The organism is Pelagerythrobacter sp. (assembly GCF_041912895.1).
Classification (GTDB): Bacteria; Pseudomonadota; Alphaproteobacteria; order Sphingomonadales; family Sphingomonadaceae; genus Pelagerythrobacter.
On the sequence record NZ_JAYSGI010000001.1, the window covers coordinates 556,687 to 611,666 of the forward strand.

General features: G+C 64.8%; 57 protein-coding genes and 1 tRNA gene (1 of these 58 running past the window's edge). 25 read left to right on the forward strand and 33 right to left on the reverse strand.

Annotated features, from left to right (window positions below):
* Positions 1-464, reverse strand: the 5' portion of a protein-coding gene (locus ACE3QC_RS02805; protein WP_374405586.1) for a hypothetical protein. The gene continues 217 nt to the left of window position 1, outside the view; 464 of the gene's 681 nt are visible here — the first part of the coding sequence; its start codon is at positions 462-464; its stop codon lies off the left edge, out of view.
* Positions 465-565: 101 nt separating this feature from the next.
* Here ACE3QC_RS02805 and ACE3QC_RS02810 point away from each other — a divergent pair, with 101 nt between their 5' ends.
* From ACE3QC_RS02810 to tgt, 9 genes are all read left to right on the forward strand, one after another.
* A complete protein-coding gene (locus ACE3QC_RS02810) occupies positions 566-817 on the forward strand; it encodes an exodeoxyribonuclease VII small subunit (RefSeq protein WP_374405587.1) in 252 nt (83 codons plus the stop codon).
* A complete protein-coding gene (locus ACE3QC_RS02815) occupies positions 817-1,725 on the forward strand; it encodes a polyprenyl synthetase family protein (RefSeq protein WP_374405589.1) in 909 nt (302 codons plus the stop codon). Before ACE3QC_RS02810 ends, ACE3QC_RS02815 begins: the two co-directional genes overlap by 1 nt.
* Complete coding sequence (gene coaD / locus ACE3QC_RS02820) at positions 1,722-2,249, forward strand: pantetheine-phosphate adenylyltransferase (protein WP_374405590.1); 528 nt, start codon at positions 1,722-1,724, stop codon at positions 2,247-2,249. The genes ACE3QC_RS02815 and coaD overlap by 4 nt, the downstream gene beginning before the upstream one ends.
* Before the next feature lie 76 nt (positions 2,250-2,325).
* The gene (locus ACE3QC_RS02825; RefSeq protein ID WP_374405591.1) at positions 2,326-3,072 is read left to right on the forward strand and encodes a peptidylprolyl isomerase; all 747 of its coding nucleotides are present in this window, start codon (positions 2,326-2,328) and stop codon (positions 3,070-3,072) included.
* 36 nt (positions 3,073-3,108) lie between these two features.
* Positions 3,109-4,137: a tRNA preQ1(34) S-adenosylmethionine ribosyltransferase-isomerase QueA gene (gene queA / locus ACE3QC_RS02830; RefSeq protein WP_374405592.1), complete on the forward strand. Its 1,029-nt coding sequence runs from the start codon at positions 3,109-3,111 to the stop codon at positions 4,135-4,137.
* 58 nt (positions 4,138-4,195) lie between these two features.
* Positions 4,196-5,149, forward strand: a complete 954-nt coding sequence (locus tag ACE3QC_RS02835; RefSeq protein WP_374405593.1) for an ABC transporter ATP-binding protein — start codon at positions 4,196-4,198, stop codon at positions 5,147-5,149.
* Positions 5,146-5,910: an ABC transporter permease gene (locus ACE3QC_RS02840; protein WP_374405594.1), complete on the forward strand. Its 765-nt coding sequence runs from the start codon at positions 5,146-5,148 to the stop codon at positions 5,908-5,910. The genes ACE3QC_RS02835 and ACE3QC_RS02840 overlap by 4 nt, the downstream gene beginning before the upstream one ends.
* A gap of 20 nt (positions 5,911-5,930) precedes the next feature.
* Positions 5,931-6,980 (forward strand): YdiY family protein, encoded by a 1,050-nt coding sequence (locus ACE3QC_RS02845; RefSeq protein ID WP_374405595.1) that lies wholly within the window; start codon positions 5,931-5,933, stop codon positions 6,978-6,980.
* Positions 6,980-8,107, forward strand: coding sequence for a tRNA guanosine(34) transglycosylase Tgt (gene tgt, locus ACE3QC_RS02850; RefSeq protein WP_374405596.1), 1,128 nt, complete (start codon positions 6,980-6,982; stop codon positions 8,105-8,107). Before ACE3QC_RS02845 ends, tgt begins: the two co-directional genes overlap by 1 nt.
* A gap of 72 nt (positions 8,108-8,179) precedes the next feature.
* On the opposite strand, the gene rpsD is transcribed toward tgt, so the two are convergent.
* Positions 8,180-8,794, reverse strand: coding sequence for a 30S ribosomal protein S4 (gene rpsD / locus ACE3QC_RS02855; RefSeq protein WP_374405597.1), 615 nt, complete (start codon positions 8,792-8,794; stop codon positions 8,180-8,182).
* A 206-nt stretch (positions 8,795-9,000) separates the two neighbouring features.
* Here rpsD and ACE3QC_RS02860 point away from each other — a divergent pair, with 206 nt between their 5' ends.
* Entirely contained in the window at positions 9,001-9,312 is a 312-nt protein-coding gene (locus ACE3QC_RS02860) for a chorismate mutase (RefSeq protein WP_374405598.1), read from the forward strand.
* Here ACE3QC_RS02860 and ACE3QC_RS02865 read toward each other — a convergent pair.
* Genes ACE3QC_RS02865 through rpiB form a run of 4 tightly spaced genes read right to left on the reverse strand, consistent with a single transcriptional unit; the run spans position 9,309 to position 12,680 of the window.
* On the reverse strand, positions 9,309-10,448 hold the full coding sequence (locus tag ACE3QC_RS02865) for a TrmJ/YjtD family RNA methyltransferase (RefSeq protein WP_374405599.1): 1,140 nt from the start codon (positions 10,446-10,448) through the stop codon (positions 9,309-9,311). The two genes, ACE3QC_RS02860 and ACE3QC_RS02865, sit on opposite strands and share 4 nt — an antisense overlap.
* Complete coding sequence (nrdR, locus tag ACE3QC_RS02870) at positions 10,441-10,920, reverse strand: transcriptional regulator NrdR (protein ID WP_374405600.1); 480 nt, start codon at positions 10,918-10,920, stop codon at positions 10,441-10,443. Before nrdR ends, ACE3QC_RS02865 begins: the two co-directional genes overlap by 8 nt.
* 6 nt (positions 10,921-10,926) lie before the next feature.
* The gene (gene glyA, locus ACE3QC_RS02875; RefSeq protein ID WP_374405601.1) at positions 10,927-12,231 is read right to left on the reverse strand and encodes a serine hydroxymethyltransferase; all 1,305 of its coding nucleotides are present in this window, start codon (positions 12,229-12,231) and stop codon (positions 10,927-10,929) included.
* Between the two features lie 8 nt (positions 12,232-12,239).
* Positions 12,240-12,680, reverse strand: coding sequence for a ribose 5-phosphate isomerase B (gene rpiB, locus ACE3QC_RS02880; protein WP_374405602.1), 441 nt, complete (start codon positions 12,678-12,680; stop codon positions 12,240-12,242).
* A gap of 192 nt (positions 12,681-12,872) precedes the next feature.
* Between rpiB and ACE3QC_RS02885 the strand changes: the two genes are divergently transcribed.
* Entirely contained in the window at positions 12,873-13,142 is a 270-nt protein-coding gene (locus ACE3QC_RS02885) for a PepSY domain-containing protein (RefSeq protein ID WP_374405603.1), read from the forward strand.
* 51 nt (positions 13,143-13,193) lie between these two features.
* On the opposite strand, the gene rpoD is transcribed toward ACE3QC_RS02885, so the two are convergent.
* From rpoD to ACE3QC_RS02905, 4 genes are read right to left on the reverse strand one after another with little or no spacing between them, the layout of a single operon-like run.
* Positions 13,194-15,233, reverse strand: coding sequence for an RNA polymerase sigma factor RpoD (rpoD, locus tag ACE3QC_RS02890; protein WP_374405604.1), 2,040 nt, complete (start codon positions 15,231-15,233; stop codon positions 13,194-13,196).
* 10 nt (positions 15,234-15,243) lie between these two features.
* The gene (gene dnaG, locus ACE3QC_RS02895; protein ID WP_374405605.1) at positions 15,244-17,112 is read right to left on the reverse strand and encodes a DNA primase; all 1,869 of its coding nucleotides are present in this window, start codon (positions 17,110-17,112) and stop codon (positions 15,244-15,246) included.
* A gap of 44 nt (positions 17,113-17,156) precedes the next feature.
* Positions 17,157-17,897, reverse strand: a complete 741-nt coding sequence (locus ACE3QC_RS02900) for a hypothetical protein (RefSeq protein ID WP_374405606.1) — start codon at positions 17,895-17,897, stop codon at positions 17,157-17,159.
* Complete coding sequence (locus ACE3QC_RS02905; protein WP_374405607.1) at positions 17,894-18,346, reverse strand: GatB/YqeY domain-containing protein; 453 nt, start codon at positions 18,344-18,346, stop codon at positions 17,894-17,896. Before ACE3QC_RS02905 ends, ACE3QC_RS02900 begins: the two co-directional genes overlap by 4 nt.
* A gap of 147 nt (positions 18,347-18,493) precedes the next feature.
* On the opposite strand from ACE3QC_RS02905, the gene carA reads away from it, so the two are divergent.
* From carA to greA, 4 genes are all read left to right on the forward strand, one after another.
* A complete protein-coding gene (gene carA, locus ACE3QC_RS02910; RefSeq protein WP_374405608.1) occupies positions 18,494-19,660 on the forward strand; it encodes a glutamine-hydrolyzing carbamoyl-phosphate synthase small subunit in 1,167 nt (388 codons plus the stop codon).
* Positions 19,657-20,037: a ribonuclease E inhibitor RraB gene (locus ACE3QC_RS02915; protein WP_374405609.1), complete on the forward strand. Its 381-nt coding sequence runs from the start codon at positions 19,657-19,659 to the stop codon at positions 20,035-20,037. The genes carA and ACE3QC_RS02915 overlap by 4 nt, the downstream gene beginning before the upstream one ends.
* On the forward strand, positions 20,037-23,387 hold the full coding sequence (carB, locus tag ACE3QC_RS02920; RefSeq protein ID WP_374405610.1) for a carbamoyl-phosphate synthase large subunit: 3,351 nt from the start codon (positions 20,037-20,039) through the stop codon (positions 23,385-23,387). Before ACE3QC_RS02915 ends, carB begins: the two co-directional genes overlap by 1 nt.
* Before the next feature lie 107 nt (positions 23,388-23,494).
* On the forward strand, positions 23,495-23,971 hold the full coding sequence (greA, locus tag ACE3QC_RS02925; protein ID WP_374405611.1) for a transcription elongation factor GreA: 477 nt from the start codon (positions 23,495-23,497) through the stop codon (positions 23,969-23,971).
* A 48-nt stretch (positions 23,972-24,019) separates the two neighbouring features.
* On the opposite strand, the gene ACE3QC_RS02930 is transcribed toward greA, so the two are convergent.
* The 5 genes from ACE3QC_RS02930 to ACE3QC_RS02950 form a co-directional block, all read right to left on the reverse strand.
* Positions 24,020-24,250: a DUF4170 domain-containing protein gene (locus tag ACE3QC_RS02930; protein WP_374405612.1), complete on the reverse strand. Its 231-nt coding sequence runs from the start codon at positions 24,248-24,250 to the stop codon at positions 24,020-24,022.
* A 98-nt stretch (positions 24,251-24,348) separates the two neighbouring features.
* On the reverse strand, positions 24,349-24,933 hold the full coding sequence (locus ACE3QC_RS02935) for a hypothetical protein (protein ID WP_374405613.1): 585 nt from the start codon (positions 24,931-24,933) through the stop codon (positions 24,349-24,351).
* Positions 24,887-25,213: a hypothetical protein gene (locus ACE3QC_RS02940; protein ID WP_374405614.1), complete on the reverse strand. Its 327-nt coding sequence runs from the start codon at positions 25,211-25,213 to the stop codon at positions 24,887-24,889. Before ACE3QC_RS02940 ends, ACE3QC_RS02935 begins: the two co-directional genes overlap by 47 nt.
* Position 25,214: 1 nt before the next feature.
* A complete protein-coding gene (locus ACE3QC_RS02945) occupies positions 25,215-25,607 on the reverse strand; it encodes a phage holin family protein (protein ID WP_374405615.1) in 393 nt (130 codons plus the stop codon).
* A gap of 24 nt (positions 25,608-25,631) precedes the next feature.
* Complete coding sequence (locus tag ACE3QC_RS02950) at positions 25,632-26,207, reverse strand: hypothetical protein (RefSeq protein WP_374405616.1); 576 nt, start codon at positions 26,205-26,207, stop codon at positions 25,632-25,634.
* Positions 26,208-26,382: 175 nt separating this feature from the next.
* On the opposite strand from ACE3QC_RS02950, the gene eno reads away from it, so the two are divergent.
* Together eno and ACE3QC_RS02960 are read left to right on the forward strand one after the other, a co-directional pair.
* Positions 26,383-27,669, forward strand: a complete 1,287-nt coding sequence (gene eno / locus ACE3QC_RS02955) for a phosphopyruvate hydratase (protein ID WP_374405617.1) — start codon at positions 26,383-26,385, stop codon at positions 27,667-27,669.
* Between the two features lie 110 nt (positions 27,670-27,779).
* Positions 27,780-29,858 (forward strand): M13 family metallopeptidase, encoded by a 2,079-nt coding sequence (locus ACE3QC_RS02960; protein WP_374405618.1) that lies wholly within the window; start codon positions 27,780-27,782, stop codon positions 29,856-29,858.
* Between the two features lie 22 nt (positions 29,859-29,880).
* Here ACE3QC_RS02960 and ACE3QC_RS02965 read toward each other — a convergent pair whose 3' ends face one another.
* The 14 genes from ACE3QC_RS02965 to ACE3QC_RS03030 all read right to left on the reverse strand — a co-directional run bounded on the left by ACE3QC_RS02965 (position 29,881) and on the right by ACE3QC_RS03030 (position 40,955).
* On the reverse strand, positions 29,881-30,189 hold the full coding sequence (locus ACE3QC_RS02965) for a hypothetical protein (RefSeq protein WP_374405619.1): 309 nt from the start codon (positions 30,187-30,189) through the stop codon (positions 29,881-29,883).
* 5 nt (positions 30,190-30,194) lie between these two features.
* A complete protein-coding gene (locus tag ACE3QC_RS02970; protein WP_374405620.1) occupies positions 30,195-31,127 on the reverse strand; it encodes an aldo/keto reductase in 933 nt (310 codons plus the stop codon).
* A complete protein-coding gene (ribH, locus tag ACE3QC_RS02975) occupies positions 31,124-31,543 on the reverse strand; it encodes a 6,7-dimethyl-8-ribityllumazine synthase (RefSeq protein WP_374405621.1) in 420 nt (139 codons plus the stop codon). The genes ACE3QC_RS02970 and ribH overlap by 4 nt, the downstream gene beginning before the upstream one ends.
* Before the next feature lie 227 nt (positions 31,544-31,770).
* Positions 31,771-32,097, reverse strand: a complete 327-nt coding sequence (locus ACE3QC_RS02980; RefSeq protein ID WP_374405622.1) for a YnfA family protein — start codon at positions 32,095-32,097, stop codon at positions 31,771-31,773.
* 31 nt (positions 32,098-32,128) lie between these two features.
* Positions 32,129-32,908: a nucleoside triphosphate pyrophosphohydrolase gene (gene mazG / locus ACE3QC_RS02985; protein WP_374405623.1), complete on the reverse strand. Its 780-nt coding sequence runs from the start codon at positions 32,906-32,908 to the stop codon at positions 32,129-32,131.
* 41 nt (positions 32,909-32,949) lie between these two features.
* Positions 32,950-33,120, reverse strand: coding sequence for a hypothetical protein (locus ACE3QC_RS02990; RefSeq protein WP_374405624.1), 171 nt, complete (start codon positions 33,118-33,120; stop codon positions 32,950-32,952).
* On the reverse strand, positions 33,117-33,884 hold the full coding sequence (locus ACE3QC_RS02995; protein WP_374405625.1) for an MBL fold metallo-hydrolase: 768 nt from the start codon (positions 33,882-33,884) through the stop codon (positions 33,117-33,119). Before ACE3QC_RS02995 ends, ACE3QC_RS02990 begins: the two co-directional genes overlap by 4 nt.
* Complete coding sequence (locus ACE3QC_RS03000; protein ID WP_374405626.1) at positions 33,881-34,657, reverse strand: TatD family hydrolase; 777 nt, start codon at positions 34,655-34,657, stop codon at positions 33,881-33,883. The genes ACE3QC_RS02995 and ACE3QC_RS03000 overlap by 4 nt, the downstream gene beginning before the upstream one ends.
* Positions 34,657-36,219 (reverse strand): methionine--tRNA ligase, encoded by a 1,563-nt coding sequence (metG, locus tag ACE3QC_RS03005; RefSeq protein ID WP_374405627.1) that lies wholly within the window; start codon positions 36,217-36,219, stop codon positions 34,657-34,659. Before metG ends, ACE3QC_RS03000 begins: the two co-directional genes overlap by 1 nt.
* Entirely contained in the window at positions 36,212-37,174 is a 963-nt protein-coding gene (locus ACE3QC_RS03010) for a DNA polymerase III subunit delta' (protein WP_374405628.1), read from the reverse strand. Before ACE3QC_RS03010 ends, metG begins: the two co-directional genes overlap by 8 nt.
* Positions 37,171-37,809, reverse strand: a complete 639-nt coding sequence (gene tmk / locus ACE3QC_RS03015) for a dTMP kinase (protein WP_374406626.1) — start codon at positions 37,807-37,809, stop codon at positions 37,171-37,173. The genes ACE3QC_RS03010 and tmk overlap by 4 nt, the downstream gene beginning before the upstream one ends.
* Before the next feature lie 8 nt (positions 37,810-37,817).
* Complete coding sequence (locus tag ACE3QC_RS03020) at positions 37,818-38,951, reverse strand: D-alanyl-D-alanine carboxypeptidase family protein (protein ID WP_374405629.1); 1,134 nt, start codon at positions 38,949-38,951, stop codon at positions 37,818-37,820.
* 59 nt (positions 38,952-39,010) lie between these two features.
* Entirely contained in the window at positions 39,011-39,952 is a 942-nt protein-coding gene (locus tag ACE3QC_RS03025; RefSeq protein ID WP_374405630.1) for an SPOR domain-containing protein, read from the reverse strand.
* Positions 39,936-40,955 carry a lytic transglycosylase domain-containing protein gene (locus ACE3QC_RS03030; protein WP_374405631.1) on the reverse strand — a complete coding sequence of 340 codons (1,020 nt, stop codon included), beginning with the start codon at positions 40,953-40,955 and terminating at the stop codon, positions 39,936-39,938. The genes ACE3QC_RS03025 and ACE3QC_RS03030 overlap by 17 nt, the downstream gene beginning before the upstream one ends.
* A gap of 123 nt (positions 40,956-41,078) precedes the next feature.
* Between ACE3QC_RS03030 and ACE3QC_RS03035 the strand changes: the two genes are divergently transcribed.
* The 4 genes from ACE3QC_RS03035 to ACE3QC_RS03050 all read left to right on the forward strand — a co-directional run bounded on the left by ACE3QC_RS03035 (position 41,079) and on the right by ACE3QC_RS03050 (position 44,374).
* A tRNA-Ser gene (locus ACE3QC_RS03035) sits at positions 41,079-41,168 on the forward strand.
* Between the two features lie 146 nt (positions 41,169-41,314).
* Positions 41,315-42,463: a tyrosine-type recombinase/integrase gene (locus tag ACE3QC_RS03040; RefSeq protein ID WP_374405632.1), complete on the forward strand. Its 1,149-nt coding sequence runs from the start codon at positions 41,315-41,317 to the stop codon at positions 42,461-42,463.
* 386 nt (positions 42,464-42,849) lie between these two features.
* Complete coding sequence (locus ACE3QC_RS03045) at positions 42,850-43,788, forward strand: HEPN domain-containing protein (protein ID WP_374405633.1); 939 nt, start codon at positions 42,850-42,852, stop codon at positions 43,786-43,788.
* Between the two features lie 388 nt (positions 43,789-44,176).
* Positions 44,177-44,374: a hypothetical protein gene (locus ACE3QC_RS03050; RefSeq protein WP_374405634.1), complete on the forward strand. Its 198-nt coding sequence runs from the start codon at positions 44,177-44,179 to the stop codon at positions 44,372-44,374.
* Between the two features lie 59 nt (positions 44,375-44,433).
* On the opposite strand, the gene ACE3QC_RS03055 is transcribed toward ACE3QC_RS03050, so the two are convergent.
* The gene (locus tag ACE3QC_RS03055) at positions 44,434-44,883 is read right to left on the reverse strand and encodes a hypothetical protein (protein WP_374405635.1); all 450 of its coding nucleotides are present in this window, start codon (positions 44,881-44,883) and stop codon (positions 44,434-44,436) included.
* Between the two features lie 667 nt (positions 44,884-45,550).
* Between ACE3QC_RS03055 and ACE3QC_RS03060 the strand changes: the two genes are divergently transcribed.
* The 4 genes from ACE3QC_RS03060 to ACE3QC_RS03075 all read left to right on the forward strand — a co-directional run bounded on the left by ACE3QC_RS03060 (position 45,551) and on the right by ACE3QC_RS03075 (position 48,490).
* Complete coding sequence (locus ACE3QC_RS03060) at positions 45,551-45,988, forward strand: hypothetical protein (RefSeq protein WP_374405636.1); 438 nt, start codon at positions 45,551-45,553, stop codon at positions 45,986-45,988.
* Positions 45,978-46,589 carry a hypothetical protein gene (locus ACE3QC_RS03065; protein WP_374405637.1) on the forward strand — a complete coding sequence of 204 codons (612 nt, stop codon included), beginning with the start codon at positions 45,978-45,980 and terminating at the stop codon, positions 46,587-46,589. The genes ACE3QC_RS03060 and ACE3QC_RS03065 overlap by 11 nt, the downstream gene beginning before the upstream one ends.
* On the forward strand, positions 46,589-47,158 hold the full coding sequence (locus tag ACE3QC_RS03070; protein ID WP_374405638.1) for a hypothetical protein: 570 nt from the start codon (positions 46,589-46,591) through the stop codon (positions 47,156-47,158). Before ACE3QC_RS03065 ends, ACE3QC_RS03070 begins: the two co-directional genes overlap by 1 nt.
* 1,059 nt (positions 47,159-48,217) lie before the next feature.
* Positions 48,218-48,490: a helix-turn-helix domain-containing protein gene (locus tag ACE3QC_RS03075; protein ID WP_374405639.1), complete on the forward strand. Its 273-nt coding sequence runs from the start codon at positions 48,218-48,220 to the stop codon at positions 48,488-48,490.
* A 304-nt stretch (positions 48,491-48,794) separates the two neighbouring features.
* Here ACE3QC_RS03075 and ACE3QC_RS03080 read toward each other — a convergent pair whose 3' ends face one another.
* From ACE3QC_RS03080 to ACE3QC_RS03090, 3 genes are all read right to left on the reverse strand, one after another.
* Complete coding sequence (locus tag ACE3QC_RS03080) at positions 48,795-52,178, reverse strand: DEAD/DEAH box helicase (RefSeq protein WP_374405640.1); 3,384 nt, start codon at positions 52,176-52,178, stop codon at positions 48,795-48,797.
* Between the two features lie 457 nt (positions 52,179-52,635).
* Positions 52,636-53,823 (reverse strand): helix-turn-helix domain-containing protein, encoded by a 1,188-nt coding sequence (locus ACE3QC_RS03085; RefSeq protein ID WP_374405641.1) that lies wholly within the window; start codon positions 53,821-53,823, stop codon positions 52,636-52,638.
* Positions 53,820-54,497: a hypothetical protein gene (locus ACE3QC_RS03090; protein WP_374405642.1), complete on the reverse strand. Its 678-nt coding sequence runs from the start codon at positions 54,495-54,497 to the stop codon at positions 53,820-53,822. The genes ACE3QC_RS03085 and ACE3QC_RS03090 overlap by 4 nt, the downstream gene beginning before the upstream one ends.
* Positions 54,498-54,980: the final 483 nt, after the last annotated feature.

Genomic DNA, 54,980 nt, shown 5'->3' on the forward strand with positions numbered 1-54,980 from the left:
GTCCGCCGCACGTAGAGCGCGAAGGCGGCAAGCACTAGGCCGGTTTCCAGCGGCATCGCGATCGCCGGGTGGTTCCACAGGCCGAAGCCGAGATAGGGCGCCTCGCCCGCCAGCGTCAGGTCCGGCCGGTGGAACAGCAGGTCGAGGAACCAGTGCGACATGACCACCGCGCCGCCGATTGCCGCGGTCAGCAGGTCGCGCCGCCACACCAGCAGGATCAGCGCGAAGGCCAGCGCCCAGATCGCGCTGCCGGCCAGGCTGTGGGTATAGGGCATGTGGTAGAGATCGAGCGGGTTCATCGCGGTCGCGCCCGGTTCGATCCGCAGCCGCTCCACCCCAACCATCGCCAGTGCGAAGAAGCCCCAGTCCACCAGTTGCGCGGCGATGAACAGCGTGCCGAGCTTGGGCGCGCGCTTGTGCGCGGCGGCCGCGACGAAGGCGGCGGACCAGTGCCCTATCAACATGCGCGCACCGCGGCTGCCGCAAAGCCTGCTGTCGTCATCCCCGCCCCCTCGTCGAGAGGCAACTTGACCAAGCGGGGGGCGACGGTCAATGCTCGATCGCGATGACGCAAGCTGCCCCAGATATCGCCGGAATGAGTTTCGAGGACGCGCTGAAGGCGCTCGAGGAGATCGTGAGGAAGCTGGAGGGGGGCGAGGTGCCGCTTGACGATTCGATCACGCTCTACGAGCGCGGCGAGGCGCTGCGCCGCCATTGCCAGGCACGGCTCGACGCGGCGCAGGCGCGGATCGAGAAGATCGTGACCGGGCCCGACGGGCAGGCGCGCGCCACCGCCCCGTTCGACGCGGAAGGCTGATGCAACTGGTGGGGGGCACCGCCGACCTGCTGCCCGATGCGCTGGCGCGCATCCGGCAGGATGTGGACACGGCGTTCGACCAGCTCCTCCCCGTGCCCGAGGATACGCGCGCCCGGCTGGTGGAGGCGATGCGCTACGCCGCGATCGACGGCGGCAAGCGCGTGCGTCCGCTGCTGCTGACCGCGACCGCCGCGATGTACGGCGTATCGCGCCAGACCGCGGTGCGCACCGGCTGCGCGGTGGAGGCGATCCACGTCTATTCGCTGATCCACGACGACCTGCCGTGCATGGACGACGATGCCCTGCGCCACGGCAAGCCGACGCTGCACAAGGCGTTCGACGAAGCGACCGCGGTGCTGGCGGGCGATTCGCTGCACGCGCTGGCGTTCGAGATCCTCTCCATGCCCGATCTGGTGAGCGACCCCTTTGTGCGCGGCGAGCTCGTCGCCACGCTGGCGGGCGCGAGCGGGATGGGCGGCATGGCGGGCGGCCAGATGATGGACATGGTCGCCGACGAGCAGGACTACGACCTCCACGCGATCACCCGGCTGCAACAGCTCAAGACAGGCGCGCTGCTGGGTGCGGCGGTGGAGATGGGCGCCATCCTCGGCCGCGTGCCGCCCGAGGGGCGCGGGCACCTGCGCAACTATGCGCGCGACATCGGCCTCGCCTTCCAGATCGCCGATGACCTGCTCGACCGCGAGGGGGACGAGGCGCTGGCGGGCAAGGCGCTGCGCAAGGACGACGAACAGGGCAAGCAGACCTTCGTGACGCTGATGGGCGCGGACAAGGCCCGCGACCAGGCCGCCGCGCTGGTGGAGCAGGCCATCGGCCACCTCGCCCCGCACGGCAGCGAGGCCGACCTGCTGCGCGCGCTGGCAAGGTTTATCGTGGAGAGAGACAGGTGAGCGACACGGATTTCGCGGAACGCATCGGCGTCTATCCCGGCACGTTCGATCCGATCACGCTCGGCCATGCGGATATCATCCGGCGAGGCGCGAAGCTGGTGGACCGGCTGATCGTGGGGGTCACCACGAACCCGTCGAAGAACCCGATGTTCGAGCCGGACGAGCGGATGGACATGGTCCGCCGCGAGGTCGCCGCCTTGGGAATCGAAAACGTCGAGGTCGTCGGCTTCAACGCGCTGCTGATGAAGTTCGCGCGCAAGCAGGGTGCCAGTGTGATCGTGCGCGGGCTGCGCGCGGTCGCCGATTTCGAATACGAATACCAGATGGCGGGCATGAACCAGCAGATCGACGCCGAGATCGAGACGGTGTTCCTGATGGCCGACGTCTCGCTCCAGCCGATCGCTTCCAAGCTGGTGAAGGAAATCGCGCTGTTCGGCGGCGATATCGCGCCCTTCGTGAGCGATGCGGTGAAGGCCGAAGTCGCCGCGCGGGTGGCCAAGATGGGGCGGCTCGGCGATTACTGAACCGCATCATTCATTGAACCGACAGTCCCCCGGCGCTAGAGGCGCCCCTTCGATTTACCTGACATACGGATTGCTCATGTTCAGACGCCAAATTGCCGCCGGCGCACTGCTGGCGCTGGTTTCCGCCCCGACCATCGCCGCCGCGCAGGACGCGCCGGAGCAGGACGAGCCGAGATCGGCCGAAGTCGACCGGGCGGAAAAGGGCCTGGAGGAAGCCATGGCCGAATCCACCACGGCCGCGACGGTCTACGAACAGATCGACTACGACGTCACGCACGACCCCGAAAACGTGCTGCTGCTCGACTTGTCGAACGGGCAGCGGATCCCGATCCGGCTGATGCCGAGTTGGGCGCCGAACCATGTCGAACGGATCAAGACGCTGACGCGGCAGGGGTTCTATGACGGGGTGATCTTCCACCGCGTGATCGACGGGTTCATGGCGCAGACCGGCGACCCCACGGGCACCGGGCAGGGCGGATCGGACCTGCCCGACCTGGCGGAGGAGTTCAACCCGATGCCGCACGTGCGCGGCACCGTGGCGATGGCCCGCGCGCAGGCGGAAGACAGCGCGAACAGCCAGTTCTTCATCGTGTTCTATCCGCGCTTCAGCCTCGACAAGCGCTACACCAATTTCGGCCGCGTGATCGGCAACATGGCGGGCGTGGACACGATCGAGCGGGGCGAGCCGCCGGCCAATCCGACGCGCGTCCTTCAGGCCTCGATCGCGGCGGACAACAAGCCCCAGGCGATGCCGCAGCCGGTGGCTCCCGCTCCCGCCGAAGCGATCACCACCGACATGCTGAACGCGCCGATCGAGGAATGATCCTTCCCGCTGGGGAGGATGGCGTAGCGGCCCGCCATGCGCGTTGACCTGTTCGATTTCGACCTGCCGCAAGACCTGATCGCGCTGCGCCCCGCTGTGCCGCGCGATGCGGCGCGGATGCTGGTGGCGTGCGGAAACAAACCGTTCGCCGACCGCACGGTGCGCGACCTGCCCGACACGCTCGAACCCGGCGACGTGCTGGTGTTCAACGATACCCGCGTGATCCCCGCCCAGCTCGAAGGGCTGCGCGGGGAGGCGCGGATCGGGGCGACGCTGCACAAGCGGATCGACCTGCGCCGTTGGCAGGCCTTCGTCCGCAACGCCAAGCGTGTGCGCGAGGGGGACCGGATCGTGTTCGGCGCTGGGGTCAGCGCGATCGCCGAAGCGCGCCATGCCGATGGCAGCCTGACGCTGGCGTTCGAGGGGGAGGAGCCGGTCGAGGTGCTGCTCGAGCGGGCAGGCCGGATGCCGCTGCCACCCTATATCGCGGGCAAGCGCGAAACCGACGCGCGCGACCGCGAGGATTACCAGACGATGTTCGCCGCGCGCGACGGGGCGGTCGCCGCGCCGACCGCCGCGCTCCACTTCACGCCCGGCCTCATGGCGGCGCTGGCCGAACGCGGTGTCGCAACCGAGACGCTGACGCTCCACGTCGGCGCGGGCACCTTCCTGCCGGTCAAGGCGGAGGACACGCGCGACCACGCAATGCACGCCGAGTGGGGACGGATCGAAGCCGATACCGCGGAGCGGCTCAACGCCGCCCGCGCTGCGGGGCGCCGGGTGATCGCGGTCGGCACCACGAGCCTGCGCCTGCTCGAAAGCGCGGCAGGCGAGGACGGCACGATCCGCGCCTTCGCGGGCGACACCGCGATCTTCATCACCCCGGGCTACGCCTTCCGCGCGATCGACGGGCTGATGACCAATTTTCACTTGCCCAAATCGACGCTGTTCATGCTGGTGAGCGCGCTGATGGGCCGCGAGCGGATGCAGGCGGCCTATGCCCATGCGATCGCCGCGAAGTACCGGTTCTACAGCTACGGCGATTCCTCGCTGCTCCTGCCGTAACGGCGGGCGCGCTTTTGCGCTTGGCAATCGTGCTCGCCGTCCCCAAATTCCGGCGCGCATGGACAACATCTCCGACCCCATTCTCGACATCCGCGGGCTGACCAAGGTCTATTCCGGCGGGTTGAAGGCGCTCGACAGCGTCGATCTGCAGATCCGGCGCGGCGAGATCTTCGCGCTCCTCGGCCCCAATGGTGCGGGCAAGACCACGCTGATCGGCGCGGTCTGCGGGATGGTGCGGATCAGTTCGGGCACGATCGAAGCGTTCGGCGAGGATCTGGGTCGCCACTGGCGCAGCGCGCGCCAGCGGATCGGGCTGGTACCGCAGGAACTGGGCTTCGACATGTTCGACACGGTGGAGCGGCAGGTCGGCTATTCGCGCGGCCTGTTCGGGCGCGCGCCCGATCCCGAGCGGATCGAGGAGGTGCTGCGTTCGCTCAGCCTGTGGGACAAACGGAGCGAGGAAATCCGCAAGCTTTCCGGCGGCATGAAGCGCCGCGTGCTGATCGCCAAGGCGCTCGCGCATGATCCCGAACTGCTGTTCCTCGACGAGCCGACCGCGGGCGTCGACGTCGAACTGCGGCGCGACATGTGGCGCCAGATCGGCATGTTGCGCGAACAGGGCGTCACCGTGATCCTGACCACGCACTATATCGAGGAGGCCGAGGAAATGGCCGATCGGGTGGGTATCATCAACAAGGGGCAGCTGCTGCTGGTGGATGAGAAGGACGCGATGATGAAGCGCCTCGGCCGCACCGAAGCGCACTTCGCGCTCGCCGCGCCGCTGGCGGAAATCCCCGCGGCGCTCGCCGACTATCCGCTGACGCTGACCGACGATGGCCGCACGCTGTGCTACCGCGGCGGCGACGGCACGGGGAAGGGCAAGGAGGAGGTCGCGGCGGTCGCCACCGCGCTGGTCCGGAACGGCATCACCTTCACCGCGCTGGAGCAGAAGGAATCGAGCCTGGAAGACATCTTCGTCGACCTGGTCGAGCAGCAGGGGCTCGCGGCATGATAAACTGGCGCTCCACCCTCGCGATCTACCGCAACGAACTGTCGCGCTTCCGCCGCACGGTGTTCGGCTCGATCGTCTCGCCGGTGCTGACCACCAGCCTCTACTTCATCGTCTTCGGCGCCGCGATTGGCGGGCGGATCAACGAAGTCGGCGGAGTCGGCTACGGCGCGTTCATCGTGCCCGGCCTGCTGATGCTGACGTTGCTTTCGGAAAGCACCAGCAACGCCAGCTTCGGGATCTACATGCCGAAGTTCACCGGAGCGATCTACGAGTTGCTCTCGGCCCCTGTAGGCGTCGCGGAGACCCTGCTCGGTTTCGTCGGCGCGGCGGCGACCAAGAGCCTGATCCTCGCCGCGATCATCCTCGGCACGGCACTGCTGTTCGTCGACTATACCATCGCGCACCCGGTCTTCGCCCTGGTCTACATCATGCTCGTCGCGGCCAGCTTCTCACTGCTCGGCTTCATCCTCGGCGTCTGGGCCGAAGGGTTCGAGAAGCTGCAGATGGTGCCGCTGCTGATCCTCACGCCGCTCACGTTCCTGGGCGGCACGTTCTACTCGATCGACATGCTGCCGAGCCCGTGGGACAAGATCGCGCTGGCAAACCCGATCGTCTATCTCGTCAACGGGTTGCGCTGGACCTTTTACGGCCAGTCTGACGTTTCCATCGGGGTCTCGCTGGGCCTCACGCTGGCGTTCCTCGCAATTTGCGTGGCAGTCATCGCAGTGATCTTCCGGACGGGGTGGCGCCTGCGGACGTAACCGGTTACCCCGCCCCCGCCATGACGAAACGATCGCTCATTCTCGTAACCGCCGCCGCCGCTTTCGCCTCACCGCTGGCGGCGGGCCAATCAAAAGCCGAGCCGGGCCAGATCGCGTCGGCCGCGTTTCCGCTCGGTGAAATTGAGCCGGTGGTGGGTGCTCCACCGCGCGCCGATCAGGTTTCGAACGTCCCTCGCGGCGTGCGCGCCATGATCGACGCCGCAATGGCCACGGGTGACAAGGGCAAGATCGAAACCGTCCTCTCCCTCGCCAGCCAAACCACGCCCAATGGTGCGCCCGAGATCAAGGCGATCGAAACCGCCTGGCGCGCCGACGTCGCCGAAAAGGCCAGGCTCGCGCGCGAGGCGAACACGCGGCGGATTCGCGAGGCGAGCGTTCTCGAACTCTGGACCGGGGAAGGGCAGCTCGGCGGCTTCCATTCGACCGGCAACAGCAGCAACGTCGGGCTGTCGGCCGGTCTGAACCTCAAGCGGCAGGGCGAGGACTGGAGCCATGCGCTGCGCGCCACCGCCGATTACCAGCGCTCGAACGGCGTCACCAGCCGCGAGCAGTTCCTGTTCGCCTACGAACCGCGCTACCAGATCAAGGACGAACTGTTCGCCTACGGCCTCGCGCAATATGAACGGAACCCGATCCTCGGCTTCTCCAGCCGCTACGCGCTGTCGGGCGGGGTCGGTTACCAGATCGCCAGCAGCGGCCCGATCAAGCTCGCGATCAAGGCCGGCCCGGCCTTGCGCATGACCGATTTCGATCTCGCCGAGAACGAGACGCGGCTCGCCGCGCTGTTCGGATTCGATTTCGACTGGCAGATCGCCGAGCGTCTGGCGCTGACGCAGGACGCCAACATGGTCGCCGAGACCGGCGGCGCCGCGACGGTGATCGTCGATTCGACCCGGACCACGCTCAACCTCGTCACCGGGCTCGATGCGAAAGTCAGCGACCGGCTGCGTTCGCGCGTCACCTATACCGTCGATTACGACAGCAAGCCGCCCATCGGCCGCGATTCTACCGACGCAGTGACCCGCGTCACCCTTGTCTACGGTTTCTGATGCCCGCACCCCGGTTCGATTTCCGCGTCGATGCCGTCGACGGCAAGGCGCGCACGGGCGCGATCGCGATGCGACGCGGCGAAATCCGCACGCCCGCCTTCATGCCGGTCGGCACCGCCGCCACGGTCAAGGCGATGAAGCCGGAAACGGTGCGCGCGACCGGCGCCGACGTGATCCTCGGCAACACCTACCATCTGATGCTGCGTCCGGGCGCGGAGCGGGTGGCGCGGCTCGGCGGGCTGCATGACTTCATGAACTGGCCGCGCCCGATCCTGACCGACAGCGGCGGCTATCAGGTCATGAGCCTGTCCGACCTGCGCAAGCTGACCGAGGCGGGGGTCGAGTTCCGCAGTCATATCGATGGCGCGCGGCACATGCTGACGCCCGAACGCTCGATGGAAATCCAGCGCCTGCTCGGCTCGGACATCGTGATGGCGTTCGACGAATGTCCGCGTGCCGATCGCCCGCGCGACGAGATCGCCGCGAGCATGGAACTGTCGATGCGCTGGGCGAAGCGCAGCCGCGACGCCTTCGATGCCGGCGGCGCGCACGCCGAAGGCGCGGCGCTGTTCGGCATCCAGCAGGGGGCACTCGACGAGGAACTGCGGCGCCGGTCGGCCGAGGCGCTGACCGAAATCGGTTTCGACGGCTATGCGGTCGGGGGGCTTGCGGTGGGCGAGGGGCAGGAGGCGATGTTCGCCACGCTCGATTTCGCGCCCGACATGCTGCCCGCCGACCGGCCGCGCTACCTGATGGGCGTGGGCAAGCCCGACGACCTCGTCGGCGCGGTCGAGCGCGGGATCGACATGTTCGACTGCGTGCTGCCGACCCGTTCGGGCCGCAACGGGCAGGCCTTCACCTGGAACGGCCCGGTGAACCTCAGGAACGCGCGCCATGCGGAGGATAGCGGCCCGCTGGACGAGCGGTGCGCGTGCGAGGTGTGCAGCACCTACTCGCGCGCCTACCTCCACCACTTGCACAAGGCCGGCGAAATCCTCGGCGCTATGCTGCTGACCGAACACAACCTCGCGTTCTATCAACAGCTGATGCAAGCGATGCGCGCCGCGATCGGTGAAGGGCGTTTCGCTGCGTTCGCGAGCGATTTCCGGCGGGATTATCTGAGGTAGCGATTTCCCGTTCGCGAAAGCAAAAAGGGCGGCCCCGCGGGACCGCCCTTCGATTGCTTCGCTGTCGCTCGATCAGCGCGAGTAGAACTCGACCACCAGGTTCGGTTCCATCGTGACCGGATAGGGCACTTCGTCCAGCGTGGGCACGCGGGTGAAAGTGATCTTGTCGGTCCCGTCGGGCGAGACGTAGTCGGGGATGTCGCGCTCGGGCAGGCTCTGCGCCTCGATCACCAGCGCCATTTCCTTGGCCTTGTCGCCCAGGCTGATGACGTCGCCGACGTTCACGCGGCGGCTGGCGATGTTGCACTTCACGCCGTTGACGCGAATGTGGCCGTGGCTGACGATCTGGCGCGCAGCGAAGATCGTCGGCGCGAACTTGGCGCGATAGACGATCATGTCGAGCCGCTGCTCGAGCAGGCCGATCAGGTTCTGGCTGGTGTCGCCCTTCATGCGCGAGGCCTGCTGGTAGGTGGCCTTGAACTGCTTCTCGGTCACGTCGCCGTAGTAGCCCTTGAGCTTCTGCTTGGCGCGGAGCTGGAGGCCGAAGTCGCTCGTCTTGCCCTTGCGGCGCTGGCCGTGCTGACCTGGGCCATAGGAACGCTTGTTGACCGGGGAGTTCGGACGGCCCCAGATGTTCTCGCCCATCCGGCGGTCGAGCTTGTACTTGGCGCTCTTGCGCTTCGACATGTGTCGTATCCTTCGATTTGCTGTCGCCACCCCTGCGGCGGCGCTTCAACCCGGCATCGCCCGGCGGACCGTTCCGTCCGTCGCGGCCGCCGCTTCACCGGGATGCGGGGCCAAATTACGAAGGCGCGCCTTTAGCAGGATCGCGCGCGAGGTCAATCGCCGATGCGCGCTCGACAAATCGGCCCGCACGGGGCAGGGCGCGCGCCATGACCGACCAATTCAAGCTGCCCGAAAATTGCACCGACATGCGCGAGGTCCGCGTGGGCGTCGACACGACCGACCGCGAACTGATGGCGCTGCTCGATCGGCGCTTCGGCTACATGCGCGCCGCGGCGCGGATCAAGCAGGCGCGCGACACCGTGCGCGACGAAGGGCGCAAGGCGCAGGTGATCGAGAACGCGCAGGCGGACGCCGCCGAGCGCGGCCTTCCGGCGGAGAAAATCGCGCAACTGTGGGATGTTCTGGTCGAAACCTCGATCGCTTACGAGCTTGTCGAGTGGGATCGGCTGCGAAGTTAGTTCTCGCGCGGACGCCTTTCCAGGCTTGAGAGCACCCCGCGCATCGTGCGCACCTCCAGATGGTTCCAGCCCGGCTTGGTCAGCATCGTGCGCAGCGTGCGGCGCGTGGAGGCGGCGCGGCTTTCGGGGAGGAAATAGCCGCGCGGCTCGAGCATGGTTTCGAGCTGGGCGATCATGCCTTCCAGCTCGTCCTGAGAAGCCGGGGGTAGCAGATCCTCGCTGGTAGGTTGGACGAGATCGCGCGTTTTCGACCACTCATAGGCGCACAGGATCACCGCCTGCGCGAGGTTGAGCGAACCGAATTCGGGGTTGATCGGTACGGTCAGGATCGCGCGGGCGAGGGCGACATCGTCGGTCTCCAGTCCCGATCGCTCGGGCCCGAAGACCAGCGCGGAGCGCCCTTCGGCGGCCGCGATTTGGGCCGCGGCTTCTTCCGGCGTCACCACCGGCTTGGTCACGCCGCGCTTGCGCACCGTGGTGGCATAGACGTGCGCACAATCGGCCACCGCATCGGCCAGCGTGTCGTGAACCGCCGCGTTCTCGAGCACGGCGTCCGCCCCCGCCGCCGCAGGCCCGGCTTTCGGATTGGGCCACCCGTCGCGCGGGGCGACGAGGCGCATTTCGGTGAGTCCGAAATTGAGCATGGCCCGCGCCGCCTTGCCGATGTTCTCGCCGAGCTGGGGGCGGACGAGGACGATTATCGGCATTTCGCTGGCGGCCCTTCGAGACGGGCTTTCAGCCTGCGGCTTCAAGCCCTCCTCAGGATGAGCGGGAGTAATGTGACATATCCTTCCTGCCCGCTCATCCTGAGGAGAAGCCGAAGCCGCAGGCTGAGGTTTCGTCTCGAAGGACCGATGGCGCTTGGCCAGTCGTTGGACGGCTGCCCAATCTCCACGGATCAGCGCTTGCTTCTTTGCGCGCGACCAGCCCTTGATCTTGCGTTCAGCCTCGAACGCTTCATCCCGCGTGGGAAAATCGGCCGACCACACGAGTTCCACCGGCCGGCGCCTCGCTGTGTAGCCGCCCAGCGAGCCGTTCTGATGCGCTTCGATCCGTGGTTCCAGATCGTCAGTGTGGCCGACATAGTAGCTGCCGTCGGCGCAGCGCAGCATATAGGCGTAGAAATCCTCAGCCATCGCCGCCCACGTCCCGCACGGTGCTGGCGAATTCCTCGAAGTCCTTCGCTTCGCCGAAATCGCGGTAGACGCTGGCGAAGCGGATGTAGGCGACGCTGTCGATCTGGCGCAGGCCGTCCATCACCAGTTCGCCGATGCGGGCGGAGGGGACTTCGCTGTCGCCTGCCGTCTCCACCTGCCGCTGGATGCCCGAGATGAGCTGGTCGATCCGCTCCTGCTCGATCCCGCGTTTGCGGCAGGCGAGGGCGACCGAGCGTTCGAGTTTGGAGCGATCGAACGCCTCGCGCCGCCCGTTTTCTCCATCGGCACCGTTCTTCACGATCGTCACTTCGCGCAGCTGCACGCGCTCGAACGTGGTGAAGCGCGCGCCGCAGCTCGTGCACTGGCGGCGGCGGCGGATCGTCGAGCCGTCCTCGGTCGGGCGGCTGTCCTTTACCTGGCTGTCGTCATGCGCGCAGAACGGGCACCGCATCGCGGATCACATTCCGGGATAGACGGGGAAGGCGTCGCACAGCGCGGCGACCTTGCCGCGCACGCGCTCCTCGATCTGCGCATCGCCTTCGGGGCCGTTCTTCGCGAGACCGTCCACGACCTCGGCGATCAGCACGCCGACCTGACGGAATTCGTCGGGCCCGAAGCCGCGCGTAGTACCCGCGGGCGAGCCGAGGCGGACGCCGCTGGTGACGAACGGGCTGCGGGTGTCGAACGGGATGCCGTTCTTGTTGCAGGTGAGCCAAGCGCGATCAAGGCCCTTTTCCGCCGCCTTGCCGGTCACGTCCTTGGCGGTGAGGTCCACCAGCATCAGGTGATTGTCCGTACCGCCGGAAACGATGCGCAGCCCGTTGTCCTCCAAGCTGGCAGCCAGCGCCCGCGCATTCTCGACTACCGCGCGGGCGTAGGCCTTGAACTCGGGGCGCAGCGCCTCGCGGAAAGCGACCGCCTTGGCCGCGACGATGTGCATCAGCGGGCCGCCCTGCATGCCGGGGAAGACCGCGCTGTTGACCTTCTTCGCGATATCCTCGTCGTTCGTCAGCACCACGCCCGAGCGCGGCCCGCGCAGGCTCTTGTGCGTGGTGGTGGTCACGACATGTGCGTGGGGGAAGGGGGAGGGGTGCGCCCCGCCCGCGACGAGCCCGGAGAAGTGCGACATGTCGACCATCAGGTACGCGCCCACCGCATCGGCGATCTCGCGGAACTTCGCGAAGTCCCACTCGCGCGAATAGGCTGTGCCGCCCGCGATGATGAGCTTGGGCTTGTGCTCCTGCGCGAGCTTTTCGACCTGCTCCATGTCGAGCAGTTCGTCGTCCTTGCGCACGCCGTAGGGGATGGGATTGAACCACTTGCCGCTCATGTTGACGGGCGATCCGTGGGTCAGGTGCCCACCCGAGTTGAGATCCAGCCCCATGAAGCTGTCGCCGGGGGTCAGTAGCGCGAGGAACACCGCCTGGTTCATCTGGCTGCCGCTGTTGGGCTGGACGTTGGCGAACTGGCAGCCGAACAATTCCTTCGCCCGCTCGATCGCCAGCGTTTCCACCACGTCGGCATATTCGCAGCCGCCGTAGTAGCGCTTGCCCGGATAGCCCTCGGCATACTTGTTCGTGAACACGCTGCCCGCCGCCTCGAGCACGGCCTTGCTGGCGATGTTCTCGCTCGCGATCAATTCGATCTTGGTGCGCTGGCGCCCGAGTTCGTCCTTCACCGCCTGCGCGATTTCGGGATCGGCGGCAGCCAGATCGTCCTGCCAGAAGCGCTGCATGGGGTCGGCGGTGGCGGTGTCGGTCATCGATGTCCTCAAAGGCTGGCGGGGTTCGAAAGCTTGTCGACGCGGCGCTGGTGGCGGCCCCCGCCGAATTCTGTCGCGAGGAAGGCGGATACGCAGGCCTTGGCCATCTCGATCCCGACGATCCGCGCGCCCATCGCGATCACGTTCGCATCGTTATGCTCGCGCGCGAGGCTGGCGGAGAGCGGCTCGGCCACCAGCGCGCAACGCACGGCCGGGTTGCGGTTGACCGCGATCGAGATGCCGATGCCCGAGCCACACAGCGCAATCCCGCGCTCTGCCGTGCCCTCGGCGACGACGGCGGCGAGCTTGTAGCCAAAATCGGGATAGTCGACGCTGTCGTGGCTGTCCGGGCCGAGGTCGGCGACTTCGTGCCCCTCCTCGATCAGCCACTCGCGCAGGGCCGCCTTCATCTCAATGGCGGCATGGTCGGATGCAATGGCGATACGCATGGCGCGGCCCATAATGAAATCGCCCGCGCTGTGCCACCCGCAAAGCGCAACTCTTCCTCAGCGCGCGCCGGATGCGGAGCGGGGAACCGGACCCAAGGCCGAAGCATTCGGTTCATGCGTACCGGGCCCCTCTGGCGATCGCATCCGCGGTCGCGATGTCGGACGTATCCTTCAAGATGGAGAACCTTACCGATGAAATTGCTCGCGATACCCGGCGCGGCGCTGATGCTTGCCGTCGCCGCCCCCGCTCTGGCGAATGATCGCCCGCCCACGGAAACCGAACGTGCCGCGTTGACCGAAGCGCTGAAGGCCGCGGGTTTCGTGTCGTGGGAGGAAATCGAGCTCGACGACGACGGCCCGTACTGGGATGTCGACGACGCGCGCACGGCCGACGGCAAGCGCTACGACCTGAAGCTTGCTCCCGAAACGCTGAAGATCATCAGCCGCGAACTCGAAGACTGATACGGGCTTGGCCAGGACAAAAAGGCCCCGCAGTGCGGGGCCTTTTTTATGTCACTGATCCAAGAAGCTGCGCATCTTGCGGCTGCGGCTCGGGTGCTTGAGTTTGCGCAAGGCCTTGGCCTCGATCTGGCGGATGCGTTCGCGGGTGACCGAGAACTGCTGGCCGACTTCCTCCAGCGTGTGATCGGTGTTCATCCCGATGCCGAAGCGCATGCGCAGCACGCGCTCTTCGCGCGGGGTGAGGCTGGCGAGCACGCGGGTGACGGTTTCCTTGAGGTTGGACTGGATCGCGGCATCGACTGGGATGATCGCGTTCTTGTCCTCGATGAAATCGCCGAGGTGCGAATCCTCCTCGTCGCCGATGGGCGTTTCGAGGGAGATCGGCTCCTTGGCGATCTTCATCACCTTGCGGACCTTTTCGAGCGGCATGGAAAGGCGCTCGGCCATTTCCTCCGGCGTCGGCTCGCGGCCCTGTTCGTGGAGGAACTGGCGGCTGGTGCGCACCAGCTTGTTGATCGTCTCGATCATGTGGACCGGGATGCGGATCGTGCGCGCCTGATCGGCGATCGAGCGGGTGATCGCCTGCCGGATCCACCAGGTGGCATAAGTGCTGAACTTGTATCCGCGGCGGTACTCGAACTTGTCGACCGCCTTCATCAGCCCGATGTTGCCTTCCTGAATAAGATCAAGGAATTGCAGGCCTCTATTGGTATACTTTTTAGCAATCGAGATCACCAGGCGCAGGTTCGCCTCGACCATTTCCTTCTTGGCGATGCGCGCCTCGCGCTCACCCTTCTGGACCATGTTCACGATGCGCCGGAATTCCTCGAGGCTCATGCCCGTCTGGCTGGCGATATCGGAAATCTCGGTACGGATGCGCTCGACCGCTTCGGCTTCCTTCTCGGCGAAGGCGGCCCACTTCTTGTCCTTCTTCACGCGCGCGGTGAGCCAGGTATCGTCGAGCTCGTTGCCGATATAGGCGTCGAGGAAGTCGATCCGCTTCACCTTGTGCCGCTCGGCAAGGCGCAGCATCTGGCCACCTAACGCGGTCAGGCGACGGTTGAAGGCGTAGAGGTTGTCGACCAGGAACTCGATCTTGGTCGCGTGGAACTGCACGCTCTCGACCTCGGCGGTGAGATCCTCGCGCAGCTTCTCGTACTTCTTTTCCTTCGCCGCCGGAAACTCCTCGCCGCGGCCGAGCACGTCGACCCGTTCGGCCTGGAGCTTCTCGAACTTGCGGAACAGGTCGGTGATGCGCGCGAAGCGCTCGAGCGCGTCGGGCTTGAGCGCCGCCTCCATCTGGGCGAGCGACATCGTGTTGTCTTCTTCGTCGTCGTCCTCGCGCCGCTTGGACGAGCCGCCGTCCTCGCCCTCCTCGTCGTCGGAATCCTCTTCGTCCTCGACCTCGTCGTCCTCGCGGATCGAGGGGCCGGCGGTTTCCTCGGAGATTTCGCCGTCGTCGTCGTCGTCCTCGGCGCCATCCTGCATCTTGTCGACCGGCGGCTCCTTGGACAGCATCGCGTCGAGATCAAGGATCTCGCGCAGCTGCATTTCCTCGGCGTTGAGCGCCTCGGACCACTGGATGATCGCGTGGAAGGTGATCGGGCTTTCGCACAGGCCGATGATCATCGTGTCGCGCCCGGCCTCGATCCGCTTGGCGATGGCGATCTCGCCCTCGCGGCTGAGCAGTTCCACCGCACCCATCTCGCGCAGGTACATGCGCACCGGATCGTCGGTGCGCTCGGTCGTGGTGGCCTTCTTGGCGGCCGCGGCGGTCGCGGTTTTCTTCGCCGCCTTGGGCTCGTCGTCATCGTCGTCGCCGCCGATTTCCTCGACTTCGTTCTCGGCGTCCGCGTCGGCCTCGGCTTCCTCGTCGTTCTCGACGATGTTGACGCCCATTTCCGAGATCGCGGACATCACATCCTCGATCTGGTCGGTGCTCATCTGATCCTGCGGCAGCGCCTCGTTGAGCTCGTCCATCGTGACGTAGCCGCGCTTCTTCGCTCGCGCGATCAGCTTCTTGATCGAGGCCTCGTTGAGGTCGATCAGCGGCGCATCGTCGGTGTCGGTGTTCTTCGACTTGGTTGCCATGGAGGTGCGTTCAGTCCGTTTCTGCGCCAGTAGCGGGCCCTGTCTCCCGCGTGCGCGTTGAATCAGTTTGGGCCGCCGAAGCAGCCCGTCGGCTTGCCATTTGCCCGAGTCGCTGCTCGAATTCCAGCTTTCGTTTGAGCAACCGCTGCTGCTCCGCGAAAGCGCCTTCCGGGTCGGTTTCGAACCGCGCCGTCGCTGCCGCGAGGGCAGCCTCCAGCGCAGGCCTCTCGACCAGCAACGCCACGGCTTCGGCCAACTGTTCGCGCGCGACTTGCGGATCGATGCCTTCTCCGAGGAAGGCGAAGCGGGTATTATCCGGCGGCGCAACGGGACCGTCGAATGTCGATATGGGCAAATTCTCGCCCGGTTCAAGCATTTCGACCGCTTCGAGGATCGCGTCGATCGCGGGGCCGGACTTCAAATTGCGGGCGGCGAAGCGCCCCAACTGCTCCGAATGGCGCAAGGCCTCGTCGGGAAAACGCATCAGACCGGCGATCACGGCGGCGACCAACTGGTCGCGCGATCCCTGCCCGGCGCTTCGCAAGCGGCGCGCCGTGTCTGGCGAGAGCCGGGGAGGGGGCGGCTTGCGCCAGTCGCCCGCGCTGCGCTCGCGGCGGGGGAAGGCGAAAGCGGAAAACCGCTCTAGCAACTCACGCTTGTAGAGCGCGCGGATATCGGGGTGCTCGATCCGCTCGACGTGATCGATGAGCCGCTGCTTGAGGCCCGCCTTGTCCTCCGGCGTATTCAGCGGTTGTGCGGCGCGTTCGACGTCCCACAGCGTTTCGAGCAGGGTCGCCGGTTCGCCCAGCAGCTTTTCCATCGCGCCCTTGCCCTGCTTGCGCAGCAGGTCGTCGGGATCGAGGCCCGCCGGCAGGCGCACGATCGCCAGCGAATGCGCCGGGCGCAGGAGGGGGAGGGCGCGCTCGATCGCGCGCATCGCGGCCCGCTGGCCCGCCGCATCGCCGTCGAAGCACAACACCGGGGTTTCGACCATGCGCCACAGCAGCTCGATCTGTCGCTCGGTCAGCGCGGTGCCGAGCGGGGCCACCGCGTCCTCGAACCCGGCGGCGGCGAGCGCGATCACGTCCATGTAGCCTTCGACCACGATCATCCGCCCGCTCTGGCGCGAGGCGGGGCCGGCGCGGTGCAGATTGTAGAGCGTGCGCCCCTTGTCGAACAGCGGGGTGTCGGGCGAATTCAGGTACTTGGGCGCCTTGCTGTCAGCCTCGAGGATACGCCCGCCGAATGCGATCACCCGCCCGCGCGCGTCGTGGATCGGCAGCATCAGGCGGCTGCGGAAACGGTCGTAGGGATCGCGCTCCTCGACATCGATCCGCAGGCCCGCCTCGATCAGCATCGCCTCGTCGAACTGCTTGAGCGCGCCTTTCATCGCCTGCCGCTCGCCGGGCGCGAAGCCGAAGCCGAACCGCTCCACGGTGCGTGCGTTGAACCCGCGCCCTTCCAGATATCCGCGCGCCTTCGCGCCACCCGGCGCGGCGAGGTTGGCCGCGAACCAGTCCTGCGCCGCCTGCATCACGTCGTGCAGGCCCGCGCGCTCTTCGGCGCGCTGCGCCGCGCGCGGATCGGGCGCGGGGACCTCCATCCCGGCCTCGGCGGCAAGTTCCTTGACCGCGTCCATGAAGGAAAGGCCGCGCTGGTCGGTCATCCAGCGGATCACGTCGCCGTGGGCGCCGCAGCCGAAGCAGTGGTAGAACCCCTTTTCGTCGCTGACGGTGAAGCTCGGCGTCTTCTCGTTATGGAACGGGCAGCACGCCTTCCATTCTCGGCCCGCGCGCTGGAGCTTGGTCGTGCGCATGATGACGCTCGACAGCGTCACCCGCGCACGCAGTTCGTCCAGCCATTGGGGTGAGAGCGCCATGCACGATCAATGCGCGGCGCGCGTGGACGTTGCAACCCTCGCTATCAGCTTGCCGCGGGGCTCGCCTCGCAAGCGTTGCGGGCACCGGGCGCGGGATAGGGGCCGGGGCCCTGCGCAGCGGTATAGTTGGCGAAGATCGCATAGGCGTCGGCGGGGCCGGCGGGCGGGGCGGTCGATTGCCAGTAGAACGTCAGCGGCTCGGCTTGCTCCCACTGGTCGCCGCCGTCGCCGGCGCTGACGGTCCAGACGAGACCGCCCTGGTGGCAGGTGACGACCACGTCGGCCTTGGCGCCGATCGCCGCCAGCGCCTCGGCCTTCGAATAGCCGACCTTTCCGGTGAAGCCGTGCGCGGGCATCATCAGGCGGAACTCGGTCGCGCGGTCGACGGCGGACGAGGTGTTGGCTGCGGTATCGCCGATGTCGGGATCGTTGTCCTCGCCCGGATAGACGACGTGGACGTAAGTATAGACCGTGCCCTCGGGCGCGCTCGCCGGATCGCACGGGTCCATACCGGCCGGGCAGGCGACGTAGGAGCGGATGTCGGCGAAATTGCCCTCCGCATTGCCGAGCGCGCCCGTCACCTCCTCGCCTTGCGGCCCCGCGATCTTCGCGCCGAGCCGCAGCGCGGCGAAGTCGCCCGCGGGCAGGGCCTTGGCCGCAGCCTCGGCCGCACCGTCGGTTGCGACCCGGTCGAGATCGGTCGCGGCCTGCTCGTCGGCGCCGTCCGAACAGGCGGCAAGGGCGGCGGCTCCGGTCAAGGCGAGCAGGGCGGACCGAAGGATCATGCGAGGCTCTCCTTCACCAGGCCGCTGGTGCGGCCCATGTCGAGCGAGGCGCCGTGGCGGCTCTTCAGTTCCGCGATCACCCGGCCCATGTCCTTGACGGAGGACGCCCCGAGATCGGCCTTCACCGCGTCGATCGCGGCGCGGGTTTCGGCCTCGTCCATCGTGCGCGGCAGGAATTCCTCGATCACCGCCAGCTCGGCTCGCTCCTGATCGGCGAGTTCGGCGCGGCCGCCATCGTCGTACATCTGGATCGATTCGCGCCGCTGCTTGGCCATCTTCTGCAAGACGCCGGTCACCAACTCGTCGTCGGGCACGTCCTTGTCCGAGGTGCGCAGCTCGATATCACGATCCTTGATCTTAGCGGACACTTGGCGGAGCGTGGCGGTGCGCGGCTTGTCCCCCGCCTTCATCGCCTGGACGGTGGCCTGCTTGATATCGTCGCGGATCATGGGATGGCGCTCTTTCGGCTTGGTGTTTGGTGTTGCCCTGCGCCTTACGCCCATAATTCGCGATTGCACAGGTTGACGGGCCTGCACGCCGGGCTTAGCGGCTGGGTCTTAGCGACATCGCCGGAAAACCCTGACTCGGAGTGCCCAATGGCTAATCCCGCCCCCACGCCTGCGCAACCCGAGGGAGCGACCGGCGTCCTGGTTCTGGCGGACGGCACGGTGGTGTGGGGCAAGGGCTTCGGCGCCACCGGCAGCGCGGTGGGCGAAGTGTGCTTCAACACCGCGATGACGGGGTATCAGGAGGTGATGACCGACCCCTCCTACGCCGCGCAGATCGTCACCTTCACCTTTCCGCACATCGGCAACGTGGGCGCCAATGCCGAGGATATCGAATCGGCGGTGGAAGGCGCGGTCGGCTGCGTGGTGCGCGAGGTGGTGACCCCGCATTCGAATTTCCGCGCGCGTGAGGAATTCGGCGAATGGCTCGCCGCGCTGGGCAAGATCGGGCTGGCGGGCGTGGACACCCGCGCGCTGACCCGCCGCATCCGGCTGCAAGGCGCACCCAATGCGGTGATCGCGCACGATCCCGATGGCAAGTTCGACATTCCTGCGCTGGTGAAGCGCGCGCAGGACTGGCCGGGGCTGGAAGGCATGGACCTCGCCCGCCGCGTCAGCCGCGAGAAGCAGGAAAGCTGGGAGGGCGGCTACTGGCGGCTCGGCACCGGCTACGGCCGCAGTCCGCGCGACGAGAAGCGGCCCCACGTCGTCGCGATCGACTACGGCAGCAAGGACAACATCTTCCGGAATCTGGTGAAGGCCGGGGCGCGGGTGACGGTGGTGCCGGCGAAGGTGACGCTGGACGAGGTGATGGCGCTGTCGCCCGACGGCGTGTTTCTGTCGAACGGCCCCGGCGATCCGGCGGCGACCGGCGAATACGCGGTGCCGGTGATCGCGGGGCTGCTGGAGAAGGACGTGCCGTTGTTCGGCATCTGCCTCGGCCACCAGATGCTCGGCCTCGCGGCGGGCGCGAAGACCGCCAAGATGCACCAGGGCCACCGCGGCGCGAACCATCCGGTCAAGCGGCTGGAGGACGGGGTGGTCGAGATCACCAGCATGAATCACGGCTTCGCGGTCGACAACGCCGCGCTGCCCGAAGGCGTCGAGGAAACCCACGTCAGCCTGTTCGACGGCAGCAACTGCGGCATCGCGATCAAGGGCAAGAAGGCGTTCGGCGTCCAGTATCACCCCGAGGCGAGCCCGGGCCCGCAGGACAGCTTCTACCTGTTCGAGAAGTTCGTGGGGATGTTGGGATGAATGAAAACCTTAGGCAGGTCGAGTTGGCCAAAGAGACGCTGCAAGTCTTTCGCGACCATGGAGAAGATATGAAAGACGAACGCCACGTCATTCATTTCTTCTACGGCGGGAATTTTAAGGCTCTTGGAGCAGCGTTGACGGAACTCGGCTACGAAACGCGACAAACTACCGATGACGATGGTGTGATTGCCGAACGGCATGAAGCCATCGGCGAGGACTGGCGCACTTCGACACTTACTCATCTGTGTGAACTCGCTGACTCTTACGGGGTGGAATATGATGGTTGGGAGGCATCGATGGAGCGACAGCAGGCCTCAAAGCCGGTCGCTAAGAAGCCGAACGGCTGGCTGTCCAAGACCCTTGGCAAGAAAAACTAATGCCCAAACGCACTGACATCTCCTCGATCCTCGTTATCGGCGCCGGGCCGATCGTTATCGGCCAGGCGTGCGAGTTCGACTATTCGGGCACGCAGGCGATCAAGGCGCTGAAGGAGGAGGGCTACCGCGTCGTCCTCGTCAACTCCAACCCGGCCACGATCATGACCGATCCCGAGTTCGCCGACGCGACCTATGTCGAGCCGATCACGCCCGAGATCGTCGAGAAGATCATCGCGCGCGAGAAGCCCGATGCGCTGCTGCCAACGATGGGCGGGCAGACCGCGCTCAACTGCGCGCTGGCGCTGGCCGAAAGCGGGGTGCTGGAAAAGCACGGCGTCCAGATGATCGGCGCCGATGCCGATGCGATCGACAAGGCGGAGAACCGCCAGCGTTTCCGCGAGGCGATGGACAAGATCGGGCTGGAAAGCGCGCGCAGCGGCGTCGCCAACACGCTGGACGAAGCGGTCGCGGTGCTCGACATCACCGGCCTGCCCGCGATCATCCGCCCGAGCTTCACGCTGGGCGGCACCGGCGGCGGCATCGCCTACAACAAGGCCGAGTTCGAGAAGATCGTGCGCGAGGGCCTCGACGCTTCGCCGACCACCGAGGTGCTGATCGAGGAATCGCTGCTCGGCTGGAAGGAATACGAGATGGAAGTCGTGCGCGACCGGCACGACAACGCCATCATCATCTGCTCGATCGAGAACGTCGATCCGATGGGCGTACACACGGGCGATTCGATCACCGTCGCCCCCGCGCTGACGCTGACGGACAAGGAATACCAGATCATGCGCAGCGCGAGCATCGCGGTGCTGCGCGAGATCGGGGTCGAGACCGGCGGCAGCAACGTGCAGTTCGCGGTCAACCCGGCCGACGGGCGGCTGATCGTGATCGAGATGAATCCGCGCGTCTCGCGGTCCTCCGCGCTCGCCTCCAAAGCGACCGGCTTCCCGATCGCGCGCGTCGCGGCGAAGCTGGCGGTCGGTTACACGCTCGACGAGATCACCAACGAGATCACCGGCGCCACCCCGGCCGCGTTCGAGCCGACGATCGACTACGTCGTCACCAAGATTCCGCGCTTCGCGTTCGAGAAGTTCAAGGGCGCGAAGACCGACCTGTCGACCGCGATGAAGTCGGTCGGCGAAGTCATGGCGATCGGGCGCAATTTCCAGGAATCGCTGCAGAAGGCGCTGCGCGGGCTGGAAACCGGGCTCGACGGGTTCAACCGCGTGCTCGAGCTCGAAGGCAAGCCGCGCGAGGAAGTCACCGCTGCGCTCAGCCGCCGCACGCACGACCGGCTGCTCAAGGTCGCGCAGGCGATGCGCGAAGGCTTCACGGTCGATGAAATCCAGGCGATCACCGGCTACGACCCGTGGTTCCTGCGCCAGATCGCGGAGATCGTGGCGTGCGAAGCGGTGGTGTCCGAACGCGGCCTGCCGAACGATGCGGCCCAGTTGCGCCGCCTGAAAGCGATGGGCTTTTCCGACCGCCGCCTCGCCACGCTGGCGGTGCGCTCGGTCGGGGTCGCGGGCGGGCTGGGGGAAACCCAGGCGAAGCGCTCGGGCCTGCTGCACGACGCGCTGCGGGCGATGGCGGGTGCAACGAGCGAGGACGAAGTGCGCAAGCTGCGCCGCAAGCTGGGCGTCGAACCAGTATTCAAGCGTATCGATTCCTGCGCCGCCGAGTTCGAAGCGGTGACGCCGTACATGTACTCGACCTACGAGGCGCCGAGCTTCGGCGAGGCGGAGGACGAGGCGATGCCCAGCGACCGGCGCAAGGTCGTGATCCTCGGCGGCGGACCGAACCGGATCGGGCAGGGTATCGAGTTCGATTACTGCTGCGTCCACGCCTGTTTCGCGCTTGCGGAAGCGGGGTTCGAGACGATCATGGTCAACTGCAATCCGGAAACGGTCAGCACCGACTACGACACCTCCGACCGGCTCTATTTCGAGCCGCTGACTGCGGAAGACGTACTGGAAATCCTGCGCGTCGAGCAGCAGAACGGCGAACTGGCGGGTGTGATCGTGCAGTTCGGCGGGCAGACCCCGCTCAAGCTGGCGCAGGCGCTGGAGGACGAGGGCATTCCGATCCTCGGCACCAGCCCCGACGCGATCGACCTGGCCGAAGACCGCGAACGGTTCGCCAAGCTGGTCAACCAGCTCGACCTCAAGCAGCCGATGAACGGCATCGCCAAGAGCCGCGACGAGGCGGCCGCGGTCGCCGCGCGGATCGGCTATCCGGTGCTGCTGCGGCCCAGCTACGTGCTCGGCGGGCGGGCGATGGAGATTGTCGACAGCGAAGCGCAGCTCGACAACTACATCGCGACCGCGGTCCACGTCTCGGGCGACAGCCCGGTGCTGGTCGACCAGTATCTGCGCGATGCGATCGAATGCGACGTCGACGCGCTGTGCGATGGCGAGGAAGTGCGCATCGCGGGCGTGATGCAGCATATCGAGGAAGCCGGGGTGCATTCGGGCGACAGCGCCTGCACCCTGCCGCCCTATTCGCTGCCCGCGGAGATCGTCGAGGAGATGGAGCGCCAGGCCGAGGCACTGGCCAAGGCGCTCAACGTCGTCGGGCTGATGAACGTGCAGTTCGCGGTGAAGGCCGACGGGCGCGAGCCCGATAACGAAAAGCTCGAGGTCTACCTGATCGAGGTCAATCCGCGCGCCAGCCGTACGGTGCCCTTCGTCGCCAAGGCGATCGGGCAGCCGGTCGCCAAGATCGCCGCGCGGGTGATGGCGGGCGAGCCGCTTTCAGCCTTCCCGCCGTTCAAGCGCAGCTTCGACTACATGGCGGTGAAGGAGGCCGTGTTCCCGTTCACCCGCTTCCCCGGCTCCGATCCGATCCTGACCCCCGAAATGCGCTCGACCGGCGAAGTGATGGGGATCGACCGGGCGTTCCCCGCCGCGTTCCTGAAATCGCAGCTCGGGGCGGGGCAGAAGCTGCCCGAGGGCGGCACGGTGTTCGTTTCGGTGAAGGACAGCGACAAGCCGATCATCCTGCCCGCGATCCGCTCGCTGATCGAGCAGGGCTTCGCGGTGATCGCCACCGGCGGCACGCAAGCCTACCTCGCCGAGCAGGGGCTGCCGGTGGAGCCGGTGAACAAGGTGGCGCAGGGCCAGCCGCACATCGTCGACCGGATGATCGACGGCGACGTGGCGCTCGTGTTCAACACCACCGAGGGGTGGCAGAGCCTGGTCGATTCCAAGTCGATCCGCGCCACGGCGCTGGAAATGAAGATCCCGTACTACACCACCGCCGCCGCTTCGCTCGCCGCGGCGAAGGCGATCGGCACGGTCACCGCGAGTCAGCTTGAAGTGCGCCCGTTGCAAGACTATTATAGCTGAAACAACGCGCGTCTCCCCCCGAACAATTCGGTCCGTCAGCCGCCTCTTGTACAAGGGGCAAAGTGCCGAATTGCCGCGATCGGGGCCGCGCCTGAAGGAAAGACGGGATGGCTACGATGGAAAAGGTTCCGATGCTGGCAGAGGGTTACGAGCGGTTGACCGCCGACCTCAAGACGCTGCGCGCGGAACGCCCGAAGATCGTCGATGCGATCGAGGAAGCACGTGCGCATGGCGACCTGTCGGAAAACGCCGAATATCACGCGGCCAAGGAACGGCAGGGTCAGGTCGAGGCGCAGATCGCCGATATCGAGGACCGCGTCAGCCGCGCGCAGATCATCGACCCGACGACGCTTTCGGGTGAAAAGATCGTGTTCGGCGCGACGGTGACCCTGCTCGACGACGACGACAAGCCGGTGAAGTACCAGATCGTCGGCCAGACCGAGGCGGATGCCAATAAGGGCCGGATCAGCTACAACTCGCCGCTCGGCCGCGCGCTGATCGGCAAGGCGAAGGGCGACGAGATCGAAGTGACCGTGCCTTCGGGGGACAAGTTCTACCTCGTCGACAAGATCGAATTCATCTGAAAACGACGAGCCCTGGTTGTCGCCGGGGCTCGTTCGCTGGCACGGGCCTCACACCTCCGGCGTCAACAGCCGGTGGATGTGGACGACCACGTATTTCATTTCCGCATCGTCGACAGTGCGCTGCGCATTGGCGCGCCACGCCTCAACCGCATCGTCGTAGTCGCTGAAGACGCCGACGACGTGCAGGCTCTCCGGGTCCTGGAACTCGAGGCTGCGCGGGTCCTTCACGCGCCCGCCCATGACGAGGTGTAGGCGCTGCTTGGTTTCTGTTTCTTCCATGGGAATTTCCGGTGCTCGTGGGGAGGAGTCGGCGCGGCCATTATAGCAAACGGCGCGGCAAGCAAGCCCGCCGCGCCGCGTTTCAGGCCCGGGATGTATCAGTGCGAGAAGCGTGAGCGCAGGTCGCGCATGCGGCGGCCCGTCTTCTTGCCGACATCGCGTGTCAGGCGGCGGGCGGTTTCGGATGCCGCGCCGGTACGAGCGGCGGCTCCACGCTGGATGTCGCGTGCGCCATCGCCGATCGCGTCGCCGAAATCCTCCAGCCGATCGCTGCCGGAACGCGCCGCGCTGCCGAGGTGGTCGACCAAGGTAGCCCCGTAAGTGGCACCGAGTTCAGCGATCATCGCCGCAAGCGCCGAGCCACGCTTCGTCGCCTTCTTGCGCATCCGGCGGCCGGGGCCGGGGACCATGCTGGCGACGATCATGCCCACCGCCACACCGCCGACGACGGTCGCCACCGGGTGCTGCTTGACGAACGCCGTGGCGTTGTCGCGCGCCTCGCGGGCATAGTCGCCCACGGTGCGATTGGCGTGGCGCTGCTGGCCCGCATCGATGCGGTTCTTGAGTTCTTCGCGCTTTTCGTTGTCGGCCATGGCCTTGTTCTCCGCTGAAATGGATTTCGGGAAACGAACGGGCTCAATCGCCTTCGGGTTCCGCCGTTTCCGGGTCTTCGTCGTCTTCATCGTCCTCGTCATCGCCGAACAGCGCGAGCAAGGGATTGCGCGTCAGCCACAGCATGATCGCGGCGACGAGCGTCAGCACCACGCCGCGATGGCTTTCGGCGACATCCACGGCTTCGTCGAGCACATCGCTCGCGCCGCCGCTGATCCGGTCGACGAAGCGCTGGCCGATGCCGCGCGCGGTGAGATCGTTGCGCAAGTGCGCTACATCCGCCTTGACCAGCGCGAAGGCGGCGTCGCGCAGCGCGCGGTCCTCGATCATCTTGCGCTTGGCACTGCTCATCTCAATCGTCCCCGAAGCTTTCGCCGGCATCCTTCAGATGCCCCAGCGCCTTGCGTGCCAGCACCACGCCGACAACGATGAGCAGACCGGACACCAGCGCCGTCGCCCCCCAGATCGTGAGGATCGGCGAAAGCGCGATCACGGCGCCCACGACCAGCCCGATGAGCGCGGTATGGATCATCGCGAAGGCCACCAGCCCGTGGATGACGGCCTTCTTGCCCTTGTTCGCCACGAACAGCGCACGGCTTTTCTGAAATGCCGCCTCGGCCTCGACATACGTCTTACCGTCGTCGATCAACGCGACGAGATCGTCGGTCAGCGAGAAGCCCGAGCGCGGCTCGTCCGCGCTCGGTTCCTCGCCATCCTGCGCATCCGGCAGGGGCTCGTCGTGCATGATTGTCACCCCCGGTGCGAGGGATCAGTCGCGGCTGCCGCGGAACATCCGCGCCAGCATGAAACCGGCGACCGCGGCGATACCCACGGCGAGGCCCGGGCTCTTGCGAACCATCTCGCGCGCGTCCTCGCTCAGGTCATCGACGCTCTTCTGGTCGAGCTTGACCGAAGCGTCCTGCAGGCTGCGCGAGGCCTTGCGGGCGTAATCGCCGTATTGGGCGCCGAATTTTTCGTCGATCGCGGTGGCGTTGTCCGACACCATCTTGCTGAGCGAGGAGAGTGCTTCGCTCGCCTTGCCCTTGCCTTCGGTGGCGAGTTCCTTGCTCTTGCCCTTGGCTTGCTGACCATAGGCCTTGGCTTCGGCAACCCAATCTTCCGAACGGCCCTTCGCCTGATCGCGATAGACGCTGGCGCGGTCGGCGGCTTCGGCCTTGAGCGCCGCGGCACCGGCCTTGGCTTCCTCGAGCGCCGAATTGAAGCGCGACTTCGCCTCGGTGCGATGATCGGCAGCAGGCGCTGCCGTCTTTGCCGGCGTACGCTTGGCAGCCGGCTTGCGCGCCGGGGTCTTCTTCTTGGTCGTAGCGGGTATCGCGTCAGCCATATCTCTTTTCCTTAGCCCTCGTAATCTCGTCTCGCGCCGCCGGATGGCAACGGTTCGACCGTTACGTGCTGCAACGCAACTTGCGTGGCATTGTTCCGGCGCATAGAGCGCGCCGAGACGCTCCCGATATGGGAGTGTGTTATCTAGTTACAACACCCGACAACCGGAGCGCAGCATGACCGCCATTATCGATCTTCACGGCCGCGAAATCCTCGACAGCCGGGGCAACCCCACGGTCGAAGTCGACGTGCTGCTCGAAGACGGCAGCTTCGGCCGCGCGGCGGTTCCGTCGGGCGCATCGACCGGCGCGCACGAGGCGGTTGAACTGCGCGACGGCGACAAGGGGCGCTATCTCGGCAAGGGCGTGACCAAGGCGGTCGACGCGGTCAACGGCGAGATTACCGACGCGCTGCTCGGCCTCGATGCGGAAGACCAGCGCGACATTGACCTGGCGATGATCGCGCTCGACGGCAGCGCCAACAAGTCCCGGCTCGGCGCGAATTCGATCCTCGGCGTCAGCCTCGCGGTCGCCAAGGCGGCGGCGAGCGCGCGCGGGCTGCCGCTCTACAGCTACGTCGGCGGCGTCTCGGCGCATGTCCTGCCGGTGCCGATGATGAACATCATCAACGGCGGCGAGCATGCCGACAACCCGATCGATATTCAGGAATTCATGATCATGCCAATCGGCGCGGAAACGCTGGCCGACGGCGTGCGCTGGGGCGCCGAGGTGTTTCACACGCTGAAGAAAGGGCTGGCGGAGAAGGGCCTATCGACCGCGGTGGGCGACGAGGGCGGCTTCGCCCCCGATCTTGCCAGCACCCGCGCGGCGCTCGATTTCATCATGGCCTCGATCGAGCAGGCGGGCTTCAAGCCGGGCGACGACATTGCGCTCGCGCTCGACTGCGCCTCGACCGAATTCTTCGCCGACGGCCGCTACGACCTCGCGGGCGAGGAAATCTCGCTCGCGCCCGGCGAAATGGCCGAATATCTCGCGAAGCTGTGCGCCGACTATCCGATCCGCTCGATCGAGGACGGCATGGGCGAGGACGATTTCGCGGGCTGGAAGGCGCTGACCGATCTCGTCGGAGACAAGGTCCAGCTCGTCGGCGACGATCTGTTCGTGACCAACCCCGAGCGGTTGCGGATGGGCATCGGCAAGGGTCTCGCCAATTCGCTGCTGGTCAAGGTCAACCAGATCGGCACGCTGACCGAGACGCTCGAGGCGGTCGATATCGCGCACCGCGCGGGCTACACCTCGGTGATGAGCCACCGCTCGGGCGAGACCGAGGACGCGACCATCGCCGACCTCGCGGTCGCGACCAACTGCGGGCAGATCAAGACCGGCTCGCTTGCGCGGTCCGACCGGCTCGCCAAGTACAACCAGCTCATCCGCATCGAGGAAGAACTGGGCGACAACGCGCGCTACGCCGGCGGCGCCTGCTTCGGCAAGCTCGCACGCTGACATTCGACCAACGCCGCCGGCCGCACGACCGGCGCGTTTGCGACCCCCTTCGGGCAGGCCTATCACGCGGCGTTCGCCGCGCCCCAGGGCGCGCCTGAGAAGGATCGCCCATGAAAACCGCTCGTCTCGCCGCCGCCCTGATGCTCGGCGTCGCCACCGCCACGCTCGGTGCCTGCAACCTTGCCGGCACGGACACCGAAGTTGCCACACCAGGCACCGAACTCGGTATCCAGACAGCGTGGATGGACACCGCCGTGACCCCCGGCGACGACTGGTACGCCTACGCCAACGGCCAGTGGATGAACGACACGCAAATCCCGGCGGATCGCTCCAGCGTGGGCGGCTTCTTCATCGCCGACCAGCAGACCGAGAAGAACCTCGAGGCGCTGATCGCCGAGATCCGCCAGTCCGATCCCGAACCCGGCACCGATGCCGCGCGGGTCAAGGCGTTCTACGAAAGCTACCTCGATACCGCCGCGATCGACGCCGCCGGCATGACGCCCGTTCAGGCCGACCTGACGCGGTTCGCGGGGATCAATGACAAGCAGCAGCTCGCCCGCGTGCTCGGCAGCCAGACCCGCGCCGACGTCGATCCGCTCAACTCGACCGATTTCGAGACCGAGAACCTGTTCGGCGTGTTCGTAACCCAGGCGCTCAAGGGCGGCGAGGTGGTGCCCTATATCCTCCAGGGCGGCCTCGGCATGCCCGAGCGCGAATACTACCTCTCGTCCGATCCGAAGATGGCGGCGCTGCGCACCGCCTATCGCGCCTATATCGCCGACCTGCTCGAAGCCGCCGGGATCGACGACGCCGAAGCCCGGGCGCAGCGCATCTACGACCTCGAAATGAAGATCGCCCGCGCGCACGCGAGCCGCGAGGAAAGCGACGACTGGGCGACCGCGAGCAGCCTGTGGTCGCAGGCCGATTTCGCCAGCAAGGCGCCGGGACTCGACTGGGATACCTTCTTCGCCGGTGCGCAGCTCGACGGGTTCGACACGTTCGACGCCTACCACCCCGGCACGATCACCAAACTTTCGGCGCTGGTCGCCTCCGAACCGCTGCAGGCGTGGAAGGACTGGCTGGCCTTCCACCAGATCAACGCCAACACCGCGGTACTGCCGAGCAAGCTCGACCAGTTGAGCTTCGCCTTCTACGGCAAGGAACTGTCGGGCACCGAAGCGCAGCGCCCCCGGGAAAAACGCGCGCTCGCGGCGGTCAACGCCTACATGGGTGACGCGCTCGGCCGCCTCTACACCGAGAAGTATTTCCCGGCCTCGGCCAAGGCAGAGATCCAGGGCATGGTCGACAACATCAAGGCGGCGTTCGCCACCCGTATCGACGCGCTCGACTGGATGGCGGCCGAAACGAAAGCCGAAGCCAAGGAGAAGGTCGAGACGATGGCGGTCGGTGTCGGCTATCCCGATACCTGGACCGATTACGGCTCGCTCGAGGTCGCGGCCGACACGCCCTACGCCAACGTCCAGGCCGCCGAGAAGCTGCGTTACCGCCAGCAACTCGCCAAGGTCGGCAAGCCGCTCGACAAGAACGAGTGGTGGATGAACGCGCAACTGGTCAACGCGGTCAACCTGCCGGTGCAGAACGCGCTCAACTTCCCCGCCGCGATCCTGCAGCCGCCGTTTTACGATCCCACAGCCGATGCGGCGTTCAACTACGGCGCGATCGGCGCGGTGATCGGGCACGAGATCAGCCACAGCTTCGACAACAACGGCGCGGCGTTCGATTCGACCGGCGCGATGCGCAACTGGTGGACCGAAGCGGACAAGGCGAAGTTCGACGAGGCGGGCAGGGCGCTCGCGGCGCAGTTCGACACCTACGAACCATTCCCCGGCCTCAATGTGCGCGGCGAACTGACGCTCAGCGAGAACATCGCCGACCTCGCCGGGCTCCAGGCCGCCTACGACGCCTACCACGCCTCGCTCGGCGGCAAGGAAGCGCCGGTGATCGGCGGGTTCACCGGCGACCAGCGCTTCTTCATCGCCTATGCGCAGGCGTGGGCGACCAAGATGCGGGAGGAGGCGCTGCGCCAGCGCATCGCGACCGACGGACACGCACCCGGCCAGTACCGCGCGCTCACCGTGCGCAACATGGAGCCGTGGTATCAAGCGTTCGGCGTGAAGGAAGGCGACGAACTGTACCTGCCGCCCGAGCAGCGCGTGAAGGTCTGGTAGTCGGCGCGGCGGGGGAGGGCGCTTAGCTCTCCTCCGCCTCGACCTCGGCTTCGGCCTCGTGCTCGAGCCGGTCCAGCTTTTCGAGCTTCTTCCGGTTTTTGGGGCTCAACAGATACTGCCAGACGCCCCAAGCGTTGATGACGAGCAGGATTGCGTTCATCGCTGCGATCGGCATCGCGCCGGTGGTCAGCCCGGAGATGATCCAGGTGATCGCCACCGCGCAGAACAGTACGAAGCCCCATCCGGTGACCTTGCGCCCAAGATCGGCGGCGATCAGCCCGGCCGCGATCATCGTCCCGATCGCGGCGACCCATTCGAGCGGGCCGTTCATCGCCGCTAGGCTTCGAACGCGGCGGTCAGCCGGGCGACTTGGTCGTCGGACAGCGCGACGCGGGTGAAGGCGAGCAGATCGTCGAGTTGATCCGGCGTGCGGGCGCTTGCGATGGGTGCGGGAATGCCGGACTGGCGGACCAGCCAGGCGAGGGCAATCGCGGGCAGGCTCGTACCGGTTTCGGCGGCAACCTCGTCCATCGCCTCCAGCACGCGCGGGCCGCGATCGCCGATAAGCTGCTTCACCCGCTCCCCGCGCGCCGACTGCGCATAGTCCGCTTCGGTGCGATACTTGCCGGTGAGGTAGCCCGAAGCGAGGCCGAAGAACGGCAGCATCGCGATCCCGCGCTGCGTGCACAGTGCCTGGAGATCGGCTGCGTATTTGTCGCGCGAGACGAGGTTGTATTCGTTCTGCAGCACGGTGAACGGCGTGCGCCCGGCCGCATCCGCGGCATCGAGCATCGCCGAGAGGCGCACGGAGTCGAAGTTCGACGCGCCGAGCTCGCGGACCTTGCCGGCGGCGACCGCGCCGTCGAACGCCTCGACGATCTGCTCGGGTGCGAGCTCAGGATAGTCCTTGTGCGCGTAATACAGATCGACCCGGTCGGTCCGCAGGCGGTCGAGCGAGGCATCGAGCGATTGCAGCACCCGCGCCGGTTCGTAGAGTTCCTTGCCGCCCATCATCCCGGTCTTGGTGTGGATCAGCATTTCGTCCCGCACGCCGCGCGATTCGAGCCACTGGCCGATCAGCGTTTCGGATTCGCCGCCCTTGTGACCGTCGATCCAGGCCGAGTAGACGTCGGCGGTGTCGATCATCCGTCCGCCGGCCTCGTAGAACGCATCGAGCACGGCGAAGCCATCGTCGCCCTTCGCGGTCCAGCCGAAGACATTGCCGCCGAGGACGAACGGGATGCCGCCGATAGCCGGGTGTGTGCTCATGCGAATTTCTCCTGCAATGCGAGCAACGCCAGCGCGGCCTGCGCCGCTTCGCCGCCCTTGTTCTTCTGCGCCTTGTCCGCGCGGACGAGCGCCTGCTGTTCGTTCTCGACCGTCAGGATGCCGTTGCCGATGGCGATCCCGTCCATCGTCAACGCCATGATTCCACGCGCGCTCTCGCCCGCGACGATCTCGAAATGGTAGGTCTCGCCGCGGATCACCACGCCGATCGCGACGAAGCCGTCATAGCGCCCGCTCTCGGCTGCGAGGGCGATTGCGCCGGGTATTTCCAGCGCGCCGGGCACGGTGAGCACTTCAATGTCATGCCCTGCCGCGTCGAGCGCGCCGCGCGCGCCGTCGATCAGCATGTCGTTCAGGTGCTCGTAGAACCGGGCCTCGACGATCAGAAACCGCGCCATTTCCATCCTCCGCAATCGCATCTGCTCGCGCGGTAGCCAGATGGCGGCGGCAGGGGAAGGGGGCAGGGCAACGCCAACAAAAAGAGCCCCACCCGAAGGCGGGGCTCGAGTTGATCGAGCCTCGCTTGCACGGGGCCCTCACGGGTCGCGCCAAGCGCTTTAGGCTCGTGGGCACCGGCAGCAATCCAAAGAAATGTTGGCCGGTCAGGCGCCGGGTGGATTGGCGCTCAGGCGACGATCCGCGGCTGGAACATGATGATCGCCATGCCCGCGAGAGCCACCAGCACGCCGGCGATGTCCCACAGGGTAGGGCGAACGCCGTCGACCGCCCACAACCACATGATCGCCGCACCGATATAGACGCCGCCATAGGCCGCATAGACGCGTCCGGCGGCAGTGTCGTGCAGGGTCAGGAGCCACGCGAACAGCGCGAGCGCGAGCGCGGCGGGGACGAGCAGCCAAGGCGACTTGTCCTCGCGCAGCAACAGATAGGCGAGATAGCAGCCGACGATCTCGGCCAGCGCGGTCGCGGCGTAGAGCAGCAGGGTCTTCATCGCGCGAACATCGCCGATGGCGCGCGAGCTATCAAGCGGAGCGTTCGTCGCGCTTGACCTGCTGCCACAGCGCCTCCTGCTCGTCGAGCGAGAGGTCCGCGAAACCACCGTCGGCCAGCGCTTCCATGGCGCGGAAGCGACGTTCGAACTTGCCGTTGGCGGCGCGCAGCGCGTCTTCGGGCGCGATGCCGTAGGCGCGGACGAGATTGACTGCGGCGAACAGCAGATCGCCGGCCTCGGCGGCGCGTTCCTCGGGTGTGGCGTCGGCGAGCTCAACCATCTCCTCGAGCACCTTGGCGCGCGGCCCCGTGGGATCGGGCCAGTCGAACCCGACGCGCGCGGCGCGCTTCTGGAGCTTGTCGGCCCGCATCAGCGCAGGCAATGCGGCGGCGACACCATCGAGCGCGCTGGTCGCGCCCTTGGCCGAGCGCTCCTGCGCCTTCAGCGCCTCCCAGCGCTCCTCGCGCATGCCGCCGGGCAGCGTCTCGTCGTTGAAGGTATGTGGGCCGAAGATATGCGGATGCCGCGCCTCGAGCTTGTCGGCGATCGACCGGGCGACATCGTCGAAATCGAAATGGCCGGCTTCCTCGGCGATGCGCGCCTGGAACACGACCTGGAACAGCAGGTCGCCGAGCTCGTCGCGGATATCGCCGAGATCGCCGCGCGCGACGGCATCGGCGACTTCGTAGGCTTCCTCGATCGTATGCGGAACGATCGTCTCGAACCGCTGCGCGCGATCCCATTCGCAACCGCGCTCGGGGTCGCGCAAGGTGGCCATGATGCCCAGAAGGCGGGAGGTCTGGTCGGTCATATTGGAATGATAATATATATTATGTTAAATGAAGCATAGGCTCACGCTCCGAGCCAGGAAAACAATACCGCTACCCCGCCGAAGATCGCGATCCACAGCAGCGCCATGCGCACGCCCTGTTTCCAGTTCAACCGGAACGACGCCACGGCGCTGAGCGCGAGGACCAGCCAGCCGACCAGCGCGACGATGCGGACCGTCTCGTATTCGGTCATAGCCTGATCTCCATGCCGTCGTAACCGACCTCGACGTTGCCGGGCAACTCGGCGGACAATGTCGCGTAATCCATGCTCTTGTCGAGATGCGTCAGAACCATGCGCTGCGCGTTGCAGCGTTCGGCGAGTTCGAGCGCCATCGCCAGATGCGCGTGCGTGGGATGCGGATCGCGGCGTAGGCAATCGCAGATCAACACGTCGACATCCGCGAACGTGTCGATCATCTCGCTTCGAATCTCGCTGAAATCCGTCGCGTAAGCTACAGATTTGCCTCCGTTTTCGAAGCGAAATCCCGTGGACTTGGCCGGTCCGTGCGGCATCTCGCACCAGTCGACCGAGAACCCGGCGCACAGGCGCAAGCGATCGAGCGTTTCCAGTGCGACAATGGTGGGATAGCCGTGCTGACCGGCGAAGACGTAGTCGAAGCGCCGGCGCAGGCGTTCGACCGTGCCACTGGCGGCATAGCCGGCGATCGGGCCGCCGCGGCCGTATCGCAGCGGGCGCAAGTCGTCGATCCCGTGGCAATGGTCGGCGTGATCGTGGGTCCAGAACACCGCGTCGACCGCGTCGATCCGGTTGGCGAGGAGCTGCTGGCGCAGATCGGTCGAGGTATCGACGAGGATGCGCCGGCCCTCGTCGCTTTCAAGCAGGATCGAAACGCGGGTGCGGTGGTTCTTCGGCTCGTTCGGGTCGCAATCGCCCCAGTCGTCACCGATCCGCGGGACGCCGGTCGACGTCCCCGAGCCGAGCACGATGCATTTCACGCCGCGGCCTTGGTGAACAGCCGGTGGAAGTTCGCGGTGGTGGTCTCGGCTAGCTGCTCGAAAGACTCTCCGCGCAAGTCGGCGAGGAATTGCGCGGTGTCGCGCACGAACGCCGGCTCGCATTTCTTGCCGCGATGCGGGACCGGTGCGAGGAATGGGCTGTCGGTTTCGACCAGGAGGCGATCGGCGGGCAAATCCCTCGCGATTTCCTGAAGATCGGCGGCGTTTTTGAACGTGACGATGCCCGAGATCGAGATCGAGAGGCCGAGGTCCAGCACTTTGCGCGCGAATTCGGCGGAGGCGGTGAAGCAGTGGATCAGCGCCGGGAAAGCGCCCTGCTCCATCTCGTCGGCGAGGATCGCCGCGGTGTCGTCGTCGGCATCGCGGGTATGGATGATGACCGGCAGCCCGGTTTCGCGCGCGACGCCGATGTGCATGCGGAACAGCGCCTGCTGCACCGCGCGGTCGGACTTGTCGTAATAGTAATCGAGCCCGGTTTCGCCGATGCCGATCACGCGCGGGTTCTCGGTCGCGGCGCGCAGTTCGGCAGCGCCGAGATCCTCGTGCGCGTCGGCTTCGTGCGGATGGATGCCGACGCTGGCCCAGACGTCGCTTTCGCGTTCCGCCGTGCCGACCACCCGCTCCCACTCGCTGCGCCTGGTGGAGATGTTGAGGAAGCCCCCCACCCCCGCCCCGCGCGCGGCGGCGAGAACCTCGCCCTGGCGATCGGCGAGGCCTTCGTATTCGAGGTGGCAATGGCTGTCGATCAGCATCAGGCGGCGGCCTCGCTCTCCGGCAGTTCGAGCCGCGGAAACACGCCGACCGGCTTCTCGAGCGCGAACCCGCCCTCGACCAGCGTTTCGAACCAGTCGCCGTTCCCGATGGCCGCATAATCGCGCGCGTCAGGGGCCACGCCCATCTGGTCGAGTAGCGCGTCGACCGCGCTCGGCACGACCGGACGCACCGCGATCGCGAGGTCGTGGACGCAGCGGAAAAGGGTCATCAGCACCGCCTCCATCCGTGCCGGATCGGTCTTGCGCAGCGCCCACGGCGCCTGCTCGTCGACATACTGATTGCACGCGAACACCGCGCGCATCCACGCCTCGAGCCCGACCGAGAAGTTCAGCTTCTCGAATTCGCGCGGCAGATCCTCGGCGCAGGCCGCGCGGACCGACGCCATGAGCGCCTCGTCCTCGGCGGCATGATCGCATTTCGCAAGTTTGCCATACATGTTCTTGAAGATCATGGACAAAGTGCGCTGCGCCAGATTGCCGAAGCTGTTCGCCAGTTCGGCGTTGGCGCGGGTGACGATCGCTTCGGGCGAATAGCTGCCGTCCTGCCCGAAGGCGATCTCGCGCAGGAAGAAATAGCGCAGCGGATCGACTCCGAACGTTTCGGCGAGCGCCATCGGATCGGTCACGTTGCCGAGCGATTTCGATTCCTTCTGCCCGCGGTTGAGCAGGAAGCCGTGGCCGAAGACCTGCTTCGGCAGCGGCAGCCCCGCGCTCATCAGGAAAGCCGGCCAGTACACCGTGTGGAAGCGGACGATGTCCTTGCCGATCAGGTGCAAGCTGGCGGGCCAGAACGTGCGCCACAGTTCGGTATCGTCGGGGTAGCCGAGCCCGGTGACGTAGTTGGTCAGCGCGTCGACCCACACGTACATCACATGCCCATCGCTGCTCGGCACCGGCACGCCCCAGTCGAAGCTCGTGCGGCTGATAGAAAGATCGCGCAAACCCCCGGAAACGAAGGCGATCATCTCGTTCCGGCGGCTCTCCGGCTCGCAGAAGCCGGGCGTGCGCAGCAGTTCGAGCAGCGGCTCCTGATACTTCGAGAGGCGAAAGAACCAGCTTTCCTCTACGGTCCACTCGACCGGCGTGCCTTGCGGCGAGAGCTTCTCGTCGCCCTCGCCCGCGATCAGTTCCTTCTCGTCGTAATAGGCCTCGTCGCGGACCGAATACCAGCCTTCGTAGCGGTCGAGATAAAGATCGCCATTGGCCTCCATCGCGCGCCAGATGGCCTGGCTGGCGCGGTGGTGACCGTCCTCTACCGTGCGGATGAAGCGATCATAGGAGATATCAAGAGCGTCCGCCATCTGCTTGAAATAAGCGGACATCTCGTCCGCTAAATCGCGCGCGGTGCGGCCCTGTTCGGCGGCCTTGCGCGCCATCTTCAGCCCGTGTTCGTCCGTGCCGGTCTGGAAACGCACCTCGCGCCCCATCGCGCGCTGGAAACGCGCGACCACGTCGGCGGCGACCGCCTCGTAGGCATGGCCGATATGCGGGCGACCGTTGGGATAGTTGATCGCGGTGGTGATATAGAAAGGATCAGGCATCGGCGCGCTCGCTAGCGGGCGCGGCGGAGGCGAGCAAGGTGCCGATTTCCATCACCAGCAAGCCGGCGTCGAAGTTGTAGGTCGGCGCCTGCCCGGCGAGGCGTACGAGATCGGCATGGGCGTCGACCAGCGCGGCCCAGTCGCGCCGCCCTTCTCCCGCCATTTCGGCCGCGAGCACCGAGCGCGCGAGATCGAGGATCGCCGTGATGCGTTCGCGATCGGGTCGCGCGCCGACCGCTTCGGCAAGCTGGCCGCGCAAGTCGAATCCGTCATCGCCGTGTTGCACGATGCGGGTCATCAGCGCATGGAGCGGCCCGAGGTCGCGCTCCACGAAATCGAGCGCGGCGCCGGGCGAACCGCTCGCCGCGCGCACCGCCGCTGCGCGCGTGGTCGCGTCGGCCTCGGGCGCGTGCGCCGCCAGCCACTGCGTCAGTTCGGGCTCGGCCAGCGCGGGGAAGCGCAGCACCCGGCAGCGCGAGCGGATCGTCGGCAGCAGCTTGGCCGGGCGATGCGCAACGAGCAGGAAGAACGTGCCCGCCGGTGGCTCCTCGAGACTCTTGAGCAGCGCGTTGGAGGCGCTCTTTTCCAGATCGTCCGCCGGATCGACGATCACCGCGCGGCGGGATCCCAGCGTGGGCCGCGTGGTCAGCCGCTGCTGCATCGCGCGGATCTGCGCCACGGTGATGTTGCGCTTGACCTCGTAGGGCTTGCCGTCTTCGCGCTTGCGCTCTTCCTTGTCGTCCTTCGGCAGATGGGTGAGCACGTGAATGTCGGGGTGCTGCCCCCGCGGCTGCGGCACGCCCGGTTCGGCGCATAGCTCGCGCGCGGCGGCTTCGGCGAAGCTCATCTTGCCGAGGCCGCGCTTGCCTGCGAGCAGCCAGGCGTGGTGCATCCGTTCGCCGCGCAGCGCCTCGCGCCACTGGCGCCATGGGTCGTCGTGGCCGAGCATCGTCATGCTGAGGCCTGCGTGAGAAGCGGTGCGAGCGCCTCGAGTACGCGCGTATGGACCTCGTCGGGCGATCCGTCGCCGTCGATCGCCGCGAATGTCGGATCGTCCGCCGCGAAGGCACGGAAGGCAGCGGCCACCCGCGCATGATACGCCGCGTCGCGGCCGCCGATCGCATCCGCGGCATCGCCGTCGCGCGCAGTCACGCGGCTCGCGGCGACCTCGGGCGAAACCTCGATCAGCAGCGTCAGGTCGGGGCGCAGGCTGTCGCTGCCGATCGTGTGGAGGGAACGCACGGCATCGTCGCCGACGCCGCCCGCCCCGCCCTGATAGGCACGGCTCGAATCGACGAAGCGGTCGCACACGACCCAGCGCCCGGCGGCGAGCGCGGGGCGAATCAGACGCGCGACGTGGTCCGAGCGCGCGGCAGCGAACAGCAGCGCCTCCGCCTGCGCACCCCACCCTTCCCCCGGCGGGTCGAGCAGCAACGTGCGAATGGCTTCGGCACCCGGCGTCCCGCCCGGTTCGCGGGTCAGCACCGCGTCGATCCCGCGCGCGGCGAGCGCATCGGCGAGCAGGCGGGCCTGCGTGGACTTGCCGCTGCCCTCTCCGCCTTCCAGCGCGATGAAGCGGCCGGTGCTTATCGGAGCACTCACCGGAACAGGGCCGCGACGCCGTTCTTCAGCCGCTGCCAGTCGTTCGCCTTGGCCACCGCCTGCCCGGTGACGAGCGGAACATACGATGGCGGCGCGCCGTCGATCGCGATCTCGAGCTCGGCGACGCGTTCCCCCTCCTTCAGCGGCGCCTGCAATGGCCCGTCGTAACGGATGGTGAGCTTGGGCTTGGCGCGCGAGCCTTTCGGCAGCGTGGCGGCGATCGGCCCGGCGGCGACCAGCGGCACGGTGGTCCGCGCGCCTTCCTGCACCAGCGCCTCGCCCACGAACCCGCCAAGCTGATAGAGCTTGCGCGTATCGAACGCGTCGAAGCCCCATTCCATCATCGCGATCGCGGCATCGTTGCGGTCGCGCGGGGTGGGCGCGGTCGCCGCGACCATTACCAACCGCCGCCCGTCCCTTTCGGCGCTGCCGAGGAAGCCGTATCCGGCCTGGTTGGTGAAGCCGGTCTTGAGCCCGTCGGCCCCTTCCACGCGGCCGGTGATCGGATCATGGTTGGCCTGCGCAATGCCGCGATATTCCATCCCCTCGCGCCCGAAATAGAACGCGTAGAGCCGTGGATGGCGCGCGATCATCTCGCGCGCGAGCACGGCCAAGTCGTGCGCGGTGACGAAAGTCCGCCCTTCGTCCATCCATCCGTTGGGCGTGCCGAAATGGCTGTCGTTCATGCCGATCTCGCGCGCCTTGGCGTTCATCAGCGACAGCCAGTTGTCGACCGAGCCCGCCGCGCCTTCGGCGAGCACGATGGCGCCGTCGTTGGCCGAAACGCTGGTGATGCCGAGCAGCAGCGTTTCCACCGTCACCGGCTCGCTGCGGTCGAGGAACATGCTCGATCCCTTGGCGTGCCAGTCGCGATAGGCCTGCTCGCTCATGGTGTAGGACTGGCCCGGCGAGAGCTTGCCCGCGTCGATCAATTCGAACGCGACGAAAGCGGTCATCACCTTGGTGATCGAAGCGGGCATGAAGCGCCGATCGGGCTCGCGCGAGAACAGCGTCTGGCCCGAGGAGAGATCGACCAGCAGCGCGATCGGCGCGCCGGGAAACCGCTCGACGCGTTCGGGCGCGGGGTCCGCTCCGCCCGCCGCGGTGGCGAGCGCGAGGGCGGGCAGCATCGCAAGGTATCTGAAAATCCGGCTCAAGTGCGCTCCCGTCGCCGGGCGCGCGCCGCGGCTCATTGCGTGGTGGAAACTCTGGCGTCGCTATAACCGGCGGCGCGCACCTTGGCGAGCGCGGCTTCGGCCTGTCCACGGGTCTGGTAGGGGCCGGTGCGGACGTGGTGGAGCCGGCCGGACGTTGCCACGAACCCACCGAGGGCCTTGGCGGCGCGCTGCGCGTTCGCTTCACTGGAAAATGCCGCGGCCTGGACGACGAATGTGCCGGTTGCTGCGGGTGCCGGCGGGGTTTGCGTCCGGGCCTGGGCCGTGCGCGGCGTCGCGGCGCTTTCGAGCGGTGCGAGCGCGAGCGATTCTGTGGGCTGGGGGGCCGACTCGGGCGCAGCGCCCGCCTGCACGCCCGAGGGAACCGGTGGCGACGTCGCGCCGGCAAGGCTGGCCGAACCATCGCCCGGCAGCTTGCGGCGCAACACGCCGAGCAGCGTTTCCGGCGTGTCCATGCGCAGCGGCGCGGCGCGGCCGGCGCGTAGCTCGGCACGCTGGACTTCGGGCGGGTTGACCCGGCGCACGCGCACCGCAGCGCCCTCTGCTTCGCCGAGCTGCGCCAGCGCTTCGGGCGACAGGGCGAGCAGGCGCGCGCCCGTCATCGGTCCGCGCCGCTCGACCCGCGCGAGGATCGTTCGTCCGCTGGCGAGCGAGGTGACTTCGATATAGCTCGGCAGCGGCAGTGTGCGGTGAGAAGCGGTCACGCCCGGCCCGGCCGCGCCATCGGCGGCGAGATAACCGACCTCGTCGTAATTCATCGCATCGGTCGGCACGTATTCGACGCCATCGACGGTGAACGGGTCGCCCAGCACCATCGGGTAGTCCGCTGCGGGGCCGGTTGCATCGGGCTGTGCGGCCACAACCGATTGGGGGCGATCGCCGCCGCCGCATCCGGCCAAGGCCAGGCTCAGGCCGAATGCGAGGCCCCCACGAAACAGGTCACCGGACGATCTCATCTGCCAGAAGCCCCACACTCATCGCGTAGTAATTGGAGCAGTTGTATTCGAGGATAACCCTATAATTTGCGGTTAAGAGCCACGCCGGAGCGCCCGCGCCGTCGGGTTGGAACAGCGATGCCATGACGTCATCTGCCAGCGGCCGCTGCGGCTGCACGCCCAGCGCGCGCCATTCGCGCACCGTCTTCCACTGGCTGTGCCGCTCGTGGACGCGCGGGCAGACCGGCGCGGTGACCTTGCTCCGCACGGCGCCCCAGTCGAACCCGCTCGGCACCGAGGCGCGTACGCCCCACGGCTGACCCTGCCGCCACCCGGCGTCGCGGAAATAGTTGGCGATCGAGGCGAGCGTGTCGGCATCGTTGCTGAAGATGTTCGCCCGTCCGTCGCCGTCGCCGTCGGTCGCGAGGCGCAGGTAGACGCTCGGCAGGAACTGCGGATTGCCGAACGCGCCCGCCCAGCTGCCCTTGAGCTGCGAGCGCGGATAGCCCTTGTCCGCAACCTTGAGCAGGTCGACGAACTCGGTCGCGAACAGATCGCGGCGGCGCCCTTCCCACGCCAGCGTCGCCAGCGCCTGCGCGAGATCGAAGCTGCCGGTGACGTTGCCGTAGGCGGTTTCGTGCCCCCAGATCGCGACGAGGATCTCGCCGGGCACGCCGTACTGGTTCTCGATCGCGCGGATCGTGCCCGAGGAACGGCTGTAGGCGCTGCGCCCGCCGTTGATCCGCGCCGCATCGACGTGCGTGGCGATATAGGGCGCCAGCGCCGGAAAGCCGCTGCTGGTGGGCGATCCGGGCTGCCCGCGATCGAGCTCGACCACGCGCTGGCTCGGCTCGAGCCCCTGCGTCATACGCGAGATCGTCGCCTCGCTCACCCCTTCAGCGCGCGCGCGGGCGATGAGGATCTGGAGATAGGCGTCGAACGGCATGTCCTGCGCCGCGGCGGGCACGGGCGTGAACAGGGTCGCGGATGCGAGGGCGAGGGAAAGCAGGGCGCGGGTTATCATCCCCGCTGTGTGGCAGAGCGCAAGTGAACCGCAAATGATTTTCGACGGTTGCGGTCGCGATGCGGGCGAACCGACGCCGACGATGATGACATTCGACGCGACAACGGCTAGCGCGCCGATGACGGACAGGTGGCCGAGTGGTTTAAGGCAGCGGTCTTGAAAACCGCCGTGGGTTCACGCCCACCGTGGGTTCGAATCCCACCCTGTCCGCCACCACCCTTTCCCTCATTTTCCGCCGATGACCTGAAAAAGCCAAGCATTTGCGCGGCTTATCAGGTGATTCGGGTCCCACACTGTCCATACTCATCCATCGCTGTCCGATTGGATTTGTGGGAATAAATGTGGGAGAATTTGAAGCCATGGGAAAGCTTTCGGCAACAGCGGTAAAGGCCGCCACCAGACCCGGCAAATTAGGCGATGGCGACGGGCTTTACCTCGTGGTGAAGTCGTCCGGCACGAAGAGCTGGATGGTCCGGGTGCAGAAAAACGGCAATCGCCGCGATTTCGGTCTGGGAAGCGCTTCGAAAATATCGCTGGCGACCGCGCGCGAGCGCGCACGCGAGGTCAGGACCTGGGTCGAACTTGGTTTGGACCCGCTGTTCGAGCGCCGCAAAGCGGAAGGCATTCCCACATTCCGGGAAGCTGCCGCCAAGGTACTCGCCCAGCATAGATCGACCTGGCGCAACGAGAAACACGAGCAGCAATGGATCAGGACGCTGGAGGCCTATGCCTTCCCCCATCTTGGCAACGTGCAGGTCAACGACATCACGGGACCGATGATCCGCAATGTGCTGGCCGAGATCTGGCTGGCCAAGCCTGAGACAGCACGCCGGGTGCGCCAGCGGATCGGGACCGTGCTCGACTGGGCCTATGCCTCGGGATATCGCGACAGCGAGGCGCCCATGCGCGCGATCACCAAAGGCCTGCCGCGCCAGCCGAAGAAGGAAGGCCACTACGCGGCCATGGCCTATGTCAAGGTGCCCGACTTCATCCCGCGGCTACGCGAGCGTGAAAGCTACAGCAGACTGGCGCTGGAGTTTGCGATCCTGACCGCGGCCCGCTCGGGCGAGGTGCGCGATGCGGTGTTCGATGAGTTCGATCTCGATGGGAAACTATGGACCATTCCGAAGGAGCGGATGAAAGCCAATCGCGAGCATGTCGTGCCACTGTGCGATCGGGCAGTACGGATCATCGAGCGCTGCATGGAACTGCGCGTGAGAAACTGCGACCTCGTTTTTCCCGGCATGCGGGGGAGGAAGGCGATGTCCGATATGACGCTGACCAAGCTGCTGCGCGAGATGAAAGAGAGTTGCACGGTTCACGGCTTCCGCTCGGCGTTCCGCGACTGGGCGAGCGAGGAGACCAGTCACCAGAGCAATGTGGCAGAAGCAGCGCTGGCGCATGTGGTGAAGGACAAGACAGAGGCAGCCTACCGGCGCGGCAATCTGCTGGAGAAGCGCAAACTGTTGATGGAAGACTGGGCTACCCATTGCTGCAAGGGAAGCTGAGGCGATGCGTAATCCAGTGAAGCAATCCGTGAACCGTAAGGCATCCAGACCACCTTCGAACAGGCCGCCTTTTCCACTCTCCCGTTACCGCATAGCCATGCCGGTCCCTGTGGATAAACCTGTCACGTGTTCGGACTATCAGGAACCGCGGGGTTCGGACTATCAGGAACCGAAAGTTCGGACGATTAGGAACCGAAACATCGCGCAAACCCGCAGGATTGCTGGGCTCCAGCGGCCCTTAACTATCCTAACAACAATCCTTACCGGATTGTTGCTAACGTGGAGCGCTCCGCGCGCGGCTCCTCAGCGCTATGGGTGGCGCCGTCGCCGCGCGCTGCTGCACTCAGCAGGTGCACGCAGCGCAGCAGCTTGCTAAGGTTTAATCGATGAAGACCGATCTCGATCATCTACCACCGCAAAAGCAGCGCGAGATCGAGCGCGTCGTGCAACTGATCTTCGCAGAGTTCGACGATGCCTTCGCGCTCGCCAAGCACGAATGGAAGAAGGCTGGCCGAATACTCAAGGTCATCCTCTACGGCAGTTATGCGCGCGGCACCTGGGTCGACGAGCCGCATACTGCCAAGGGCTATCAGTCGGATTATGATCTCCTCATCATCGTCAACGACAAGCGGCTGGCGGACAGGGTCAAATACTGGTCCAGGCTTGATGACCGGCTGATGCGCGAATACGGTGTGACCGGAACGCTGAAGACGCCAGTCAACTTCATCGTCCATACATTGCAGGAAGTGAACGATGGGCTAGCCCATGGCCGCTACTTCTTCATGGATGTGAAGCAGGACGGAGTAGCACTTTACCAGTTCGACGACACCGAACTGCATACACCCAAGCCCAAGACGCCGACGCAGGCGCTCAAGATGGCTCAGGAGTATTTCGAAGACTGGATGCCGAGCGCGTCAGATTTCTTCGATGGCTATGTCGATGCCAAGGCACGTGGTAAGTTCAAGAAAGCGGTCTTCGATCTCCACCAATCTGCCGAGCGAATGTACCATACGGCTTTGTTGGTCTGCACTTTCTACACGCCCCATGTGCACAACCTTGGCTTCCTGCGCACGCAGGCCGAGCGTGTTGATCCACGCCTGACCTACGTCTGGCCGCGCGACAATCGTAAAGATCGCGCAAGGTTCGAGAAGCTCAGGGAAGCCTACGTCAAAGCGCGTTACTCGAAGCACTATCGCATCACTAAGGAAGAGCTCGAATGGCTGGGCGAGCAGGTTGAGGAGCTTGGTCGCGTGGTGCACGAGGTGTGTTCGGAGCGGCTCGAGAAGCTCAGGGCGGAAGCGCGGGCAAGACCAGACAAGCAGTAATCTATAACGCAAAGACTTGCCAGATTGTGCGGCGGGCATCCGTAAAGCGATCCTGCTCTAAACCCATTTCACCCGTTCGAAGCAGCCCTAACCTTCCGGCAGTTTTTGGGCCGCAAGCAGTCTGTCCGGTTTTATGGAGAGAGTGAGAGAAAGCAGAAGTTGCAGCCCTGCGCACAAAAGGAAGTATTACAAACTTCCGACTTTCCGCTTGAACCAATGCCTTATTCCGCCGCAGTGCTATGGTGTTCAAGGAAACAGGGAGATCGCTGTGAAGTACCTATTTAACATTCGAGGAAGGCACATTGCAAATTTCGTGAATGGTCAGCTTCACGCGACGAATGGACCGAACATCGGACACTATCTCGAGGATCAAGGCATCTTCATTGACATGAGCGGCCGCTATTTGGGCGAGATCATGTATGAGAACCGCTTACTGTATCGGAACAATTCGCCGCACAGATCGGTGAACTACGGCAATTATGGCAACTATGGGAATGTCGGCAACTACGGCAACCCGGGAAACTACGGCTCGATTGGAAGTGTCGGGGGCTTCTCGGACGTGCCTGAGGATAAGCTTAAGCGGTAGGTCGAATTGCCGAGCGTGAAAGGGAGGCGGTCATTGACCGCCTCCCGGATTATCTGTGGTCAATCGAGCTCGAAGTAGATGCGAAGCGCCCGGTGCGTCGCCGGGGTGATTGCATAAAAGCCGACTTGGTCAGAATGCTCGGTCCAATCATCCCAAGTGAACAGATATGCTCCTGGAACCTTGGTAACGGTGCGGGTGCGTTTGGTAACGCGACCCTGAAAATGACCATAGTTCTCGATGCCAGCCTCGTTCAGAAGCTTTGCCCGGATAACGGGGCCATGTTCCGCGAATACGCGAAGCCCAGCGATGGTCTGTTCCGAACAGCCTTCCATGAACTCCTCAATTTGGCTCGGGGTCAGATCAACTACGTCATCGAAGTCCTCCTCATCGAAGCCCGATGGAAGTTCGGCCATGTCGATGCTCGGCTTCACATTGGCGAGGCCGAGGATTTCGGCTCGCGTGGTGGGTGAGAAGCTGCTAAACTCCTCGGCGGTCAAAGTGATCAGCATTGGTATCCCCTATTGCTGAGTTACAGACTTGAGGGGGTCAAATCGCGTTTTGGCCTCCTCAAAACCCATTTGGCATGCTATTTTGAGGGTGTCAAACCTAATGCGGTCTGCTCAAAGTGGGTTTGGGGCGGTCAAGCTGCGTTTGACCTATTATCAATGCTTCGCCGTTCGTTCCGTTGGCCTCGCCAGCTACCTTCCGGCCGTGAAGCTGACCGACCGCCGTAAGAAGGCCTTTCTGGCCGAGTTCTCCCGCCACGGCATCCTCGTCCGTGCGGCACGGGCCGCCAGCCCGCTTGCATCTGCACCTCGTCCGCGACGCGATGAACGCGGGCCAGCGCCGGGCCTCCGGGACGATTCTGGCCATGCTCGAGGTCGCGTGAGCAACGCGGGCCTGACACACATGGGGCGCAAGCGCTGGTACGTGCATGGCGAGCCCATGCCCACCGAGACCCGGCCTTGCCTCCAATGCCGCAAGCCCTTCGAGAGCGAGGGCTCGCATCATCGGCTGTGCGGTCCGTGCACCAATCGGGCGAGCGAAACCAGCCCCTACGCGGTTTGATCGACAGGACGGCGGACAACACTATGCTCCATCGCCCTGTTTACTTGGCATTTCCTCCGCATCAGGCAATAACAGCTTCAAAAGCCACGCCAATTGATTGGGGGAATGATGGCCAACGCCTATCACATGGTCCACTATCGCCGCTTCACGCCTGCGGACGCGACATTGCTCAAGGGCAAGTCACTCGAGGTCCTTTGCCGCGAAGCTCTCAACACGGAGAACGGCGTATCGAAGCTGTGGGCACGCCCCGATGACCGGATATTCGATGTAGGTGATAGCGACGGGCGCAAGATATTCCTGAACAAGGTCGCTGACCTTTCCAGTGCCGTGTTCGGTGAGATGTGCTTGGCGCAAGAGAAGGACCTTCAGGCGCTGCTCAAGATGGAGGCCGCGGAGATCGAGCTCTCCGACCTCACCACTGCGACGGTCTATGACCTGAACGAGAGCGAGGCCCCCGGCGGGGTCACAGTTCATTCGGGGTCTCGCCTACTGGCTTGCTATCGGGGACCATGTCCTCTTCGTGAAAACACATTCGATGACCCCTGACCTCGTTCGCCAGTACCTCGACTGGCTGTTGAAGGTCCGGGGCGCTGTCGCAGACCCAGGCCTCAGCTTCGAGCTCAACGCGGAGTTCGACAAGACCATGACGGCCGGGGACATTGGCGAGATACGCAATCTCCGGGTGCGCGGGAAATCCGCGCCGCAGGTCATCACGGTCGAGCATGAGACCGAGACCAAGGAGGTGAGTACCTCCCGCGCGGTGAAGGACAAGTTCGCTCAGATGGCGCAGGCCGTGCCGATGATTCGGGCGCTATTCGGTGACAAGGAGGCTGAGTCGCTGATTGAAAGCCTCGGCCCGGAAGAGTATCTTGCGGTCGAGGCCCATGTGAAGGTCCGGGGCCGCCGCACCGAAGAATCACGCAAGAAGTTTCAGAGCATCGCGAACGACCTTGCGGACGAGACGGATGCCCAAGTGCAAATCGAAGGCAAGGACGGCCAGATCAGGGATGGCGACGCTATCCTGCGTACCCGGATGCCCTTCCATCTGCCGCATGAAGGCAGCAATCTTTTGGAGTTCGACAACGTCGCGGACCAGCTCCAAGAGGTATATTCTCGGTTCGTGAAGGACGGAAAGATCAAGGCCTGATGGCCAGAGCGCTGACCATAATTGCGACTGTCGCCGCCGCCGGTTTGTTCGGTTGGGCGGTCCCGCTCGAGCGCCTGTTCGGCGCGTTCCAGCCGCTCATGGTCGCGCTGTCCATCATGGTTGCCGCCGTATTCATCCGCCTCAATCGAGGGATGCCGACGCTTGAGTGGAAGAGCCTCGAGCCTACTGACCGGAAGGGCCTCACCGCCGCCATTGTCCGGCTGTCGAAGGAGTACGGCTGGATCATCGCCATCATCGCGGTGACGCTCGTTGCTATCGTGTCGCTCTCGGTGATCGGGAGCGAGACGGCGGCCACGTGGAATGTCTGGGTCCGCCGGATCGTCTCCGGGGCGCTGGGTGGCGCGCTCGGTCTATGCTCTGCCCGGATGGGCTACGTGGTGTGGAGAGACATCGATATCGTCCGCCTGCAAAAGCGCCTGATAGACGGTGTGGCAGACAAGGAGGAGGGCGACCGTCAGGCCGCTCTCGCGGACGAGAAGGTGATGGAGTTCAAGTCCGCGAATGTCCGCCGGGTCCCGGTCGAGAAGCCGAAGGCATGGGGCGAATAGGGAAGCTCGTCTCGCTACCCCGAAAATACTCCTGGCCGAAGTGATCGGGCCATCTATCCAGCTAAGTATCTAAAAAGATGGTGGGCGCGGCAAGGACTGAACTTGCGACCCCACCCGTGTGAAGGGTGACAACGGTCACTCTCGTGCGAATGGCCGCTTTGGGCAAGAAACGGATATGGCTGCAATGGCCGAAACTGGGGCGCAAAGCTATCGCTTCAGGGCTCGCTTTCAAACGGCAGCTTAATCCCGCCATTTCCTACACTCGAACAACTTCGGAACGGTTCCGAAAGCAACCGCAATAACAATTCGTTTGCTGTCTCTCAGACCTTGGCGCGCGCGAAGCGAAAGCATCGGGACCGTTTCTTCTGGTTGCTCATGCACTGCTCCGCTGCTGGTCGAGAAGACACGTCTCTACCATTTCGGCACCCACGCAAGCGCAGTTTGGTGATGTTGGGAAAGGGGGCCGTCGATGGTTTGACCGTGTCACAAATGTCTCCCAGCAACAATATCGGTGCGAGTTTTCTGCAAGTTATAGCCCCTCACATTAGCCGCTTTATGCCGTTTAATATGCAGCACTATTGCAATAGAATTGCAGGGGCAGCGCGTCTTGCGTATTCTTCTTCTACGATAACCGGAATTGTCCGTAGACGTCTGACATATCTAGTGATTTTGGATTGCAAGATAGAAGCAGCGTCGTCGGCCATGCTGCAGGTGGTTGGATTCGTTGAGCAATGTGCGATGGCGCTCGAACTGGCCCCGCGGCGCTTACTTGGAAAAGGCGTTTATTCTCAATTGCCTTAGCGACGGCACTTAACCTCGGATGTTATGTTTTCTGGACAATCCGCCTGAAGGTGGACGTCCCTCGCCGTTCGCATGCACTTTGGTGAATGCGAATGGTTAGCTCGCTCTCAGGCTTCGGCGCTGCAGCGTAATAACGGCAGCGACAGCGTAGGAACGTCATGTGGCGCTGGACCGCCTGTTCAGTCGATACTCGGTGTCGATGGCGGGCCGGTCTGTCCCCTCCCCTGCTCCCCAGGTCGGTCCGTCATCACCCCACAGATGAAAGGATCGACCGCTATGCCATTTGCAGGCACGACAGAGCATCTTCGCGAACGTAGCGGGCACCAAGTCATCGAACCGATTGTCATGCGGGTACCAGACGCCTGTCGCTATCTCGGGATCGGGCGCAGCACGCTTTATGTGCTTATCGGCAAAGGCGAGATCGAAGTTATCAAAATGGGAGCCGCCACTCTCGTCGTCACTGCCAGCCTGCGGTCGCTGGTGGAACGGCTGCGAAGTCCCGACGCACAGCAAGCAAGTCGGATAATATGATGACCGCGCACCCTGACCTCCTGCAAGCTGTTGTGCTTGCTGCCATCGTCAGCATGCCGGATCACTCCAAACGGCAGCTCGTCTCAAAAGCGCAGGAGCGGCGTGAGAAGGCGGAAGAGGCTCTAGCCGCCAGACTTGTGATCGCACTTTCGCAGCGGTCATAGTCTCTTTGCCGACGGCGGCTTTGCGCCCTCATTCCGGTCATTCGGCGGGATCTGCGCGCATGCCACGAGCGGACGCTATTCTGCGATCGCTTTAACCACCTACGGCGCACTGCGAGCCACGCACGCATGCTGCATATTGCTCAATGCGCAAATATTCGCAGCTTGGCATTCGCCCGCCCACACGTTGTCGCCAGGCCGTCGATGTACATGATCAGCTGTCGTGTCCGGTTCGAAAGCGTGTTCGCTAGTGCGCGTTGTTCCGCCACTTCTATATTCAAGAGGCGACCTGCGACGATCCAAACCTCCTTTGCGATGCGGCGGTCGCGCAATGCCGACCGCACCTTGTCAGCCAGATCGCCGTCGGCGATGCCATCGTTGTTCCTGAACACGCGGATGGTCCCCGACGGGGGCGACGGGATTTTTGTTTTGTTCGCCGTGTAATCACGCTGCCACCGGTCATCCTCAATCTGAGGCGATGAGGTTATAAAGAAGCCGAGCGATGCTGCGACCTGCCGTCCGACCTCTTGCATGGCAGTCACCGACGCGCTGTTGTCGCTTTCGTCCTTTCCGAGGGCCTTCGCGTGAAGGAGCGCCACCTTCGTGTCAGACACGAGGATGAAGTCGGCGAGTTCTTGGCCGTCATCATCGAGCAGAATGAGGGGAAACTCACGAAGCGCCTCGGCGTAGGGATCGGGCGCGGGGCCGGTGAGATTAATGTAGCGCTTGGTCAGCCCAAAGATTGACTCCTTGCTCCACTTGGCATCGTCCCCAGCCGCCCACGCAGCCTCCCCTTTCTCCAGAAAGGTATCTTTCAAAGCAGGCACCGCGACGGCAACGTCGAGCGCGGGGACCCGGTTGTTGGAGACGATGTCCCGGGCCTTAGCCCACTTACCGTGCATATAGACCTTGTCGGTCTCATCGGTGAGGATGCGGAAAGCCTGATCGGTGTTTATGCGTTCAGTGAGAGTCATGAGGGCGCCCGATGCCGAGAGAGTTTGACCGAACTCTGCGTTAAGGCTGTCGCTCGTGAGCGTATAGCGGCCGGACTTAGGGTTATAGCTGATCGCGCAGTCGAGCTTACGTCCGTCGATCATAGTGACTTGGAAACTGCCGTCGGATATGTCGGCGCACAGGTCGAGGACAGCCGGGGACTGGGACATTGAAGGCTGGCCCTCGCGGTCGGCAATGAAAACACCGAAATCGTCGAGCGGCTGCAGATCAAGCAGTATGTTTTTGGGCGCCTTCGCCTTGTCTGGATCGGGAGTTGTGAGCTGCGCGAACCGCTCAAAGACCCGGTTGGCCGTTGCGACGGTAGTGAGCTCGTTGTCCACCGCTTCTGCCCATCGCATGTACTCGTCGACGCCGATCCGTCGGGCATCTGCGTCGGTGACTTTTGAGCGACTGAGTCCAAGGTAGCGCGCGGTGTTACCGACATACCCAGCGACGTTGGTTGGCAGTAGGACGGCGTCGAGGAGGTCCGTGAACGTGTCCTCGAAGGACGCAGTGCTCGTCGTCATGGCTCGAATCGCGCGGTCCGCCATCTCGAGAGATGCGGTTGCGAGCTTGGTAATTCGAACTTTCTGCGCGTCACTGCTCGGGCCGAACAAGCGTAACAGCACCTCCCGGTCGAGCCGCTCAACGCCGATCTTGTGGGGATCGAAGGGCACACCATCGGTGTCAAAGACGAACAAGTGGCTGTTCACCCGCACTAGCAACGTCAAACCGAACTGCCACTCGGTGACGAAGTGGCGACTCAAGTAAGGACTTTCGCCAACCGTAAAGAAGGTCCAGCCCCACACATTTTCCGGTAGCCGGGTGATCGGGTTTACGACGAACCGGTTCCGAACCAGGATGGCCTCGTACGTTTCCGTCTCAGCGAGCGCGTTGTCGAAGCCTGCGCCAATGGTAAAAATCGCGGCGCGCCGGGGAACCAGCAGATCATCCCGATCTATCGGCCCCATGACGGGCAGTCTCTCGCGGAAGCGCCCATCAACATATTGCTGGTCGGGCATCTGCGGGATGATCTTCTCAGGCAGGTAGGCTTCGCCCGGGATTATGCTAGCCAAGCTGGTCTCGCCTGCCGTCTCGAAGGCCAAGTACTGGCTCCAGCTCGTCGTGAGGCGTGTGAGTTGCTCAGCGTTGCGCGCAATTACTGTCGCCGTCTGAGCCTTCTCGCGTTTTGCGTCGGTTGAGCGCAACACGCGACCAATCTGCTGAACCAGTTGGCGATCGTTAGTGAAGTCGTCCAGGATCGCGACGGCCACGAACGTTGCGTCGTCGATGCCCTCAAGTAGCTTGGTCTGGTGCAGCCAGAATGTCGCCCCGTCGGATGTCGCTTGTGCCTGCTTCACGGTCACGAAGCGCTTTGGATAGGCCTTACGGTTTTCCTCTTTGCGTACTTGGTCGTGGATCAACACGGCGTCCGATTGTCCCTCGCCTGCAAGGAGGGGTTGCAGCGCCGCCAGCGCGCTCCACGAAGCGGCTCGGACAATAATCTTCGATCCCGTAGGCTTGTCCCTAAGGAAGGACGGGGCGAGTGTGAGCAGTCTGCTCGCGAAGGTCTCGATCGCGTTTCTGTCGGCTTCGGTCAGTTGCTGATCGGTGTCATCAAGTGATGAGGCGATCGCCGGAGCAGTGCCGTCTAGCGCGGCGAGATCGGCGAATTGCACGTCGCGAACGATCTTGGCCTCGGCAGCTCTCGGGAAGGGAAAGTTATAGGCAAATGCGCCGCGGACCGAGAAAAGCTTGTAGTCGTTGCGGAAAGGTGTGGCGCTCAGGAGGAGAGTCGGGCAGGCCAGAGATCGCACGCTTCGGCTCCATGACGGTGCAGGCTCGTAGTGCCCCTCATCGACGACCACGAGGTCGAAGGTGGCCAGCAGGGCCAGGATGCGCTCGAGCCGGTCAAGCTCGGACGACTGGCGATCGTCCAGCGGACCCGTCATAGCCTTTCGTTTGAGGCGGTCTCGATCGTTCCGAATTTTGTCGAGGGCTTGAAGGGTGCCGATCAGTACAACACGATCGTGGTCGCTCGCCTGTTGGCAGATCGACTCGGTTCGTCTGGTATTCGGAAGGAGGACCCGGATCAGGGCGGGATCAACCCCCGGGCCGTGCCAGTCTCCGCCCCCCGCGTCGGCGCAGCCCATGTTGGCCCAGAACCTACGACGGATATCCCCGTGCATCTGCTGAACCAGCCCCTCTCGCGGCGTTAGCACCAGTGCGCGGCGAAGATCAGGCAGACAGCGCGTGAGCACAGCGATCACACCGGACTTACCGCTCCCTGTCGGCATCTTTATGAGCGCCGCTTCTTCCTGCCCCGGTCGCTGGGCGGCACGAACATAGGCGGTGCCTAGCGCGATCGCCTCCTTCTGGTTTTCCCATAGTGACAAACCGGTCGAAGTGCCGGTCCAGACATGCAGAGCTTCGAGCGCTTCGACGTCGCGGTCGTACCCAGACTTATTGAACCGGCCGCCCCTTGGAATGTCGAACGTTGTGAACCGGCTATGATACGAAAGCTTCGGCCGCATTCAGCCCCCCTTAGATCCTTCACCTCCGCGTCGGAGACCAGAGTACCCCATCGGCGACGTGGCTTACTTTAGCCACCGAAAAGCCAAACTAAAATTCTCGCTGCAACGCGCATCGGAAATGAAGGCGGTCGGTAGAATGTATCGGACGTCTCGTGGCCATAGTGGTGTGATTTCTTAAGTCGGATCACCGGCCGTCCGCGCTCGATCTCCGTGGATGACCATTGTAACGCCCAGTTTACTCGTCTTTCCTCTAGCCGATAATGGGAGCGTCGCGGGAAACTCCGATTACCGAGGCTCGAACTATATCGAGGGCGAACTGGTCGATTACCTCAACGACGCAGACCCAGGCCAAGATTGCCGCATAAGATCAACCTACCGGACAAAGCCAACGACCCCATCTGTGCCACAGGTTTTGACGGGACAGTGCTGGCCAATTAGGCCACGCTCCGTGTGCCGTTCAGGTCTTATCGCCAAAGATCGAGACCACGTTGGAATTCTGCTTGAACTTGTCCTTCAGGACCGGTGCCGCTCTGCGATCGCTGATTCCCGAGAGAGTGCCTGCCTCCAGGTCCGCCAGTTCTTCGAGGTCAGAAACGGGAAGCGGCAAGGCTTTGAGAATCTGGGTCGCTGATTGCACCCCTTCTTCCATCAGCATTTCAAAGCTGCGGCGAATGAGCTGCGGCTCCTCGACTTCAAGCTTGCCATCCAACGGCTCGCCTTTCCGCCAGCCCCTGCGATTGTAGTTGATCCACAGACGCCGAGCATCATCGTCGTCAATCAGATCAAGTTGTTTGCTGCGCATGATCATGGCGCCGACAGAAGCACCCCAGCGCTCCTTCAGGGTCAGGAAGCCGTCCAGCGACGGCGCATAGAGCTCGCCCATGAAATCAGGCTCCGGCAGAAGCATAGCAGACGCGATCTGATCAGCTTGCTTCTCGACTGCCTTGTAGAAGGCGCGGTCATTCAGCCGCCTCTGCGGAATGTTGGCATGGCAAACGATATGAACGAGTTCGTGGAGCACGTCGAATCGCTGCCGACACGCGCTAGCCTTGTCACGCGACAGGACTACGAATGGAATACCGAAACGATCAGACCACTGGGAGAATGCGTCGAGCTTGTCTGCGCGCACATGGATCCTGGAAACGAGAATGCCGTTATTTTCCAAAAGCTCGACCGTGTCCGGCATCGGACCAGGACGAATGTCCCAAAATTCCCGGATTTCTTGAGCTACCCGCTCGACGAAATCGGAGCTGCCAAAGCTCTCTTCGGTAAATTCAATTGTTGGAATATTCAGTGCAGGGAGCTCGAAAAAAGATGCCAGATAGTCAACGAGTTCCTTCATCCATTCCAGTCGCACTTCAGCCCGATCACGCGCAAGCGGTGGGGCTGATAGCCGAGCGCGCCAGAAGATCGGCCGTTCGTCGCGTCCCGGTACGGGCCGCAGGAAATAGTCGTGCGGAAACTTCAGGGTGGCGGCGAGGTTGTGAACGACGTCCAGCTTGGGGCTCTGCCTGTCGTTTTCATACTTTGAGATCGACTGCACACTCACGCCAACCATATCAGCTAGGTCGGTTGCACTGATTCCCCGCGCCTTGCGCGCCTCGGTCAAACGCGCACCCACGAATCCCTGGGCGATGATGCTCATTTTTTCCCGTCCGTTCCGGTACCTTCATTATCTTTGGGCTTTTTCCAGCGCAGCGAACGCTTCGGCGCAGTCTTCTTGGGCGCCTCAGGATAAGACGCAAGAATCTCGGTGATGCTCAGTTCGACGGCCCAAGCTTTGAAATCGCGCGCCGGCACGCAGAGCTGGATCGTTCCGAGCTTTTGTTCATCCGCGTTGAACCGCCGACCAACCGGGTTATGGGCGATCACCCCATAGACGTTCGGCATGATGAATGCCCCGTCGGGTTCGTCGCCGAGATCGAGACGCGGTAAACCCATTGCATTGGCGAGACGTTCGCGGAACTTGGCAGGCTGCGGCATTGAGCCTATAGCCTGAACGTAGGACTGGGTCATAGCAACCTCGTCCTTGAAGACATAGGCATGGCGGCGATTGTTCTGGACAATTAAGCTCATCGAATGCGACATGCCGTACTTGGCAGCGAGATCGATCAATAGTTTTTCCATCCGAAAATGCCGCCTCTGGAGCAGGTCGTCGATCTTCTGATCTGGCAGGACATTGCGGTCGGTAGCCACATCTGCGAACGCATCCGCATAGGTTATTTTCGACAATTCGCGCAGATCGACCCAGAACTGGTCCGGGGTATCCCGGACAATCATGGCGATTGCGGTTGCCCGAAGGCGTTCATAAGTGTCCATGCGAATCTAGCCCTTGATCATTTTTCCTGCAGCGCATGAATCTGAATAATTCTTAAAGAGTTTGGTGTCAACCAATCGGACGAAAGGGGTTAATAGCATTCCACGCCCGCCCTTAGTCATGTTGCCAAGGGGCGTAGTTTGCTGGTCGCCCGCTAATTTCGGCAGGTAAAGAGGAACGGCAGGGTCAGCGGACCGTTCTGCGCCGTCCACTGGCCGCCGCCGGCGGGAACAGCCTGTCGAACCCACTGCCCGAGTGTCCACTTTTTCCTCGTTCAATCCTAAAAGCTGCCGGTCCGCTTTCGGCCCACTTCCAGCCATTGAGCGCCCTCAGCAGGACCGCTCAGGAACGGACTAGATTAACTGCTGGTAAGACTTCTCCTGGTGGGGCTGTCACAACCGCCATGCACCACTATACGATGAGACCCGTCCGATGGTTCGCCCTATCGTGTCTGCCTCCTTAGAGCGGCAGGGCACCAGCACTTC

Coding starts and splice junctions, on each gene's coding strand:
- ACE3QC_RS03075 (WP_374405639.1), top strand. CDS start 48,218: ATGAAAGGATCGACCGCTATGCCATTTGCAGGCACGACAGAGCATCTT.
- ACE3QC_RS03045 (WP_374405633.1), top strand. CDS start 42,850: ATGAAGACCGATCTCGATCATCTACCACCGCAAAAGCAGCGCGAGATC.
- ACE3QC_RS03020 (WP_374405629.1), bottom strand. CDS start 38,951: ATGCTGCCCGCCCTCGCGCTCGCCACCGCGGCGGGCGGAGCGGACCCC.
- ACE3QC_RS02860 (WP_374405598.1), top strand. CDS start 9,001: ATGACCGACCAATTCAAGCTGCCCGAAAATTGCACCGACATGCGCGAG.
- ACE3QC_RS02935 (WP_374405613.1), bottom strand. CDS start 24,933: ATGAAGACGACGAAGACCCGGAAACGGCGGAACCCGAAGGCGATTGAG.
- ACE3QC_RS03060 (WP_374405636.1), top strand. CDS start 45,551: ATGGCCAACGCCTATCACATGGTCCACTATCGCCGCTTCACGCCTGCG.
- ACE3QC_RS02865 (WP_374405599.1), bottom strand. CDS start 10,448: ATGGCTGAGGATTTCTACGCCTATATGCTGCGCTGCGCCGACGGCAGC.
- ACE3QC_RS02965 (WP_374405619.1), bottom strand. CDS start 30,189: ATGAACGGCCCGCTCGAATGGGTCGCCGCGATCGGGACGATGATCGCG.
- ACE3QC_RS02815 (WP_374405589.1), top strand. CDS start 817: ATGCAACTGGTGGGGGGCACCGCCGACCTGCTGCCCGATGCGCTGGCG.
- ACE3QC_RS02840 (WP_374405594.1), top strand. CDS start 5,146: ATGATAAACTGGCGCTCCACCCTCGCGATCTACCGCAACGAACTGTCG.
- ACE3QC_RS02990 (WP_374405624.1), bottom strand. CDS start 33,120: ATGACCGAATACGAGACGGTCCGCATCGTCGCGCTGGTCGGCTGGCTG.
- carB (WP_374405610.1), top strand. CDS start 20,037: ATGCCCAAACGCACTGACATCTCCTCGATCCTCGTTATCGGCGCCGGG.
- ACE3QC_RS02960 (WP_374405618.1), top strand. CDS start 27,780: ATGAAAACCGCTCGTCTCGCCGCCGCCCTGATGCTCGGCGTCGCCACC.
- ACE3QC_RS03050 (WP_374405634.1), top strand. CDS start 44,177: ATGAGCGGCCGCTATTTGGGCGAGATCATGTATGAGAACCGCTTACTG.
- ACE3QC_RS02980 (WP_374405622.1), bottom strand. CDS start 32,097: ATGAAGACCCTGCTGCTCTACGCCGCGACCGCGCTGGCCGAGATCGTC.
- rpsD (WP_374405597.1), bottom strand. CDS start 8,794: ATGTCGAAGCGCAAGAGCGCCAAGTACAAGCTCGACCGCCGGATGGGC.
- ACE3QC_RS02845 (WP_374405595.1), top strand. CDS start 5,931: ATGACGAAACGATCGCTCATTCTCGTAACCGCCGCCGCCGCTTTCGCC.
- ACE3QC_RS02970 (WP_374405620.1), bottom strand. CDS start 31,127: ATGAGCACACACCCGGCTATCGGCGGCATCCCGTTCGTCCTCGGCGGC.
- ACE3QC_RS03040 (WP_374405632.1), top strand. CDS start 41,315: ATGGGAAAGCTTTCGGCAACAGCGGTAAAGGCCGCCACCAGACCCGGC.
- metG (WP_374405627.1), bottom strand. CDS start 36,219: ATGCCTGATCCTTTCTATATCACCACCGCGATCAACTATCCCAACGGT.
- queA (WP_374405592.1), top strand. CDS start 3,109: ATGCGCGTTGACCTGTTCGATTTCGACCTGCCGCAAGACCTGATCGCG.
- ACE3QC_RS02835 (WP_374405593.1), top strand. CDS start 4,196: ATGGACAACATCTCCGACCCCATTCTCGACATCCGCGGGCTGACCAAG.
- ACE3QC_RS02905 (WP_374405607.1), bottom strand. CDS start 18,346: ATGATCCGCGACGATATCAAGCAGGCCACCGTCCAGGCGATGAAGGCG.
- ACE3QC_RS03080 (WP_374405640.1), bottom strand. CDS start 52,178: ATGCGGCCGAAGCTTTCGTATCATAGCCGGTTCACAACGTTCGACATT.
- ACE3QC_RS03085 (WP_374405641.1), bottom strand. CDS start 53,823: ATGAGCATCATCGCCCAGGGATTCGTGGGTGCGCGTTTGACCGAGGCG.
- eno (WP_374405617.1), top strand. CDS start 26,383: ATGACCGCCATTATCGATCTTCACGGCCGCGAAATCCTCGACAGCCGG.
- ACE3QC_RS03070 (WP_374405638.1), top strand. CDS start 46,589: ATGGCCAGAGCGCTGACCATAATTGCGACTGTCGCCGCCGCCGGTTTG.
- ACE3QC_RS03055 (WP_374405635.1), bottom strand. CDS start 44,883: ATGCTGATCACTTTGACCGCCGAGGAGTTTAGCAGCTTCTCACCCACC.
- ACE3QC_RS02825 (WP_374405591.1), top strand. CDS start 2,326: ATGTTCAGACGCCAAATTGCCGCCGGCGCACTGCTGGCGCTGGTTTCC.
- rpiB (WP_374405602.1), bottom strand. CDS start 12,680: ATGCGTATCGCCATTGCATCCGACCATGCCGCCATTGAGATGAAGGCG.
- ACE3QC_RS02950 (WP_374405616.1), bottom strand. CDS start 26,207: ATGGCTGACGCGATACCCGCTACGACCAAGAAGAAGACCCCGGCGCGC.
- mazG (WP_374405623.1), bottom strand. CDS start 32,908: ATGACCGACCAGACCTCCCGCCTTCTGGGCATCATGGCCACCTTGCGC.
- ACE3QC_RS03010 (WP_374405628.1), bottom strand. CDS start 37,174: ATGACGATGCTCGGCCACGACGACCCATGGCGCCAGTGGCGCGAGGCG.
- ACE3QC_RS03090 (WP_374405642.1), bottom strand. CDS start 54,497: ATGGACACTTATGAACGCCTTCGGGCAACCGCAATCGCCATGATTGTC.
- ACE3QC_RS03065 (WP_374405637.1), top strand. CDS start 45,978: ATGACCCCTGACCTCGTTCGCCAGTACCTCGACTGGCTGTTGAAGGTC.
- greA (WP_374405611.1), top strand. CDS start 23,495: ATGGCTACGATGGAAAAGGTTCCGATGCTGGCAGAGGGTTACGAGCGG.
- ACE3QC_RS03025 (WP_374405630.1), bottom strand. CDS start 39,952: ATGAGATCGTCCGGTGACCTGTTTCGTGGGGGCCTCGCATTCGGCCTG.
- tgt (WP_374405596.1), top strand. CDS start 6,980: ATGCCCGCACCCCGGTTCGATTTCCGCGTCGATGCCGTCGACGGCAAG.
- ACE3QC_RS02900 (WP_374405606.1), bottom strand. CDS start 17,897: ATGATCCTTCGGTCCGCCCTGCTCGCCTTGACCGGAGCCGCCGCCCTT.
- ribH (WP_374405621.1), bottom strand. CDS start 31,543: ATGGCGCGGTTTCTGATCGTCGAGGCCCGGTTCTACGAGCACCTGAAC.
- ACE3QC_RS03030 (WP_374405631.1), bottom strand. CDS start 40,955: ATGATAACCCGCGCCCTGCTTTCCCTCGCCCTCGCATCCGCGACCCTG.
- nrdR (WP_374405600.1), bottom strand. CDS start 10,920: ATGCGGTGCCCGTTCTGCGCGCATGACGACAGCCAGGTAAAGGACAGC.
- ACE3QC_RS02810 (WP_374405587.1), top strand. CDS start 566: ATGACGCAAGCTGCCCCAGATATCGCCGGAATGAGTTTCGAGGACGCG.
- ACE3QC_RS02915 (WP_374405609.1), top strand. CDS start 19,657: ATGAATGAAAACCTTAGGCAGGTCGAGTTGGCCAAAGAGACGCTGCAA.
- ACE3QC_RS03000 (WP_374405626.1), bottom strand. CDS start 34,657: ATGCTGATCGACAGCCATTGCCACCTCGAATACGAAGGCCTCGCCGAT.
- carA (WP_374405608.1), top strand. CDS start 18,494: ATGGCTAATCCCGCCCCCACGCCTGCGCAACCCGAGGGAGCGACCGGC.
- ACE3QC_RS02945 (WP_374405615.1), bottom strand. CDS start 25,607: ATGCACGACGAGCCCCTGCCGGATGCGCAGGATGGCGAGGAACCGAGC.
- rpoD (WP_374405604.1), bottom strand. CDS start 15,233: ATGGCAACCAAGTCGAAGAACACCGACACCGACGATGCGCCGCTGATC.
- ACE3QC_RS02930 (WP_374405612.1), bottom strand. CDS start 24,250: ATGGAAGAAACAGAAACCAAGCAGCGCCTACACCTCGTCATGGGCGGG.
- ACE3QC_RS02885 (WP_374405603.1), top strand. CDS start 12,873: ATGAAATTGCTCGCGATACCCGGCGCGGCGCTGATGCTTGCCGTCGCC.
- dnaG (WP_374405605.1), bottom strand. CDS start 17,112: ATGGCGCTCTCACCCCAATGGCTGGACGAACTGCGTGCGCGGGTGACG.
- ACE3QC_RS02940 (WP_374405614.1), bottom strand. CDS start 25,213: ATGAGCAGTGCCAAGCGCAAGATGATCGAGGACCGCGCGCTGCGCGAC.
- glyA (WP_374405601.1), bottom strand. CDS start 12,231: ATGACCGACACCGCCACCGCCGACCCCATGCAGCGCTTCTGGCAGGAC.